Here is a 57,671-nt window from a genome sequence, read left to right as displayed (position 1 = left end):
TCGGCCTCATCGACGACCAGGCGTTCGCCAACGCCTGGGTGGAGTCACGACACCGCGGCCGCGGCCTCGCCCGCCGCGCCCTCGCCCGCGAGCTTCGCCACCGTGGTGTGGACGCGGAGCTGGTGACCGAGGCCGTCGAACTGCTCGACTCCGAGCAGGAGGAGGAGACCGCCCGCGAGCTGGTCCGGCGCCGGTTGCCGGCCACCCGTGGCCTGGACCGCGACCGGCGGATCAGACGTCTCGCGGGCATGCTCGCCCGCAAGGGATACCCGGAGGGCATGTCCCTGCGAGTGGTCCGCGACGCACTGGCGGCCGAAGGCGCCGGCGGTGAGGAAACGGAAGAGGAGCGGTGGGCATGGCAAGGCGAATAAGCGCGGAGCGGTCATAGTCCGCTCGCCGCTCGCCGCTCGCCGCTCGCCGCTCGCCGCTCGCCGGGTCAGCCGGTGCGCCCGCTGACCTGGTGACCGGCCGCATCGCCCCCCGGACGCCCGTCCGGGCGGTCGGGTCCACCCTCATCGGGGGTGGCGTCGTCGGCCGGGTCGTCCCGGCTGCCCGCCGGTGCCGGCGGACCTCCCCGGGCCAGGTCCGCGTAGGAGTACAACTCGGCGGGCCGGCAGCCCACCATCGCCGCCACCAGATGCCCGTCCGGCCGGACCAGCAGCACCGTGTGCGCGGTCGCCCCCGGATAGGTCTCGGCGACCAGCAGCTCCGCCCCGGTGGGCAGCGCGGCCACCGCTGACGCCAGCCGCGGCATCAGACCGGCCGTCAGCCAGTGCCGCGACTCCCACACCCCGGTCCCGGGCGCGACGAGCACCACCACCAACCCGCGCCCGAGCCGGTCGCGCAGCCGGCTCACCGTGCCGTCCAGCGCGGTGACGTCCACGTCGGCCACCGCTTCGCCCGGCCGCGTGTCGCACTCGGCCGCCAGCGACGACACCCCGCCCGACCTGGCGGAACTCCGAGGCGCGGGTACCGTCAGCGGTGAGCGGCCGTACACCGTGGAGGCAGCCGTGCCGCCGCGCCCGAGATGGCTGTCGGTCAGCAACTCGACCTGGCCGCGGGCCGAGCCGGACAGCAGGCTGTGGCGGACCGTCTGCCAGGCACCGTTCGCCCGCAGCAGCGGAAGTGCCTGGTCGGTGGCGCGCAGCCGGGTACCGACCGCGCCTCGCCGCTCCGCCTCGTAGCTGTCGAGCAGGAGATCGGAAGCGCCGTCGTGAACGGCGAGTGCCAACTTCCAGGCGAGGTTCTCGGCGTCGCGCAGCCCTTCCTCGACGCTCTGCGCCCCCAGCGCCCCCATCAGGTGCGCCGCGTCCCCCGCGAGGAAGACCCGATCGGCCCGCCAGGCGCGGGCCAGCCGCTGATGGACGGGATAGTCGGCCGAGCCGACCAGCTCGTACGGCACCACCTTGCCGCACCATGCGGTCAGGGCGGCCCTGAGACGTTCCACCAGCGCGTCGGAGGTGAGTTGGCGGCCGTGCACCGGCAGCAGCCAGTCCATCCGCCACCGTCCGTCCGGCAGCGGGCGGGCGGTGATCTCCTGCCCGGCCGGGGCTCCCGGCGGATCGCGGTGCAGCAGCGCCACACCGGGTTCGGGCAGTTCGGTCCGCACCGTCACCACCGCGTGCCGGTCCACCGCCGTACGGCCGGGGAAACGTACGCCCAGCAGCTTGCGGACCGTGGAGCGCGGACCGTCGCACCCCACCAGGTAACTGCCGCGCCACCAGGTCTCCTCGGCGCCCTTGGTGTGCACGGTGACCCCGCGCGCGTCCTGCTCCACCGCGTCCACCCGGCAGCCGGACACGACACGCACCGAGCCGCGGGACGAAAGCGCCGTCCGCAACCCCTTCTCCAGCAGGTACTGCGCGACATGGACCGGGGCGCCCGCGGGATCGGCGCCGAAGTCCAGCCGTAACACTTCCGTACGACGGCGCAGCGTGCGCCAGCCCGTCCAGGTCGCGCCGTCGCCGCGCAGTCCGCCGTAGCCGAGGCGTTCCACGAGCGCTGCGGTCGCCGGACCGAGCACGCAGGTGCGCGCCTGCCGCAGCCCCTCGGCTCCGCCGAGCACCTCCGCCTCGTCCAGCAGGATCACGGGCACATCGCGGTGGGCCAGCGCGAGAGCGAGGGTCAGACCCACTGGGCCGGCCCCCGCGACGATCACGGGGTCCACGCAGCGGCCCCCGGAAGAGTTGCGGTCACAAAGCGTATGCAACTCACTGCGCCTGCCCACGTCAAGCGACAGTCGCACGTCGGCGCGGTGCGGGCGGTTCATCGGGCGCACATCGGCCGCGCACGCGACGCACCCGGGGCGCACACCGCGGCACCGGTCCGCCGCCACGGGAATCGCCGCTGCGTGCCTTCCCCGTCCCCGGAGCGTACCGGCTGGGTAACGGTCCGCTGCGGGAGCCGGTAGCCCCTTGACGTGCGGGTCCCGATCGGCGTGGATTCGATCGACAGGTCCATGACCCATTCCGCGGGCGGAGCGGCGAAGTCCGCGCCAACGCGGGTGTTCCGGCGGATGAGGAGGAGGTGACGCATGCGACTGCTGCTGGTGGAGGATGACGACCGGGTCGCCGCCGCCCTCTCCGCTGTGCTCGGAAAGCACGGCTTCGACGTGCGCCACGCCCGTAGCGGCGAGGAGGCGATCCAGGCGCTGCTTCCCGACGGCGGCCCGGAGTACGACTGCGTGCTGCTCGACCTGGGGCTGCCGGACCAGGACGGCTTCGAGGTGTGCAGCCGCATCAGGCGCCGCAGCGCCACTCCGGTGATCATGGTCACAGCACGCTCCGACGTCAGGTCCCGCATCCATGGTCTCAACCTGGGCGCGGACGACTACGTCGTGAAGCCGTACGACACCGGCGAACTGCTGGCGCGTATCCACGCGGTGGTACGCCGACCGCCGCTGCGACCCGGGGCCGCCCAGAACGCGGGGCCGGCCACACCGCCGAACGGCAGCCCGGTGGTGACCATGCCGGGCGCCGCCGACGGCACCCCGATGTCGCTCGGCCAGGTGGTGATCGAACCGTCCACCCGGCGGGTCACCGTGGACGGCGATTCGGTGGCGCTGACCCGCAAGGAGTTCGACCTGCTCGCCCTCCTCGCCCAGCGGCCCGGGGTGGTCTTCCGCCGGGAGCAGATCATCAGCGAGGTGTGGCGCACCGCCTGGGAGGGAACCGGCCGCACCCTGGAGGTGCATGTGGCCTCGCTGCGTTCCAAGTTGCGCACCCCGGCCATGATCGAGACGGTGCGCGGGGTCGGCTACCGGCTCGTCGTGCCGGCCGGCTGACCGCAGAAGCCGAGGACCGCCGTGCGCTCACGACTCCTGCCGCTGCTCATCGTGCTGATGGCCGGCGTCCTGCTCGCGCTCGGGTTCCCGCTGGCCGCCAGCCAGGCGGCCGCCCAGCAGCAGCGCGTCGTGGTGGACCGTATCGACGACACCACCCGCTTCGCGGCGCTGGCGCAGTTCGTCACGGCTCGCGACGAGAACACGGTCGTCGACCCGGAGGACGACGAGCGGCTGCACACGCTGGTGACCGAACTCGACCGGTACGAGCAGCTCTACGGCATCAGGGCCGGCGTCTTCTACCGGGACCGCACGTCGATGGCCGCGGCGCCGCACAGTTGGCGGGTCCCGTCCAGCGGGGAGTTGTACGACGCGTACGACTCGGCGCTGCTGGGGCGGCGCGTCCACAATCCGGAGCAGGTGTGGCCGTGGCAGCACCGCATGCTCGCCATCGCCTCGCCGATCGTGCGGGACGGCGACGTGGTCGCGGTGGTCGTCACCGACTCGCCCACCGGGGCGCTGCGTTCGCGCATCCTGCACGGCTGGCTGCTGCTCGCGGCCGGAGAGCTCGCGGCGATGGCCATCGCGGTCCTGCTCGCGGTGCGGCTGACCGCCTGGGTGCTGCTGCCGGTCGCGACGCTGGACCGGGTCACGCACGACATCGCCACCGGACGGATGAAGTCGCGGGTCGGGGCATCCGGGGGACCCCCGGAACTTCGGCGTCTGGTCCGGTCGTTCAACGAGATGGCGGACAACGTCGAAGCCGTGCTGGAGCAGCAGCGCGCCTTCGTCGCCGACGCCTCGCACCAGTTGCGCAATCCGCTGTCCGCCCTGCTGCTGCGGATCGAGCTGCTCGGCCTCGAGCTGCCCGACGGCCATACCGAGGCCGAATCCGTGAAGGAGGAGGGCCACCGACTCGCCCAGGTGCTCGACGACCTCCTCGGCCTCGCCGTCGCGGAGAGCTCGGGCAGCCACCTGGGCGTCACCGACATCGCGGAACTGGCCAGGACCCGCGCCGACGCCTGGCGGCCCAGCGGCGACCGGGAGGGTGTCGCCGTGCACTTCAGCGCGCCCGCGCACGGAGGGGCCACCGCGTGGGCCGACGCGATCGCGCTGTCCAGCGCTCTGGACGCCGTGATCGACAACGCGATCAAGTTCACCCCCGAGGGCAGCGCGGTCACGGTACGGGTGGCGGTCGACAGCGATCAGGTCGCCATCGAGGTGGCCGACAGCGGACCTGGCCTGAACGACGACGAACTCGACCGGATCGGTGACCGGTTCTGGCGCAGTGCCCGCCACCAGAACGTGCACGGCTCGGGGTTGGGCCTGTCGATCGCGCGGGCGCTGCTCAGCCAGGGCGGTGGCAGCATCAGCTTCGGGCGCCGCGAGCCGCACGGCCTGGAGGTGCGGCTGGCGGTGCCGCGCACCGCGCCGGTGACATCGGCACGGCCCGCCGAGTGAGGTGGAGCGGACACCCTCGGACCAGCCGGTGGCGCGGGGCTCGTACGGGCGCGCCGGCTACGGCTTCACGGATCGGTAGTAGCGCTCCGCGCCCACGTGCAGGGGCAGCGGGTCGGTGAAGACGGCGGTGCGCAGGTCGACCAGTTGGGCCGCGTGCACCACCTTGCCGATGGAGTCCCTGCTGTCGATCACCGCCTTGGTCAGCCGCTGCACCAGAGCGGCGTCGGCGTGGTCCGTGGTGACCAGCAGGTTCGCCACCGCGATGGTCGCGACGGACTGACCGCCCTGGGCGCGCGGGTACGCGTCCGGCGGCATCATCGCCTGCCGGTAGTACTGCATCTGCGATCCCATGGAGTGCAGCTTGGCCACCAGGTCGCCGAGTTGGACCAGCCGGATACGGTCGGTCGGGTACGCCATCGCGCTCACCGCCGCGGTCGGCAGCCCCCCGGACCAGAAGAACGCGTCGAGCTTGCCGGAGAGCAGCATCGAGGGCGCCTGGTCGATCCCGACCGGCACCGCGGTGACGTCCTTCGCGATGTCGAGGCCCGCGGCCGTCAGCAGCCGCCGGGTGATCAGGTTGACCCCCGATCCGGCCTGTCCGACGCCCACCCGCAGCCCGCGCAGGTCCCGTGCCGACCGCACGGTGGAGTCGCGCGGCACGACGAGCTGCATGTAGTCGTCGTAGAGCCGGGCGCACGCCCGTAGGTCCTTCTTGTTCGGACCGCGGTAGGACGCGACCGCGTCGGCCGCGGCGATCGTGAAGTCGGAGCGCCCGTCGGCCACCTGCTCGATGTTCTCCACGGAGCCCTCGGTGTGCTTGAGATCGACCTTCACACCGGGCAGGGCGGTCCGCAGGTCGCTCTTGAGCAGCACGCCGTACTTCTCGTAGACCCCGCTCTGCACCCCGGTCGCCAGCGAGATCGGCCCCTTCGGGTACGACGGACCGTCCGTCGGCAGCAGCCACCACAGCAGCAGTGCCAGGGCCGAGGCGGCGGCCAGCACGACCTGGAGGGCACGTCGGGTGCCGAGCCGGCTGCCGAGGGGGGTGAGGTCCATGCCCCGCGATCCTGCCAGCCGTGCCGCCGGGAAGGAAGGCGCGGCCGGGACCGGGCGGCCCCGGCCGCCACCCCGTGCGCTGTCGCTGTCCGCCCGGCGGCAAACCGGGTTCGGGTATGTCGTGGGCACCGCCTACCCTGGGGGCATGACCGCGCAGGACACCGCTCTCCAGCGAAGCTACGAGATCCGCACCTACGGGTGCCAGATGAACGTCCACGACTCCGAGCGTCTGGCCGGCCTCCTGGAGGACGCGGGGTATGTGCGGGCGCCGGAGGGCGCCGACGGCGCGGACGTCGTGGTCTTCAACACCTGTGCGGTGCGGGAGAACGCCGACAACCGGCTCTACGGCAATCTCGGCCAGCTCGTGCCGAAGAAGGCCGCGCGCCCTGGCATGCAGATCGCGGTCGGCGGCTGCCTGGCGCAGAAGGACCGCGACACCATCGTCAAGCGCGCCCCCTGGGTCGACGTCGTCTTCGGCACCCACAACATCGGGCAGCTCCCGGTGCTGCTGGAGCGGTCCAGGATCGCGGACGAGGCGCAGGTCGAGATCGTCGAGTCGCTGGAGACGTTCCCCTCCACGCTCCCCTCACGCCGCGAGTCGGCCTACGCGGCCTGGGTCGCGATCTCGGTCGGCTGCAACAACACCTGCACGTTCTGCATCGTGCCCGCGCTGCGCGGCAAGGAGAAGGACCGGCGGCCCGGCGACGTGCTCGCCGAGGTCGAGGCGCTGGTCGCCGAAGGGGTCGTCGAGGTCACCCTGCTCGGTCAGAACGTCAACGCGTACGGCTCCGACATCGGCGACCGCGAGGCGTTCGGCAAGCTGCTGCGGGCCACCGGCGCCGTCGACGGCTTGGAACGGGTCCGCTTCACCTCCCCGCACCCGCGCGACTTCACCGACGACGTGATCGCCGCCATGGCCGAGACGCCGAACGTGATGCACCAGCTCCACATGCCGCTCCAGTCGGGCTCCGACCGGCTGCTGAAGTCGATGCGCAGGTCGTACCGGCAGGACCGCTACCTCGGCATCATCGAGAAGGTGCGCGCCGCGATGCCGGACGCCGCCATCACCACCGACATCATCGTGGGCTTCCCCGGCGAGACCGAGGAGGACTTCGAGCAGACCCTGGAGGTCGTGCGCCAGGCGCGCTTCGCGCAGGCGTTCACCTTCCAGTACAGCAAGCGGCCCGGCACCCCGGCGGCCGAGATGGACGGCCAGGTCCCCAAGGCGGTCGTGCAGCAGCGCTACGAGCGGCTGGTGGCGCTCCAGGACGAGATCTCCTGGGAGGAGAACAAGAAGCAGGTCGGCCGCACCCTGGAGGTGCTGGTCGCCGAGGGCGAGGGCCGCAAGGACGACGCCACCCACCGGCTGTCCGGCCGTGCCCCCGACAACCGGCTGGTGCACTTCGCGCGGCCGGAGCAGGAGGTCAGGCCCGGCGACATGGCGACCGTCGAGATCACTTACGGAGCCCCGCACCACCTGCTCGCCGAGCGGCCCCCGCTGTCGGTCCGCCGCACTCGCGCCGGTGACGCCTGGGAGCGGCGCCAGGGCGCTGCGGCCGCCAAGCCCGCAGGCGTGATGCTCGGCCTGCCGACGATCGGTGCTCCGGCTCCCTCGCCCGAGGCGGTCCCGGCGGGCGGCTGCGCGCTCGACTGAGGGCCGCGGACGTCGCGGCCGGGGAGATGGGCGTGCGGGGCCGGCAGAGGCGCTGAAGGGCCGTCGGCGGCCTTCGAGAGTGCCCTGGGCGGCGACCGGGGGCTGCCGTCGGGCGGGGGACGCGGTCGGCGTGGGCTCGCGGCCGTGGCTCGTCAGCGGGGCCGTATCGGCGTCAGACCGGCATCGGATCGGCGCCAGACCCGCGTTGGACCGGCGTCAGACCGGCGTTGGATCGGCGTCAGACCGGCGTCGGATCGGCGTCAGACCGGCGGCGGGGACCCGGGCCGGTGGGAGGCCGGGCCGGTAGGGTTCCGATCATGCTGGTCGCCGCTGCTGTCTGCCCCTGCCCGCCGCTGCTCGTACCCGAGGTCGCGGCCGGTGCCGCGCCCGAGCTGGACACCCTGCGGGCGGCCTGCGCGGACGCCGTCGGCGTGCTGGCCGCGGCGCGACCGGAACGGCTGGTCGTCGTCGGTCCGGCCCCGCGACCTGGGCGCGAGGTCTTCCCTCCCGGTGCGGTCGGCTCCTTCCGCGGCTACGGCGTCGCGGTCGACGTGACGCTGGGACAGCCGCGCGCTGACGAGCCCGCCGAAGAGCGGACCGCGGAGCCGTCCTCCGACCGTGTGGACGCGGCGCCGCCCGCCTTGCCGGTTCCGCTGCCGTCCTCGCTCGCGGTGGCCGCGTGGCTGCTGCGCGGCTGGCAGGCGTCGCCCGTCGAGGGGCTCGGGGTGGGCGAGGAACTGGAGCAGGAGCGGTGCGCGGTGGTCGGGCGGGCCGTCGCCGATGCGGCGCCGCGGGTCGCGCTGCTGGTCATGGGCGACGGCAGTGCGTGCCGTACGGTCAAGGCACCCGGCTATCTGGACGAGCGGGCGGAACCGTTCGACGCCGCCGTGGCCGCGGCGCTCGGCGCGGCCGACACCGCGGCGCTGGAGGGGCTCGACACGGCCTTGGCCCAGGCGGTCCAGGCGGCGGGGCGGGCGCCGTGGCAGGTGCTGGCGGGAGCGGCACGCGGCGCCGGGCTGGCGGGTGAGCTGCTGTACGACGCGGCGCCGTACGGGGTCGGCTACTTCGTCGCGACCTGGACGTAGCGGGCCCGCCGAGGCGAGCCGTGGGGCCGCCGTGCGGTGCGGACGCGTACGCGCATCGGCCCGGAACGTGGACTGACCGCGGATGGTGGGGTCCGCGGCCGTCCGGCATCAGGGCGCGCGCTCATAGGTCCGCGCGCTGGTCACGGCCCGGGGAGGCACCCGGAACCAGGACCGGTTGGGTCGGTGCTCAGGTGGCGTCGCGGCCCTTGTCGCCGTAACCCTTCACGGCGTCCTTCGCCTTGCCCACACCCGAGTTGATCTGGTTGCTGTACTTGCCGCCGGTCTTGGAGTCGACGGTCTTGGCCGCCTTGTCGAGGCCCTGCTGGATCTTGTCGCCGTGCTGCTTGGCGAGGTCTGCGGCCTTGTCCTTCGACACGCCGAGCTTGCCCTTGAGCGAGTCCATGAAGCTCATCTGGCACCTTCCCTGGGATTCCCCTCGAAGTGACGGCCAGGGGGACGGCCGGGATGCGCCGACACCGGCGGTGACCAGGTCGCAAAGCACACCAAAGGGCACATGGCACCCTCCACTTCTCGACCATACCCGTGCTGCCGGCTTTTCGCGCCGCCGACCGCCACGCCCTGTGGACAACCGGTCGGCCGGCGCCTGCGATCATCACTCGATCGGTACGTCACGGCGGAGTTTGGGAGACTTGCAGGGTGAACAAGCGCGTGATCGCCGTCGTCGGGCCCACCGCGGCCGGCAAGTCCGATCTGGGCGTCGCCCTGGCACGGGAGTTGGGCGGTGAGGTGATCAACGCCGACTCCATGCAGCTCTACCGGGGCATGGACATCGGCACCGCCAAACTCACCGACGAGGAGCGGGGCGGCGTGCCGCACCACCTGCTCGACATCTGGGACGTCACGCAGGCCGCCAACGTCGCCGACTACCAGCGACTGGCCCGTGAGGAGATCGACCGGCTGCACGCCGAGGACAAGGTGCCGATCCTGGTCGGCGGCTCCGGGCTCTACGTCCGCGCGGCCCTCGACGACCTCCGCTTCCCGGGTACCGATCCCGCCGTCCGCGCCCGCCTGGAGGCCGAACTCGACATGCGGGGGCCGGGTGCCCTGCACGCCCGGCTGGCCGCCGTGGACGCCGAGGCCGCTCGGGCGATCCTGCCGAGCAACGGCCGCCGGATCGTGCGCGCGCTGGAGGTGGTCGAGATCACCGGGCAGCCCTTCACCGCGAACCTGCCCGGCCCCGAGTCCGTCTACGACACCGTGCAGATCGGGGTCGCCGTCCCGCGGCCCGAGCTCGACGAGCGGATCGCGCTGCGCGTGGACCGGATGTGGAAGGCCGGACTCGTCGCGGAGGTGCGCGCCTTGGAGGCGGCCGGGCTGCGCGAGGGCCGTACGGCGTCGCGCGCCCTGGGCTACCAGCAGGTGCTCGCCTGGTTCGCCGGCGACTGCACCGAGGAGCACGCGCACGCGGAGACCGTACGCGCCACCAAGCGCTTCGCCCGGCGTCAGGACTCGTGGTTCCGGCGCGACCCGCGTGTGCACTGGCTCACGACCCAGGGAACGGAACTCGCCGGGCAGGCGCTGGCGTTGGCGCGGGATACTCCAAGAAGCGGTCACAGCCTGATCACGTGATTGCATCGGGACGCCTCGGTGTCCCGGAGGCGCCTCCCGCCCGTGTCATCATCGTGCTTCGAGCTACTGTGTCGACGTACGGGAGGGCGCGTGGCGATGGCAGCCGGCCCACGCGACACCCCACCGGGGCGCGACACATCGACGGACTCCGACCGCTCGGCGAGGAGTCGGAACCGGAACCACCGGCAGGGGCAGATTCCGGACTCCCGTCCACCGCTGGACTCCCTGGAGTCGTTGAACTCCGTGGACGCTCCGTTCGATCCGGACGCGCTGATCGGTCCGGACGCGCCCGCCGACCCCGAGCCCGGCCCCGATTCCGTGGCCGACGTCGCCGTCGATCCGGACGACCCCGGCGATCCGCTCGCGTCGGTCGCGTCGCTCGACCGGTACGACAACCTGGAACGGCTCGACCGGCTGGAACCGCTCGGCGTGTTGGACGACCTCGACCCGCTCGAGGCCGGGGAGCCGATGCCGTCGATGGCGGACGGCGAGTCCTTCCGCGAGCTGCGGCCGCAGCGACGGCTGCGGATCTGGCAGATCGCGCCGATCGTCGCCCTGGCCGTCGGCGGCTCGCTGATGTTCGCCTTCCCGCTCGCCTTCGAGTCGGGGGACACCGGCCCGGTGGTCGCGATGCTCGGCCTGCTGCTGTGCTGCTGCGCGGCCGGGTGGGGCCTGGCGGCCGCCCGCCGGATCGGCCAGACCTGGCCGGGACTGCCCGCGCGGGGCTCGGGCGAGCGCGCCGACTGGCGCTACGTCGCCGGCTACGCCGCACTCATCGTGCTGCTGGCGTTGCTCGCCGTCTGGCGGGTCGCCCGGCTGCGCTGACGGCGCGCCGCCAGGTCAGCGCCGTGCGGGCGGCTTACCCGGCACCGACGACGGCCGACCACGTACGATCGGACCTGTGACTGACGCGCCCCCCGCCGACGCCCCCATCGCCTTCCTCAAGGGCCACGGCACCGAGAACGACTTCGTGATCGTCCCCGACCCGGACGGCCGGCTCGAACTGTCGGCGGGCGACGTGGCGCGGCTGTGCGACCGGCGGGCGGGCATCGGCGCCGACGGTCTGCTCAGGGTCGTACGCTCCGCCGCCCATCCGGAGGCGGCCGCACTCGCCGCCGAGGCCGAGTGGTTCATGGACTACCGCAACAGCGACGGCAGCATCGCCGAGATGTGCGGTAACGGCGTACGGGTCTTCGCCCGCTATCTCCAGCGGACCGGACGCGCCGGCGCCGGGGACCTGGACATCGCCACCCGCGCCGGAGTGCGGCATGTCCACATCGGCAAGGACGGCGCGGACGGCACACCGGGCGACGTCACCGTCACGATGGGGCCCGCCGAACTGCCCGGCGGCGCCGTCAACATCGGTGTCGACGGCCGCACCTGGCCCGCCGTGCACATCAGCATGGGGAACCCGCACGCGGTGGCCTTCGTCGACGACCTGGACGACGCCGGCGACCTGCTGCGCGCACCCGCCGTCAGTCCCGGCTCGGCCTATCCGAACGGCACCAACGTCGAGTTCGTGGTCGACCGCGGCCCCGCCCATGTCGCCATGCGGGTGCACGAGCGCGGCTCGGGAGAGACCCGCTCCTGCGGCACCGGCGCGTGCGCGGTGATGGTCGCCGCCGCCCGCAGGGACGGTCTGGACCCCACTGCCACTGGCCAGCCGGTCACCTACACCGTCGACGTGCCCGGCGGCCGTCTGGTGATCACCGAGCGCGCCGACGGCGAGATCGAGATGACCGGTCCCGCCGTCATCCTCGCCGAAGGCACCATCGACCCCGCCTGGCTCGCCGGCTCCGGGCGCTGACCCGGCGGCCCCCGGCGGTCCCTTCGTGGGCCGCCTTGGCACCGTCGGCGCCGGCTCGCCCCACCCGAACCGGACGTATCAGGTCACCACACCCGTACGCCTTCCCTCGAACGGGTGATGGGGATCACTCTCGGCGAGAGCGTGGCAGCCGCACGTGGTGGGCTCGATAGCATCAATCACCGGCGCGGCCCCACGGGGCGTGGTGAGTTCCCGCAGCCGGTCCACGCTGCCGGGAGGCCCCGATGAGCGCAGACAACGCGGTGAACGCGGTGAACGCGGAGAGCGCGGAGAACGCCGCCGATGTCGTCCGGCGCGGGCTGCGCCGGATTGATCTGCGCCGGATCGACCTCCGCCGTCTGGGCCGGGTGGCGCTCCTGGGGAGCAACGGCCACAGCAGGGGCCGCCTGCCCGGTGCCATCGAGCATCTGATCAAGGTCCACCGCACCCGCCATCCCGAGGCCGGCCGCGAAGAGGTCGAGACCCTGCGCCGCGCCTACGTGCTCGCCGAGTCCTCGCACCGGGGGCAGACCCGCAAGAGCGGCGAGCCGTACATCACCCACCCGCTCGCGGTCACCCTCATCCTCGCCGAACTCGGCGCCGAGACCACCACGTTGACCGCCTCGCTGCTCCACGACACCGTCGAGGACACCGAGGTGACGCTCGATCAGGTCCGGCGGGGTTTCGGCGAGGAGGTCAGCTATCTCGTCGACGGCGTCACCAAGCTGGAGAAGGTCGACTACGGTGCCGCCGCCGAACCCGAGACCTTCCGCAAGATGCTCGTCGCGACCGGCAACGACGTGCGGGTGATGTCGATCAAACTCGCCGACCGGCTGCACAACATGCGCACCCTCGGGGTGATGCGGCCCGAGAAGCAGGCCCGCATCGCCAAGGTCACCCGCGACGTGCTCATCCCGCTCGCCGAACGGCTCGGCGTGCAGGCGCTCAAGAGCGAACTGGAGGACCTGGTCTTCGCCATCCTCCACCCCGAGGAGCACGCCGGCACCCGCGCGATGATCGAAGCGGCCGGGGCGCGGCCCGACCCCCTTTCCGTCGTCGCCGACGACCTGCGCGGTGTGCTGCGTGACGCGGGCATCGCCGCCGAGGTCGGCATCCGACCCCGCCACACCGTGTCCGTGCACCGCCTGATGCTCAAGCGCGGCGTGACCGAACTGGGCGGCTGCGACTTCGGCCGCCTGCTCGTCCTCGTGGACGAGGACGCCGACTGCTACGCCGTGCTGGGCGAGCTGCATACCTGTTTCACCCCCGTCATCGCCGAGTTCAAGGACTTCATCGCCGCTCCCAAGTTCAACCTCTACCAATCGCTGCACACCGCCGTCGCCGACCGGCACGGCCGGATCGCCGAGGTGCTGGTGCGCACCAAGCGGATGCACCGTGTCGCCGAGGCCGGTGTGATCGCCCTCGGCGACCCCTACGCGGCCGAGGCCGCGCAGGGCCCGGAGGCGTCAGGCGCCGCCGGGGACGGCTGGGCGGACCCCGACCCCACCCAGCCGGGCTGGCTCGCCCGGCTGCTGGAGTGGCAGCGCGCCGCCCCGGACCCGGACACCTTCTGGACGGCGCTGCGCGACGACCTTGCCCAGGACCGCGAGATCACCGTCTTCACCAGCCAGGACGGCGACCGCTCCGGCACTCTCCGGCTGCCCGCGGGCGCGAGCTGCGTGGACGCCGCCTACGCCGTCCACGGCGAGGTCGGCCACGCCTGCGTCGGCGCGCGGGTCAACGGCAGGCTGGCGCCGCTCGGCACCCGCCTGCGCGACGGCGACGCTCTCCAGCTTCTGATGGACGACACCGCCGCGTCGGCGCGCGAGCCCGAGGGCCCCGACCCCGAATGGCTGGAGCACGCGACCACTCCGGCCGCCCGGATCGCCATCACCGGCTGGCTGGCGCTGCACCCGACCGCGCCCGGCGGGGCCCGGCCGGCCGCCGCGCCCGCCGCCCGTCCGCTGCCGGCGGTCGACAGCACGCCGGACACCGACCCGGTGGCCGTCACCGACCTGCCCGGTGCCGCGGTGCGGCTGGCGCGCTGCTGTACGCCGGTGCCGCCGGACCGCGTGACCGGGTTCGTGATCCGCGGCGGGACCGTCGCGGTGCACCGGGCCGGGTGTCCGGCCGGCTCCCGGATGGCGGCGGCCGGGCGGACCGCCGTGCCCGTCCGATGGCGCGACGGCACCTCCGCAGGGAACTTCCGCGCCACCGTCCTCGCCGAAGCGCTCAGCCGGCCGAGACTGCTCGCCGACCTCACCGAGGTGATCGCCGCCCAGGGGATCGGCATCGTCTCCGCGGCCGTGGAGCCGCCGCAGGAGCATCGCGTCCGGCACACCTACACCGTGGAGCTGCCCGCGCCCGAAGCCCTCGCCGGGCTGATGCGGGCCATGAAGTCGGTGCCGGGCGTGTACGACGTCTACCGCGCCCAGCCTGCTGTCGCTGCTGTCCGTAACTGATCACACTGAGTAAACGGGCGGTCGCTTCCCGCTGTTCCCGGATTTCGTCACTCCTGCGGGTGATCCTGTGCGGATTTCGTTCGGAATGCGAACTTCTCGCGGAACCGGCCGCCGGTCGGACCGAAAGTCGCGTGACCCTTCCGCCCCGGCGTGCGACCATCGAAGGTAACGGCGCCACCACGGCTGCCGGCCACTGACCGTACGACCGAAGGACCCGATGACCTCCAACGCTTCCTCCTCTTCTTCGAACAACCGCCAGCGCCTCCCGGAGAGCCTTCGGGCCGACGCCCTGATGGAAGAGGACGCGGCCTGGAGCCACGAGATCGACGAGGATCGGGACGGCGACCAGTTCGACCGCTCCGACCGCGCGTCTCTGCGCCGGGTCGTCGGACTCTCCACCGAGCTGGAGGACGTCACCGAGGTCGAGTACCGGCAGCTCCGTCTGGAGCGCGTGGTGCTCGTCGGGGTGTGGACCTCCGGCACCGTCGACGACGCCGACAACTCGCTGGCCGAACTCGCCGCCCTCGCCGAGACCGCGGGCGCCATCGTGCTGGACGGCGTGGTCCAGCGCCGCGACAAGCCGGACCCGGCTACGTACATCGGCTCCGGCAAGGCGCAGGAGCTGCGGGACATCGTCGTCGAGACCGGCGCCGACACCGTGGTCTGCGACGGTGAGCTGAGCCCCGGCCAGCTGATCCACCTCGAGGACGTCGTCAAGGTCAAGGTGGTCGACCGCACCGCGCTGATCCTGGACATCTTCGCCCAGCACGCCAAGTCCCGTGAGGGCAAGGCGCAGGTCTCGCTCGCGCAGATGCAGTACATGCTGCCGAGGCTGCGCGGCTGGGGCCAGTCGCTGTCCCGGCAGATGGGTGGCGGTGGCTCCGGCTCCTCGGGCGGCGGCATGGCCACCCGCGGACCCGGTGAGACCAAGATCGAGACCGACCGGCGGCGCATCCGCGAGAAGATGGCCAAGATGCGCCGGGAGATCGCGGAGATGAAGACCGGCCGCGACCTCAAGCGCCAGGAGCGGCGGCGCCACAAGGTGCCGTCTGTGGCCATCGCCGGCTACACCAACGCGGGCAAGTCCTCGTTGCTCAACCGGCTCACCGGCGCCGGAGTCCTGGTGGAGAACGCCCTGTTCGCCACCCTGGACCCGACGGTTCGGCGCGCCGAGACGCCCAGCGGGCGGCTCTACACGCTCGCCGACACGGTCGGGTTCGTCCGGCACCTGCCGCACCACCTGGTCGAGGCGTTCCGCTCCACCATGGAGGAGGTCGGCGACGCCGACCTGATCGTGCACGTGGTGGACGGCTCGCATCCGGTGCCCGAGGAGCAACTGGCCGCGGTCCGCGAGGTGTTCCGCGATGTCGGCGCACTCCAGGTGCCGGAGATCGTGGTGGTCAACAAGGCTGACGCGGCCGACCCGCTGGTCCTCCAGCGGCTGTTGCGGGCCGAGAAGCACGCCATCGCGGTGTCCGCGCGCAGCGGGCAGGGCATCGACGAGCTTCTGGAGATCATCGACGACGCGTTGCCGCGCCCGCAGGTGGAGGTCGAGGCACTGGTGCCTTACACCCACGGCGGGTTGGTCTCCCGGGCGCATGCCAACGGCGAGGTGCTCTCCGAGGAGCACACCGGCGAAGGCACGCTGCTGCGGGTGCGGGTGCACGAGGATCTGGCCGCAGAGCTGGCGCCGTTCACCCTCGCCGCCCAGCACTGACCGGAGTTCGACCGGCCACCGGGCCGAGGTCCGCCTCCTGGGCGCACGACAACGGGTAAGGGTCCGCCTCCTGGAGGCGGACCCTTACCCGTCACTGCGCTGTCACCGTCACCCGGCTCAGCTGAACTTCTTGCTCACTCCGTCGTAGAGCTTCTTCGCGTCCGCGCCCAGCCGGGGCCCCGCCAGCCACGTTGCCGTGACCGGGCCGATCGAGGTGTTGCTGACCAGCCCCTGCTTGCCGTCCGGCATCGTGGCGAACCACCCGCCACCGGAGGCACCGCCGGTCATCGTGCAGCCGAGCCGGTACTCCGTCGGTGCCGAGGCGAGCAGCGACAGCCGGCCCGGCTTGCCCTGGCAGGCGTACATCCGCTGGCCGTCGTAAGGCGCCTCCGCCGGGTAGCCCCATGCGCCGATGGTCTTGATCTGCGTCGTCGAGGGAGCGTCGAACCACACCGGCATCGCCGCCCCGACCGTCTCCTGCAGCGACTTGCCGCCGGAGCCCTTCGCGGGCGTCACGTGCAGCACCGCGAAGTCGTACGGCGACCCGCCGCCGCCCTCCTCGGAGCCGGAGTCGATCCACTCGTCCGAGGTGCCGGCCCAGTCCGCCCACCACACGCCGTACGGCGCGAGCTTGTCCACGCCCGCGTTCGCCAGCGCGGCCGCGCTCTGACCGGCGTCGTTGTAGTCGGGCACGAAGGCGATGTTGCGGTACCAACCGCCGCTCTTGCCCGCGTGGACGCAGTGCCCGGCCGTCCACACCAGGTTCGACTTGCCCGGGTGCGCCGGATCGTCGACCACCGTGGCCGAGCAGACCATGGGCCCCTTCGGGCTGTCGAAGAAGAGCTTGCCGACCGCCGGCGCGTTGTCGTGGTACGGCGAGCCGACCTTCCTGGCCGCCTCGGGCGCCGGCACCGGGTCGGTCTTCCCCTGGTCGGCGGGCACATCCGCGGGCACCTGCTTGTCGTCCTGATCGGCGCCCTTCATCCGGTCGTTGCTCCACAGACCGTCGATCACCGGGTTGACGAAGTCCTGGGCCTTGCGCAGCCACGACGACTTGTCCCAGTTCTTCCAGCCGCCGTCCTTGTACGCCTGTTCCCACTTCTTCAGGTCGCCGAGGCTCGTGGGCAGTGACGTAGGCAGCTTGGGCAGTGTCTTCCTGGCCGCCGCGGTGGCACTCGGCGACGTCGTCGCCTTGGCGTCGTCGCTCCCGGACGGCCCGCACGCGGTGGCCGCGCCCGCGAGAAGTGCCGCGGCCGCCACGGCGATCAGCGGCCTGCGTATCGATGGCATGGACGTATGTCCCCCTGATTCGTGCGTTCGTGGCTCGTGTGCTGCCTGATTCATGGACGGCACCGGACCTGTGGGCGGTTCCGCGCGGGAAAGTCGGGCGACGGCCCGTGATCGGTCGGTGACCGCGTCGTTAGTACGGATGGGGGACGGACGGAACGCCGAGCAGGAGGAGAGCACACGTGGCGGCCACTTCGAGCGTGCCGGGACAACTCACGGCACCCGCCGAAGACTTCGGTGCGGGGGAGGCGATCCTGCGCAGACAGGCACAGCGCGAGTCCGCGGCGCGCACGTACGCGCGGTCGCTGCCCGTGGTACCGGTCCGCGCCCGCGGGATGACCATCGAGGGCGCCGACGGCCGTCGCTACCTGGACTGCCTGTCAGGCGCGGGCACGCTGGCGCTCGGCCACAACCACCCGGTGGTCCTGGAAGCGGTCAGGCGGGTGCTGGACTCCGGCGCGCCCCTGCACGTCCTGGATCTCGCCACGCCCGTGAAGGACGACTTCACCACCGCCCTGTTCGAGACGCTGCCACCCGCGCTCGCCGACCACGGCCGCATCCAGTTCTGCGGCCCGGCCGGCACCGACGCGGTCGAGGCGGCCATCAAGCTCGCCCGGATCGCCACCGGCCGGACCGGCCTGCTCGCCTTCTCCGGCGCCTACCACGGCATGACCGCGGCGGCCCTCGCGGCCACCGGCGACACCGACGCGCGAGCCACCGCCGAGGCGGACGCGCGCGTCACCCGGCTGCCGTATCCGTACGACTACCGCTGCCCGTTCGGGACCGGGGGCGAGCGCGGTGCGGAGCTGTCCGCGCGGCTGACGGCCAGTCTGCTCGACGACCCCAAGGGCGGCGTGCAGCAGCCCGCGGCGATGCTGCTGGAGCCCGTCCAGGGCGAGGGCGGCGTCATCCCGGCCCCGGATACCTGGCTGCGCCGGATGCGGGAGATCACCGCGGCCCGCGGCATCCCGCTGATCGCCGACGAGGTGCAGACCGGAGTCGGCCGCACCGGTACGTTCTGGGCGGTCGAGCGCAGCGGCATCGTGCCCGACGTGATGGTGCTGTCCAAAGCCATCGGCGGCAGCCTGCCGCTCGCGGTGATCGTCTACCGCGAGGAACTGGACGCCTGGCACCCAGGTGCCCATGCCGGCACCTTCCGCGGCAACCAACTCGCCATGGCCGCGGGCACCGCCACGATCCGCTACGTGGCGCGGAACGCGCTGCACGAGCGGGCCGAGGAGGTCGGGTCCCGCATCCTGCGCCGGCTGCGCGGTCTGGCCGCCCACCACGCCTGCATCGGCGACGTGCGCGGCCGCGGCCTGATGATCGGCGTCGAACTCGTGGACACCGGCGCCGAGCCCGACGACCGCGGGGCGCTGCCTGCCGCGCCGCGTCTCGCCGCCCGCGTCCAGCAGGAGGCCCTGCGGCGCGGTCTGATCATCGAACTGGGTGGTCGGCACTCCAGCGTCGTACGGCTGCTGCCACCGCTGACGATCACCGACGAGCAGGCCGAAGCCGTACTGGACCGGCTCTCCGACGCCGTCGCTGCCGCCGACGTGCCCGACGCCGGCAGCCGTGGCGGCCCCATCGGCGGGCGGGCCAGGGGGATCGACACCCTGCGAGCGGGCGAGGCACAGCCGGCGGGCACCCCGTGAGGGCGACCACCGCACCGCGGGCACGCCGGCGCGCAGGATGCCGATCCCCGCTCCGCTCGGCCGGCCGGCTCCTGACCGCGTCACGACCCGACCGCGACGGTGGGGCGCGGCAGCCGTGCCCCACCGCGTGCCACGCCGAGCCGTTGCCCCGGCGCACGGCGCCGCCGCCCCGAAGCGCACCGACCCACCAAGGCACATCACCCCCGCCCCCGTACAGCACTGCCGCACCGCCGTACCGCCGTACCGACAAGTGAGGCCCCTGGCATGACCGCACCCGTGGACCCCGCCGGCACCGACCGCCATGACACCGCCACCTCCGTGCCGCCCCAGCGGGCACGCACCCCCCGGATCGTGACCGGTCCCGACCCGCTGGCTCGCGAGGAGCCGTATGCCGTGGCCGACGCCGCCGGCACCGAGGCACTGCTGCGCTGCTGGACCCGCGAGAAGGGCCTGGCACAGCCGGCCGACGAGCTGCTGCGGGTGCCGCTGCCGGCGGCGGGCACCGCGGCCGGTGCGGTCGTCCACCACTGGTCCGCCACCGGCCACCACCGCTTCGGGCCCGTCCGGCTCACCACGGCCGACCAGCGGCCGCTGACCGCGGTCGAACTCGCCGCGCTGCTGGCCCGGGAGAGCGGCGCCGACCCGGCGGAGGGCGCCGACCTGGTCGCAAGGGTGGCGGACTCGGTACGCCGGACCGCCGTCTTCGTCACCGACCGGCGCGAACGCCCCGGCCACGGTGATCCCGAACTGCCGTTCCTCGACTCCGAGCAGGCGCTGATCCTCGGCCACCCGCTGCACCCGACGCCCAAGAGCCGCGACGGCCTGGGCGACGCCGAGTCGGCGGCCTACTCGCCCGAGCTGCGCGGCGCCTTCCCGCTGCACTGGTTCGCGGTGGACACCTCGCTGCTCGCCACCGATTCGGCGTGGACCGATCGCGGCCGCCCGGTGTCCGCGCCCGACCTGCTCACGGCACTGGCCGGGCCAAGCCCTGTGCTGCCCGCCGGTACCGCGCCGCTGCCGTTGCACCCGTGGCAGGCACGCGAGGTCCGCCATCGGCCCGCCGTACAGGAGCTGTTCGACGCCGGGCTGCTGCACGACCTGGGCACCCTCGGGGACCCGTGGCACCCCACCTCGTCGGTGCGCACGGTCTACCGGTCGGGCGAACAGGTCATGTTGAAGCTGTCGCTGGCCCTGCGCATCACCAACTCCCGCCGGGAGAACCTCCGCAAGGAGCTGCTGCGCGGCACCGAGGTGCACCGGCTGCTGCGCAGCGGGCTGGCCGCCCGCTGGCACGAGACCTATCCCCGGTTCGACATCGTTCGTGACCCCGCCTGGCTGGGCGTGGACGACAGGGACGGCCGCCCGCTGCCAGGTCTTGACGTCGCCCTGCGGCACAACCCGTTCGGGCCCGGCGCGCAGGCGCACTGCGTGGCCGGACTGACCTCCCCGCGGCCCTGGCCGCGACTGCCCGCACCGGCGCTGGTCTCCCGGCTCGCGGTGCTCGTCGGCCGCCTCTCCGAGCGGAGCGGACGGCCGGGGACCGCGGTCGCCACCGAGTGGTTCCTGCGCTACCTCGACGAGGTGGTCCGGCCGGCGCTGTGGCTGGACGGCGAGGCGGGCATCGCGCTCGAGGCGCACCAGCAGAACACCATCGTGCTGCTCGACGCCGACGGCTGGCCGCGCGGCGGCCGCTACCGCGACAACCAGGGCTACTACTTCCGCGAGTCGCACCGCGACGCCCTGGAACGCCAACTGCCCGGCATCGGCGCCCACAGCGACACCTTCGTCGCCGACGAGGTGGCCGACGAGCGGTTCGCCTACTACCTCGGCATCAACAACGTCCTCGGCCTGATCGGCGCCTTCGGCGCGCAGCGGCTCGCCGACGAGGAGGTGCTGCTCGCCGCCTTCCGCCGGTTCCTCGCGGGCGTGGCGGGCGGCTCCAGCCGCCTCCCCGAGCGACTGCTGCACAGCCCGCAACTGCGCTGCAAGGCCAACCTGCTGACCCGGCTGCACGGAATGGACGAACTCGTCGGGCCGGTCGACACCCAGTCCGTGTACGTCACCCTGCCCAACCCGCTGGCCCGCTGAGCGGCGGCACGCACCACCGCCGACCGGCCTCTACGCCCCGCCCGCGCGGCCCTTCCGCGCCCGACCGGGACAGGAAGGAGTTCCGTTGCCATCCGCCGACTCCAGTACCGAGGACACCCTCGACCTGAAACTGCCACCGGAGGTCCTCGCGCTGTTCTCGGACAGCGCCGTGGGGGAGCCGACGGGCGGCGGGGGCGCGGCGGGAGCAGCCGGTGGCGTCGCGGGCGGGCTGCTCGACGGCATCGCGGCCTGGCCGGCCGCCGAAACACCGGCCGGGCCCTTCCGGCTGGTCCCGGTCGTCCCTGACCGGGACCTCGCGGTCCTCACCCGGTGGATGAACGATCCGGCAGTCGCCGAGTTCTGGGAACTGGCCGGCGAGCAGCGGGTCACCGAGGCCCATGTGCGGGCCCAACTCGACGGCGACGGCCGCAGCGTGCCCTGCCTCGGCGTGCTCGACGGCAGTGCGATGAGCTACTGGGAGGTGTATCGCGCCGACCTCGACCCGATCGCTCGCTACTACCCCGCCCGGCCGCACGACACCGGCGTCCATCTGCTCATCGGCGGTGTCGCCGACCGCGCCCGCGGCCTGGGCGGCACGTTGCTGCGCGCGGTCTCCGACCTGGTCCTGGACCACCGCTCCGCCTGTGGCCGGGTGATCGCCGAACCGGACCTGCGCAACACCCCCTCCGTGGCGGCCTTCCTCGCCGCCGGCTTCCGGCTCTCCGCGGAGGTCGACCTGCCGGGGAAGCGCGCCGCCCTGATGATCCGCGACCGAGCCCTGCGTCACCGCGTCTGACACGGTGCCCGACCGCGTCCGGCGGTGTCCGACCGCATCCGATCGCGACCGGACGCCGCCGAGCACGCCCGACCGCGCCGGTCGTGTCCGACCGGCGGCGGCCGCTTCGCAAAGCAGCCCTTCCGTCCCGTCCGCAGGAGCCCACCGTGACGATGCCATCCCCGACCGAGTCCGGCGCCGCGTGGGAGCGCGCGGCCAGGCGGCTGCTCGCCAAGATGCTCGCCGAGTTCGCCTACGAAGACGTGATCGCGCCGCAGCCCGACCCGGCGTCCGGCCCCGACGCGTACCGGGTCGACGTCGCACCCGACGTCACCTACCGCTTCCGCGCGCGCCGCGGCTCGTACGGGAGTTGGTACGTGGACGCGGGCAGCATCACCCCGACCGGCGACCCGCTGCACTTCCTCGCGCACGGCCACGACAGCGTGCTCGGGCTCAGCGGCGACACCACGGGCCACCTGATCAGGGAACTGCTCGCCACGCTGTGCGCCGATGTGCGACTGGACGCCACCGCGCTGCCGGCCGCCGAGCTCGCCGACCTCGGCTACGCCGAACTCGAAGGGCACCAGACCGGCCACCCATGGCTCGTGGCCAACAAGGGCCGTATCGGGTTCTCGGACGCCGACGCGGCGCACTGGGCGCCCGAAGCCCGCAGACGCCACCGACTGCCGTGGATCGCCGTCCACCGCGACCTCGCCGAATACCGGGGCACCGGCACCCTGAACACCTCCGACCCGCTCTACGCCGAGGAACTCGCCCCCGAGACCCTCGACTCCTTCCACCGCACGATCGCCGACCACGACCGCAATCCCGCCGACTACCTGCTGCTGCCCGTCCACCCCTGGCAGTGGGAACAGGTCGTCGCCCCGCTCTTCGCACCCGCGATCGCCGACAGGTCCATCATCCACCTCACCACTGACAACGACCTGCGGCTGCCGCAGCAGTCGATCCGCACGTTCCTCAACACCAGCCGGCCGCACCGCCGCACCGTCAAGCTCCCGCTGTCGGTGCTCAACACCCTGGTCTGGCGCGGCCTGCCCACCGAGCGCACGCTGGCCGCCCCCGCGGTCACCGGCTGGGTGCACACGCTGCGCGACCACGACCGGTTCCTGCGCGACGAGGCCCGGGTGATCCTGCTCGGCGAGGTGGCGTCCGTCACCGTCGCCCATCCGCAATACGACAAGATGCCCGCGGTGCCCTATCAGTACCGCGAACTGCTTGGCTGTATCTGGCGCGAGCCGCTGACCGCGTACCTCGCTCCCGGCGAGCGCGCACGGACGCTTGCCGCACTGCTGCACACCGACCCGGCGGGCCGCGCCTTCACGGCCGAACTCGTCGCCCGGTCAGGGCTTTCCCCGCGAGTGTGGCTGCGACACCTCTTCGCCGCGCTTCTCCCTCCTTTGCTGCACTTCCTCTACCGGTACGGCACGGTGTTCTCCCCGCACGGCGAGAACGCGATCGTCGTCTACGACGAGCACGACATCCCGGTGCGGCTGGCGGTGAAGGATTTCGTCGACGACGTGAACGTCTCCGCCCAGCCGCTGCCGGAACACGACACCATGCCGGCGGACGTCCGCGCCGTGCTGCTCACCGAGTCGCCGGAATTCCTCACCCAGTTCATCCACTCGGGCCTGTTCATCGGAGTGTTCCGCTATCTCGCGCCGTTGTGCGAGCAGCAACTCGGCGTTCCCGAAAACGAGTTCTGGGCGCTGGTACGGGAGGAGATCGTGCGCCACCAGGAGCGCTTCCCCGAACTCAAGGAGCGGTTCGCGCTGTTCGACCTCTTCGCCCCGCGGATCGCCCGGTTGTGCCTCAACCGCAACCGTCTGCACCTCGACGGGTACCGCGACCGGGCCAACCGCCCGCACGCCGCCGTGCACGGGACCGTGGCCAATCCGCTCTGCGGGCCCTGAGCGCGCCGCCTGGCGCCGAGACGCCCCGCCGGGCGCCGCTACGATCGGTCCGACGACGGCTGAGCCGACGAACGGCCCGACGGCGGGAGTGGGATGGGCGAGGAAACCGGCGGCGGGGCATGCCCGGAGTGCGGCAGCGGCGGCGCCCACCCCGGGCAACTGGTCTGCCAGGGCTGCTACGTGCCCTTCGCGCTGATGGCACCCGTCCCCGGCGCGGACCGCACGGACGCGGTGGGCCCCACGGACGCGGTGGGGCCCACCGACTCGGGGGAGACCGCGCAGCCGGCCGACGCGAGGCCCGAACCCGACGGGAGGCCCGAACCCGACGCACGCCCGGAACCCGAGCCGCACCCCGACCACACCCGGGTCATCGGCCGCCTCGCGAACACCGAGGCGGGCAGCGCCAGGACCCGCAGGGACGGCCCGTCGCGCGCCCTGCGGCTGAGCTTCCCTGGCGGTCAGGTCGTCGAGGTCGAACCCGGCCGGCAGGTCCGGCTGGGCCGCGAGCGGCGGCTGTGCCCCGCGGTCGGATTCCTCGCCGCCCACGACAACCTGTCCCGCCTGCACGCCACCGTCAGGGTCGAGCCGGACGGCTCCGCCTCCCTCACCGACGAGGGCTCCACGAACGGCACGTACCTGCACGGCTACCGGCTCCCGCCCCACGAACCCGCCGTGCTGAACCCGGGCGACGCCATACGGCTCGCCGCCGACGTCACCGTTCGGGTGCTGGCCTGACCGCCGCGTAGGAGGCCACACACCGGGCGAGCGGATGCTCGGCACCCAGGGCGGCGGCCGTGTCGCCCGCCAGCTCCGCGAGGCGCCTGGCCACCGAGGACGCGCCGTTGAGTCCCTCCAGCACGCGCGCCCGGCCGAAGAGCGCCGCGAAGGACGCCGGCGCCCTCTCCGCGTCATGCCGCGCCAGCTGCTGGAGCGCCTGCCAGTACCGCTGGTCGGCGTCGGCGAACCGGCCGGACATGAGCAGTCCCTCGCCTTCCTCCAGCAACGCCCACACCACATGCCGCGTCCCGCGGTCCAGCGCCGTCGGCGTGTGTGGCACGCGGCCCGGCTGCCGCAACTCCCTCAGCCGCAGCGCCACCTCGCCCGCGGTCGACGGGCGCTCCGCCGGGTCCTTGGCGAGCAGTTCGTGCACCAGGTGCGCGAGGCCGGCCGGCACCTCGGGCCGGCGCCGCTCGATCCGTTCCGGCGTCTCGTGCACATGCGCGTACGCGTATCCGACGACGTTGCCCGCGGAGAACGGCGGACCCTCGGCGAGGAGCGCGTACAGCACGCAACCGAGGGAGTACAGGTCCGACTGCGCGGTGACCTCCCGGCCGTGCGCCTGCTCGGGCGACAGGTACGGCGGGGAACCCATGACGGCCTGCGGGTCCGTGTACCGGGTGCGCTGCGGGTCGCGCTGCGCCACCAGACCGAAGTCGCAGATCTTGACGGCGCCGTCGGGCAGCAGCATCAGGTTCTCCGGCTTGATGTCCCGGTGCACCAGGCCGTGCTCGTGGGCGTGCTGCAGGCCCGCGGCGATCTGGGCGCCGTAGGCGAGGACGTCGGCGACCGGGAGGCCGCCGAGGTCCAGCAGCACCTCGCCGAAGTCCCGCCCTGACAGCAGTTCCATCACCAGGAAGGGACGGCCGTCGTGCTCGCCCGCGTCATGGATGGTCGCCACGTTGGGATGGCTGAGCGCGGCGGCGGCGACGGCCTCCCGGCGGAACCGGCCCTCGCGCGCGTTGCGCTCGCCCTCGGCCCATTCGGCGCGCAAGGTCAGCACCTTTACTGCCACCCGGCGTCCCAAACCCAGATCGACGGCCGCGTACACCTGCCCGAAGCCGCCGCCGCCCAACCGCTCCTCCAGCCGGTAGCGGCCGCTGAGCAGCGTCCCGGCCCCGATCCGGTCCGGCGGTACGCCCGTCCCGCCCACTCCGCCTCCGCTCACTCGCGTGCGCCCCTCACTCCTGTGCCGTTCAGTCGCGCCCAGGTGACCCGTGGGCCGGTGATCCGTGTCCCTGCGCCCCGTGCGCCGGTGACTCGTCCGCCATCCGCCACAGGTCGGACGGCAGGCCCACCATCGTCGGGTCCGCGGCCGCGGCGGCCTGCTGCGGTCCGACCGTACCGTCCGTTGCGTCGTCCTCGAACACGAACTGACGGCCGCTGGGCAGCAGTTCCAGGCGCTCGTGCAGCACGATCGCGTCCCCGCGGCGCAGCTGCCAGCGCGTGCCGTGGAACAGCGGCAGCAACTCGTCCCCGGTCGGCCGCCGGCGGCGGACGCGGGTGCCGTTGGCGCTGCGCTCGTCGACGACGGTCAGCCCGGTCCCGTCGTACTCCAGCAGCACATGCGTGCGGCTGACGGAGTCCACCGCCTTGTCGTCGATCCAGGCGCCGAGGGCGACCCCGCCGCCCGCGGGGGCCCGGCCGACCGCGAGCGGCTCGCCGGCCGTCACCATGAAGCGGCCGCGAACCGTGCCGTCCATGACCACCTTCATCTGCGCGCGGCGCGGCCGCGGCCCGGCGTCGGACAGCGGCAGTCCGTGGGTGGGGCACAGCACCCGCTTGCCCCGGCGGCGGGGCAGCGCGGTGCCCGGATGTTCGCCCGCCCCGAACAGCGGGCAGTCCGCTTGCGGGCAGCGCCAGTCCCGGCTGAGTACATCCCGGTGCGCCGACGGTGCCCAGCGCCTGAGCACCCCTGCCTCCAGCAGCAGGCCCTCCTCCTCCTTACGCGAGATCTGCCACTCCGGGGGCACCGGCATGATCCGCGGGCGCACCACCAGCGCCCCGTCAGGGCCGAGCAGCGGGCGCAGGAAGTGGTCCCGGTCACCCGGAATCCACGGGTAGGCGCGGTGGAAGTCGAGGAAGTTGTCCGCGCTGACCACTTGCAGTTCAAGCGTGTCCGCGAGCTCCAGGATGCGGTCGTCGGCCCTGGGCAGGACCTCCAGCAGCCGGTCGCGGTACCAGCCCGCCAGGCGCTCGCGCTCCTCAGCTGTCAGGCGGCCGTCGGTCAGCAGCGAGCGGTCCGTGATCGGGTAGACCTGCACCGCGGGGTCGTGGGCGAACTCCGCCAGCGCGTCGAGCAGCGCCTCGAAGCGGCTCAGGTCCGCCGCTCTGTCACCGCCGAGGGCTGGTTCGCGGACGACGTTCGCCACGTCGATCACGTATTCCGCGGCCGAGGCATCAAGCGTCAAGCGGCTCTCGCACTGCATATGACCAGAAGCTAGCACCGCCCGACCGAGGCGGTCCCGGGAATGTCCGGCCGGTGACCGGACCGGCCGGACCCGGACCGCGCTGTCGGTGCGGCGCCGTAGGCTGGCCCTCCTATGACTGCCACCACCCCACCCGCCCTCACCGACCTGCTGCACGCCGCCGTCACCGCCGTCGGCGGGGTGGAGCGGGAAGGCCAGGTCGCCATGGCCGAAGCCGTACAGGCCGCCGTGGAAGACCAGTCCCATCTGCTCGTCCAGGCCGGCACCGGCACCGGGAAGTCGCTCGGCTACCTGGTGCCCGCCCTGGCACACGGCGAGCCCGTGGTGGTGGCCACCGCCACTCTCGCCCTCCAGCGGCAGTTGGTGGAGCGGGACCTGCCGCGCACGGTGCAGGCGCTGAAGCCGCTGCTGCGCCGCGAACCGGCGTACGCGATGCTCAAGGGCCGTTCCAACTACCTGTGCCTGCACCGTCTGCACGAAGGCGTGCCGCAGGACGACGAGGACGGCCTCTTCGACCCCTTCGAGGCCGCCGCGCCGACCAGCAAGCTCGGCAAGGACCTGCTGCGGCTGCGTGACTGGGCCGACGAGACCGAGACCGGTGACCGGGACGGACTCAGCCCCGGGGTCTCGGACCGCGCCTGGAGCCAGGTCTCGGTCACCTCCCGGGAGTGCCTGGGCGCCACCAAGTGCGCCTACGGCGCCGAGTGCTTCGCCGAGGCGGCCCGCGAGCGGGCCAAGCTCGCCGAGGTCATCGTGACCAACCACGCACTGCTGGCCATCGACGCCATCGAGGGTGCCCCGGTGCTGCCGAGCCACGAGGTGCTGATCGTCGACGAGGCGCATGAACTGGTCTCACGCGTCACGGGGGTCGCCACCGGCGAGCTGAGCCCCATCGGGGTCAACCGCGCCGTCAAGCGCGCCGCCAAACTGGTCAACGAGAAGGCCGCGGACGCCCTCCTGAGCGCCGGCGAGGGTTTCGAACGGGTGATGGAGCTGGCCCTGCCCGGGCGGCTGGAGGAGATCCCCGAGGACCTCGCGTACGTACTTGCCGCGCTCCGCGACGCGTGCCGGCTGGTGATCACCGCGCTCGGCGAGACCCGGGACAAGTCCGTGCAGGACGAGGACGTGATCCGCAAGCAGGCCCTGGCCTCCGTCGAGCACGTGCACGAGGTCGCAGAACGCCTGGTGCAGGGCTCGGAGTACGACGTGGTGTGGTGCGAGCGGCACGACCGGTTCGGCGCGTCGCTGCGGGTGGCGCCGCTGAACGTGTCGGGTCTGCTGCGCGAGAAGCTCTTCAACGACCGCTGCGTGGTGCTCACCTCCGCCACCCTCAAGCTGGGCGGCGACTTCAACGGGGTGGCGGCCTCGCTCGGTCTGTCCCCGGAGGGCGTGAAGGCCCCGGAGGGCGAGGAGGAGGTGCCGCCCTGGAAGGGCATCGACGTCGGCTCGCCCTTCGACTACCGCAGGCAGGGAATCCTCTACGTGGCCCGGCACCTCGCCCAGCCGGGCCGGGACTCCGGCCGCGAGGACATGCTCGACGAACTGGCCGAGCTGATCGAGGCGGCCGGCGGACGCACCCTGGGGCTCTTCTCGTCGATGCGCGGCGCCCAGGCGGCCGCGGAGGCGATGCGCGGGCGGCTGGAACACCCGGTGCTGCTCCAGGGCGAGGAGACGCTGGGCGAGCTGATCCGCACCTTCGCCGAGGACGCCGGCACCTGCCTGTTCGGCACGCTGTCCTTGTGGCAGGGAGTGGATGTGCCGGGCGTGAACTGCCAGTTGGTGGTGATGGACCGGATTCCCTTCCCCCGGCCGGACGATCCGCTGATGAGCGCGCGGCAGAAGTCGGTGGAGGAGCACGGCGGAAACGGCTTCATGGCGGTCGCCGCCACCCACGCGGCGCTGCTGATGGCCCAGGGCGCGGGGCGGTTGATCCGCGCCTCCGGCGACCGCGGTGTGGTGGCCGTGCTCGACCCGCGGCTGGCCACCGCGCGCTACGGGGGCTTCCTGCGCTCCTCGATGCCCGAGTTCTGGTACACCAACGACCGCAACCAGGTGCGGAGGTCGCTGGCGGCGATCGATGCAGCGGCGGCGCGGCCGGCAACCGCCGAGACGGTTGAGGCCGAGGCCTGACAGGGCCGTCGCGGCGGTGTACGGGCCCCTGAGCGGCCCGTAGCGCTCGCGGTGGCCCTCCGGATACACAGATACGGCGAAGGGCCCGGCAGCCCGCCCACAGCGGCCTGTCGGGCCCTGTCCAGCCGGGTCGAGCCCGGCTCCGAACAATCGCCGAGCGCCGGGTCAGATCCGGCGCAGCACTGCCACGACCTTGCCGAGGATCGTGGCCTCGTCACCGGGGATCGGCTGGTACGCCGCGTTGTGCGGCAGCAGCCACACGTGGCCGTTGTCCCGCTTGAAGCGCTTCACGGTCGCCTCGCCGTCCAGCATCGCCGCGACGATGTCGCCGTTCTCGGCGACCGGTTGGCGCCGTACGGTCACCCAGTCGCCGTCGCAGATGGCCGCCTCGATCATCGAGTCGCCGACCACCTTGAGCACGAACAGCTCGCCGTCACCGACGAGCTGGCGCGGCAGGGGGAAGACGTCCTCGACGGACTCCTCGGCCAGGATGGGACCGCCCGCCGCGATCCGGCCGACCAGCGGCACGTACGAGGCCGAGGGCTTGCCGGTGGTGTCGGTGGGCTGCGGGTGGCCAGCGTCCGACGCGCGGACCTCGTACGCGCGCGGGCGGTGCGGGTCGCGGCGCAGGAATCCCTTCCGCTCCAGCGCCATGAGCTGGTGGGCGACCGACGAGGTGCTGGACAGGCCGACGGCCTGGCCGATCTCGCGCATGGACGGCGGATATCCGCGGCGCTGCACCGAGTCCCTGATGACCTCGATGACGCGGCGCTGGCGCTCGGTCAGCCCCGAGCTGTCGGCGCGAATTCCCGGGGGCCGTCCGGGGAGGGCGCGCGCCGGCTTCGGGGTGCTGTCTTCGTTCGTCACGTCCAACGGGCCGATTCCGTCCGGGGAGCGGTCATGCTCGGGCAATGTGCCGGTGGCGCTCTCTGCGGTGGTGGTCACGGCGGCCCCTTTCGAGTTGTTCTCCACCGCATGGACTGCGGTCGGCCCGCCTCCGCGTGCGGGCAGTTAGTACAACGGTAGTGGGTTTCGAAAGGTTGCGCCAAACACACGTTCGAGTGAATTAGCGAAAATCCGCTGACGTGATCAAGGTACCGGGTGTATTGATCGAATGGAAGTTCGATTCCCGCATTGCCTCCGGCGTGGCGGTCGAGGCGCCGCCCAGGGCGCCCGCGGAGAGCGCGGACCGGGTGCGCGCATTTCGGTCGGCTCAGTGTCGCACCGGCTCGCGGAGTGCGCCCCGCGGGCCCGCTCCCATACGCTCCGGCATGTCGCGAACGCCCTCCGTGGCCGTCGCGCGGCCACGACACGCGGATCGCACCCCCTGATGCGCGGGCACCAGATCTAGTGGTTGGATAGGGCCCGGCCACCACAAGTTGTGGTTTCCAAGCGGGCCCAGTGGCTTCAAAGCCGCAGCGATCGCCTATGCTTGAGGCTGCTTCCGGGGTTCTGGCAGGACCTCGCGGAAGCATGTTCGTCGTGCGCTCACCGTGGGTGAGGGAGGGAGTGGGAAGACCGTGCACTGCCCCTTCTGCAGACACCCCGACAGCCGCGTCGTCGACAGCCGGACCACCGACGACGGTGCCGCGATCCGTCGCAGGCGCCAGTGCCCCGACTGCGGGCGGCGCTTCACGACCGTCGAGTCGGCCTCGCTGATGGTGATCAAGCGCAGCGGCGTCACCGAGCCCTTCAGCCGCAACAAGGTGATCGCAGGCGTGCGCAAGGCGTGCCAGGGCCGGCCGGTCACCGAGGACGCCCTCGCGCTGCTCGGGCAGCGGGTCGAGGAGGCCGTCCGCGCCACCGGCAGCGCCGAGCTGTCCACCCATGACGTGGGACTGGCCATACTCGGTCCGCTCCAGGAACTCGACCTCGTCGCCTACCTGCGCTTCGCGAGCGTCTACCGGGCCTTCGACTCGCTCGACGACTTCGAGCGGGCCATCACGGAGCTGCGCGAGCAGCTCCCACCCATGACTCCCGGCGGGCTTGACGAGGACCTCGGGGTCCCCGCGTCCGCGGGCACCGACTGACCGGCGTCGGGACACGGATTTGCCGACGCGCGCCCTAGCGCGCCGAGGCGTCAGACAACACATCGTGCTGCGGGAAGAACCGCGCACATCAGGGCGTTTGCCCATATTGGGAGGCGGAATGACCGAGACGACGAGCGGCCCGGCACGCGGTTCACGCACCAAGGGGTCGAAGGTGAACAAGGGCCTGCGTATCGAGCGCATCCACACCACCCCCGGCGTGCACCCGTACGACGAGGTGGTCTGGGAGCACCGTGACGTCGTCATGACGAACTGGCGCGACGGGTCGATCAACTTCGAGCAGCGCGGTGTGGAGTTCCCCGACTTCTGGTCGGTGAACGCGACCAACATCGTCACGAGCAAGTACTTCCGTGGTGCGGTCGGCAGCCCCAAGCGCGAGAAGAGCCTCAAGCAGCTCATCGACCGGGTCGTGCTCACGTACCGCAAGGCGGGCGAGAAGCACGGCTACTTCGCGGGCCCCGCGGATGCCGAGATCTTCGAGCACGAACTGACGTACGCCCTGCTGCACCAGGTGTTCAGCTTCAACTCGCCGGTGTGGTTCAACGTCGGCACCGCCCAGCCGCAGCAGGTCTCCGCCTGCTTCATCCTGTCGGTCGACGACTCCATGGACTCGATCCTCGACTGGTACAAGGAAGAGGGGATGATCTTCAAGGGCGGCTCGGGCGCCGGCCTGAACCTCTCCCGCATCCGCTCCTCCAAGGAACTGCTCTCCTCCGGCGGCAACGCCTCGGGCCCGGTCTCCTTCATGCGCGGCGCCGACGCTTCCGCGGGCACCATCAAGTCGGGCGGCGCCACCCGCCGCGCCGCCAAGATGGTGGTCCTGGACGTCGACCACCCCGATGTCGAGGCGTTCATCGAGACCAAGGTCAAGGAAGAGCAGAAGATCCGCGCGCTGCGCGACGCGGGCTTCGACATGGACCTGGGCGGGGACGACATCACGTCCGTCCAGTACCAGAACGCGAACAACTCCGTCCGGGTCAACGACGAGTTCATGAAGGCCGTCGAGGGCGGCCGGCAGTTCGGGCTGCGTGCCCGGATGACCGGCGAGGTCATCGAGCAGGTCGACGCCAAGTCGCTGTTCCGCAAGATGGCCGAGGCGGCCTGGGCCTGTGCCGACCCCGGCATCCAGTACGACGACACCATCAACCACTGGCACACGTCGCCGGAGAGCGGCCGTATCACCGCGTCCAACCCGTGCAGCGAGTACATGCACCTGGACAACTCCAGCTGCAACCTCGCCTCGCTCAACCTGATGAAGTTCCTGCGCCACGACGACGAGGGGCACCAGACCTTCGACGCGGCGCGCTTCGCCAAGGTCGTCGAGCTGGTCATCACCGCGATGGACATCTCCATCTGCTTCGCGGACTTCCCGACCGAGAAGATCGGCGAGACCACCCGCGCCTTCCGCCAGCTGGGCATCGGCTACGCGAACCTGGGCGCGCTGCTGATGGCGACCGGCCACGCGTACGACTCGGACGGCGGCCGCTCGCTGGCCGGCGCCATCACCTCCCTGATGACCGGCACGTCCTACAAGCGGTCGGCCGAACTGGCCGCGGTGGTCGGCGCGTACGACGGCTACGCGCGCAACGCGGACGCGCACAACCGCGTCATGAAGCAGCACTCCGACGCCAATGCGACGGCCAAGCGGGTGGACGACCTCGACACCCCGGTGTGGGCGGCGGCCACCGAGTCGTGGCAGGACGTCATCCGACTCGGCGAGAAGAACGGTTTCCGCAACGCCCAGGCTTCGGTGCTCGCCCCCACCGGCACCATCGGCCTGATGATGGACTGCGACACCACGGGCGTGGAGCCCGACCTGGCGCTGGTCAAGTTCAAGAAGCTGGTCGGCGGCGGCTCCATGCAGATCGTGAACAACACGGTCCCCGTGGCGCTCAAGCGCCTCGGCTACCAGGAGGAGCAGGTCGAGGCGATCGTCGCCCACATCGCCGAGCACGGCAATGTGATCGACGCGCCCGGCCTGAAGACCGAGCACTACGAGGTCTTCGACTGCGCCATGGGCGACCGGGCGATCTCCGCCATGGGCCACGTCCGGATGATGGCCGCGGCCCAGCCGTTCCTGTCGGGCGCCATCTCCAAGACGGTCAACCTGCCGGAGTCCGCGACCGTCGAGGAGGTCGAGGAGGTCTACTACGAGGGCTGGAAGCTCGGCCTGAAGGCCCTCGCGATCTACCGCGACAACTGCAAGGTCGGCCAGCCGCTGTCGGCGAAGAAGAAGCAGGACACCAAGGTCGACACCGCCGCGGAGGCGCAGGCTCCCGTCCAGGTCGAGAAGGTCGTCGAGTACCGCCCGGTCCGCAAGCGTCTGCCCAAGGGCCGCCCGGGGATCACCACCTCCTTCACCGTCGGTGGCGCCGAGGGCTACATGACGGCCAACTCCTACCCGGACGACGGCCTCGGCGAGGTCTTCCTGAAGATGTCCAAGCAGGGCTCGACCCTCGCGGGCATGATGGACGCCTTCTCGATCGCCGTCTCCGTCGGCATGCAGTACGGAGTCCCGCTGGAGACCTACGTCTCGAAGTTCACCAACATGCGCTTCGAGCCGGCCGGCCTCACCGACGACCCGGACGTGCGGATGGCGCAGTCCATCGTGGACTACATCTTCCGCCGCCTGGCACTGGACTTCCTGCCGTTCGAGACCCGCTCCGCGCTGGGCATCCACTCCGCCGAGGAGCGCCAGCGGCACCTCGACACCGGTTCCTACGAGGCCGGTGAGGACGACGTCGACGTCGAGGGCCTGGCCCAGTCCGCGCCGCGCCACGTGGAGGTCGCCAAGCCGCTGTCCGCGGCCAAGCCGGCGGCCGCGGTCCCGGCGCCCAAGGAGGCCCACAACTCCACCGAACTGCTGGAGATCCAGCTCGGCCTGAATGCCGACGCCCCGCTGTGCTTCTCCTGCGGCACGAAGATGCGGCGCGCCGGGAGCTGCTACCTCTGCGAGGGCTGCGGTTCGACCAGCGGCTGCAGCTGAGCACGCTGATTCCCGGTTGAGACCGGGTGGCTGACCGGCCGGGCGGCACCGCGTGACGCGGTGCTGCCCGGCCGGTCGCGTTCTTCCCCCGGTCCTGGCAGGCGCGTGCCGGTTGCGACGTTCGGGTGAACATCGGGGAGGCGGTGTTTCGCGCGTCAAGGGGGCGAGGGGAATAGCTCCGGAGGAAGGGCGATTGATTCCGGACGAAGATCGATTCGTGCCCGCGGGAGCCGTGCACGTGCAAGGGGGAAGACCATGTCAGGTGTGGACATTCGTTACGTCGGCGGGCCCACGGCGGTCGTGGAGGTCGGAGGGCTGCGCCTGCTCACCGACCCCACGTTCGACGAGCCGGGGGAGTACCCGATCGGCGCGCGGGCGCTGGTGAAGACGGCGGGTCCGGGCGTGGCACCGGCCGAGATCGGGCCGCTCGACGCGGTGCTGCTGTCGCACGACCAGCATCCGGACAACCTCGACCGGGCAGGGCGGGCGCTGCTGGCCGAGGTCCCGCTGGTGCTGAGCACGCGATCCGCGCACGACCGGGTGGTCGGCCCGGTGCGCGCCCTGGGCAACTGGGAGCACATCGACCTGCCGCGCCCGGACGGAGGCGTGCTGCGGGTCACCGGCGTGCCGGCGCAGCACGGACCGGACGGCAGCGAGAAGCTGGTCGGTGAGGTCACCGGTTTCGTCCTGTCGGGCAGCGGCTTGCCGACGGTCTACATCAGCGGGGACAACGCTTCGCTCGACGTGGTGCGGGCCATCGCCGACCGCTTCGGTCCCTTCGACGTGGCCCTGCTCTTCGCCGGGGCGGCCCGCACCGCGCTGGTGCCGGACGGCACGCTCACCCTCACGAGCGCGCAGGCGGCGGAGGCGGCCGCGATCCTGGACGCCCGGCAGGTGGTGCCGCTGCACTTCGAGCAGTGGGCGCACTTCACGCAGGACGGCGCCAGTGTCGAGGCGGAGTTCGCCGCAGCGGGTCTCGCGGACCGCCTGCACCGCTTGGGACCGGGCGCCTCCGTCGCGCTGTGAGTGCTCCCTCGCGGTGCCGGAATGGATCGGGTGAGGTGCCCGACGCCACTACGATGGCGCGGTGTTGGTCAAGTGGATGCGCTGCGGGGTCGTCGATCGACCGGGGTTCGACCGGGGACAGCGCCGATGGGTGGCGCTGCGCCAGCAGCCGGGGTTCCTCGGCCAGGGCGGAGGGTGGAGCCGAGCCCAGCCGGGAGTCGCGCACCTGTTCGGCTTCTGGGACGACCGGCGCTCGTACGACGCCTTCATGGCCGGTCCGCACGACGGCGTCGCCGCCGCGCAGCAGGGCACGTACGAAATGCTCGCGGTGCGGCTGTTCGAGCACCGGCTGGATGTGAAGGTCGGTTTCGAGCCACTCTTCGCCGACACCGATCTGCTCAGAGTCGCGCTGTGCAAGGTGCGGCCGGAGCGCGTCGACCACTTCACGCAGATGCAGGAGCGGGTGTGGAACCCGGCCATGGCCGGGTCGCCCGGGATGCTGCGCGGGGCCTTCGGCCGGGGCGAGACGGACGACTTCCTGGTGTTGTCGATGTGGGACTCCGCCACGGAGCACGGCAAGTACCGGGAAGGGGCCGTGGAGCGGCTGTCCGAGCGTGCCGGGCTGGACGCCGATGTGCTCTCCGTGGCCGGCGACGTGGTGGACGTGGTGCAGGCATGGACGGTCTGAGCGGGGACGCCGATCCGGTCGGCACCGGCCACGGCGTCCGGGCATCCGGTCGGCGCGGCTCGGTGGCGGAAAGGCGTCGTGGTGGCGAGCGCAATAGGCTGGCCGGTATGGGACGCCCTCACCGCATCGTGCTCATCCGGCACGGCGAGTCCCAGGGCAATGAGGACGACAGCATCTACGAAAGGGTGCCCGACCATGCCCTGGAGTTGACCGCCGACGGCCGAAGGCAGGCCGCGACGGCGGGCGCCCGGCTGCGCGCGGTGTTCGGTGGGGAGCGGGTGCAGGCGTTCGTCTCCCCGTACCGGCGGACCTGGCACACCTACGAGGAGTTGGGCCTGGACCCGGCGCTGGCCACGGCGCGCGAGGAGCCCCGGCTGCGGGAGCAGGACTGGGGCAACTGGCAGGACCAGGAGGACATCCAGCGCCAGCGCAAGGCCCGAGACGCCTATGGCCACTTCTTCTACCGGTTTGCGATGGGGGAGAGCGGCGCCGACGTCCACGACCGGGTGGGCGCGTTCCTGGAGACCCTCTACCGCGCCTTCGACAAGCCGGACTTCCCTCCGAACGTGCTGCTGGTCACGCACGGGCTGACGATGCGGCTGTTCTGCATGCGCTGGTTCCACTGGACGGTCGAGGAGTTCGAGACGCTGTCCAACCCGTCCAACGCCGAGACCCGCATGCTGCTGCTGCAGCCCTCCGGCCGCTACATCCTGGACCGGCCGTTCGAGCGGTGGGGAACCCCCGGCCCGCCCGGCGGCGGGTTGCAGTGAGCGCGGGTTCGGTGCCGCATGGCCGAACCCGGCCGACCTCTCCCGCGCCCATGCCTGGTGCCGTGACCGCGCCCCGTCCCCGTTCGCCGCGACCTCACCCGGAGGCCAGCCGCGCCGCTCCGCCCAGGAAGCACGCGAACGCCGCGGCGGCCGCCCAGGTCCGTACGGTGTCCAGCCGCTCCCAGCGGCGGATCGCCGCCTGCCAGCCGTGCGGCGGTGCGCCGGCGCGCCATGCGAGGACAGCCGCGTTGATCGGCACGGTTCCGGCGAAGGTGGTCACCGTCCAGAGGAGGAGGGCGGCCATTCCCGCGCACTGGAAGCCGAAGCCGCGGCCTCCGGCGTTCCCCACGGTGGCGGCCATGGCGGTCGCGAGCGTCGGGACGTAGACGGCGGGAACCGCGATGCGCAGGCTCCGGATGAGCGCCTGCCGGAGCTCGATGTGCTGCTGGTCGGCCAGCACGGCGAGCGGCCGCCGCACCCCGCAGCGGACCGCGTACTCGGCTCCGGCCAGCAGGCCGGCGAAGAAAAGGCTGACGAACGCGACGACGTTCACGGGGCTCCTCTCGACTTCCCTTCCGCCCCGGCACCCGGAAAGCGGGTCGGGCTGCGGAGCATATTTACTGCGACTAGAAAAATACAGTAACAGAAAAATTCTGGACGCCGGACTATCCTGCCGTCATGAGTGCGCGAACGGTGGACTGGGCGGCGCTGCGCGCGTCGCGGCAGGTGGATGCCGCCGGTACCGAGGGTCTGCGCGAGCGCAAGAAGCGGTTGATGCGGCAGCGGCTCTCGGATGTGGCGACCGAGATGTTCGTCGAGCGGGGCTTCGACGCGGTGCGCGTCTCGGAGATCGCCGATGCGTGCGGAGTGTCCGAGAAGACGGTCTTCAACTACTTCCCGACCAAGGAGTCGCTGGTCCTGGACCTGCCGGATGCCACGATGGCCGCGCTGCGCTCCGGCCTCGCCGACCCGGGCGTCCCGGTGGTCGAAGCGATGCTGCGCATCCTGGCCGACGAACTCGGAGCCATGACGGCCTGGTTGGACACGCAGGACGACCCGGCGGGGGCCGTCGCCGCGATGGGGCGGTTCGGCGCCCTGATCCGGGCCACGCCGGCACTGCGTGCCCATCAGCGGGACATGACCGACCAGTTGATCGCCGCGGCCGCCCGGACGCTGGCAGCACGCGCCGGCGCCGGTCGGGACGACCCGGAGCCGTGGATCGCCGCGACCGCCCTCCTCGGCCTGTGGCAGGTCCAGCATCGCGCGCTGCGTACGCACATGGACGCCACCCTCACGCCAGAGTCGATCAGGGCGGCGGTCACCGCCGACGTTCGCCGCGCCGCCCGGCTCCTCGACGCCGGGCTGGCCGGATTCCCGCGGACTCCCGACGCGCGGACGACAGACCCGCGGACGGCAGACCCGCGCCCGATCGACCCGCGGCCGACCGACGAGCAGCCCCGTACGGAGCCTGCCGACGGCCCTGCTTAGGTCGCGTGCCGCGCCGCCACGAGCCGCGGCCCTGCCCGCCGCCAGCCCGCCGTACGTCCGCCCGTCGACGGGCGCCGCCCCGTACGATCCCCTGGCGCCTGGCCGGGCGGTCAGTACGATGCGTCAGATGAAAGCGAAGGTTCCGACGCCATGATTCCCGAGCCTGCCCCTGGTCCCGGCCGGGCCGATTCCGCCGCCGCCCCGACCCCTGACTCCGGCCGCCTGGCGCGTGCCACGGCCAGCCTGCGCGGGCTGGCGGTCGGCGACGCACTCGGGTCGCAGTTCTTCGTGCCGGCCAACTACCCCGCCCTCCAGAGCGGCGAGCTGCCGCCGGGGCCGTGGGCGTGGACGGACGACACGGAGATGGCGTGTTCGGTCCTGGCGGTGCTCACGTCGCACGGCCGGATCGACCAGGACGCGCTCGCGTGGTCCTTCGCGGAGCACCATGACTTCGACCGCGGCTACGGCCCCGCCGTGAACCGGATGCTGCGGCTGGTCCGCCAGGAGGGCGCCGACTGGCGCGAACTCGCCGCCGGGCTGTTCAACGGGCAGGGCTCGTGGGGCAACGGGGCGGCGATGCGGATCGCGCCGCTGGGCGCCTGGTACGCGGGCGACCCCGAGCAGGCCACCCACCAGGCCGAGATCTCCGCCTACACCACCCACCAGCACCGGGAGGCCGTGGCCGGCGCGATGGCGGTCGCCGCCGCTGCCGCGCTCGCCGCCGACCCCGCGGGGCCCGGCGACCCGGACGCGCTCCTGGGCACGGTGCTGGACCTGGTGCCGCGCAGCGCCGTGCACGCCGGCATCCGACGGGCCCGCGACATGCTGGACTACGCCGACGTGGCGACCGTCGCAGCGGTGCTCGGCTGCGGCCGACGCACCAGCGCCCACGACACGGTGCCCTTCACCCTGTGGGCCGCCGCACGCCACCTGGACGACTACGAGCGGGCGTTCTGGACCACCGCGCGGGCCGGCGGCGACGTGGACACCAACTGCGCGATCGTCGGCGGCATCATCGCCGCCCGCCCCGGCGGCGAACCGCCCGCCACCTGGACACGGCGGACCGAACCGCTGCCGGAGTGGGCCGCAGTGGCCTGATCGCAACGCGCGTGCTGCCTCCAACCGGCGGGCACGTGCCGTCCGTTCGTGCCGCCCGGTGCCGCCGATCACCCCTCTACAGGCGGGCCGTTGCCGAGAGGTAGGCTGAGTGCGTCATGCCGTACGTACCGCCCACCCACACCGTCGAGCGTTCGATGCGCGCCACCCTCGGCGTACGCACCGTCGCTGGTGTGGACGAGGTGGGGCGTGGCGCGTGGGCCGGGCCGGTCACGGTGTGCGCGGCGGTCACCGGACTGCGCCGCCCGCCGGAGGGCCTGACCGACTCCAAACTGATCACTCCCAAGCGGCGGACCAAAATGGCCGCTCTCCTCGCCGACTGGGTGACGTCCTACGCGCTCGGCCACGCCTCGCCCGAGGAGATCGACAGCCTCGGCATGACGGCGGCCCTGCGGCTGGCGGCGGGACGCGCCCTGGAGGCGCTGCCCGAGCGGCCGGACGCGGTCATCCTGGACGGCAAGCACAACTACCTGGGCGGGCCCTGGCAGGTGCGGACGGTCATCAAGGGCGACCAGTCATGTGTCGCGGTGGCCGCCGCGTCCGTGATCGCCAAGGTGCGGCGCGATGCCGCGATGGCCGAACTCGGCGCGGAATACGCCCCGTTCGCCTTCGGGGACAACGCCGGGTATCCGTCACCCGTGCACCGTGCGGCACTCGAGGAACTCGGTCCGACCGCGCAGCACCGGCTGTCCTGGTCGTATCTGGACGCGATGCCGCGGTGGCAGCACCTCAAGAAGGTGCGGGACGACGCAGACACAGGGGAACAACTCGGTTTCGATTTCTGATTGGGGAGCCACCCCCCGCTGCGCATTCACAGCTCGTTTGATAGACATCAACTCATGCCTCTCACCCCCGAGGAGCCTCAGATTCACGAGAGCGTCCCGGGTCCCCGCACTGCTCCGGCCGCCGGCCGGAATGCGTCGACCCCCCGTCCAGTCCCCGGCCCGCCGCGACCTGCGGCACCGCGCCCCGCGCCGTCGAGGGAAGCAGCCGCCGCGGGCGTCGGTCCCGGCCGTCCCGGTCCCAACCGGCCCGCGGGCAAGGCCGGACCAGCGGCTCCGGCCGCGCCGCCCGCCGCCGTGCCCGCGCAGCGTTCCACCGACGGCACGTCCGCCCAGATCCAGCTCATCCCCGCTCCGGAGGCAGGCGCGATCGACGCGGCCGACGAAACGGTTGACCTGCTGCTGGACACCGGCCGTGCCCCCGGCGAGATCCTGGTGCTGACCGCCGGCGAGCAGCATCCCTGGGCCGCCCACGAGCTGTCCTTCGGCGAGGCGTCCTACTGGGCCCAGCACGACGCGGCCGACGACGTGTTCTACGCCGACATCCGCGCCACCCGTGCCACCGGCCGCCCGGTCGTGGTCGTCGCGCTCAACGGCGGTGACGACGAGGGGATGTCGCGCGCGCTGGCGGAGGCGCTGGCCCGCGCCGGTGTGCTGCTGATCGTGTGCGGCGACCCGGCCCGGACCAACGGGTTGCTCGGCGCCACCGCCTGACCGAGGGCCTGGGCGGTTCGCGGCACGGCGGCCGGACATCCGGCCGCCGGGCCTGGCCGCCGCGCTGCCGCGACGCGGCCGCCGGTGAACGCGCGGGTTCGCCGCGAAGGCGGTCACCCGGGCTTGTGCCGCGAAGGCGTTCGCCCGGCGGGCGGTCAGCGCACGGCGGCCTGGCGCCCGGCCAGCGGCGACCCGTTCGGAAGCGGGGCGTGCGCCGGCGGGTTCGTCCGCAGCACAGTCGCCGAGCGGGCGTTGGGCGTACGGCCGGCGCGGCTTTCGCCGATGACGTTCCACCCGTCGTCGGTGAGGGTGACGTAGGACCCGCAGCGCAGCCCGTGCAGCGTGCAGGCGTCGCGCAGGCCCCACATCCAGGCACCGTCCTCCGCGGTCCACTCCGGACCGCCGTCCCGGCAGACCATGAGGACCGCGACCCGCACCGGGTGGCGCAGCCGCAGGTCATGGGGGATGACCCGGCGCAGATGGGAGAGCAGGGCGTTGCGGCGTTCCCAGCCGTCCAGGACTCCGCCGCGACCGGTGAACGAGGCACTGGCCCTGATCCGTCCGTCCGGGTCGTAGACCGCGACCACGGCGGTCGCCGGCGTGGGCAGATGCCTGGCGTGCAGGTCCTTGATGACGTCGCGCGGGCTGGCCAGCATCGGCACTCCGCTGCCGGCCCACTCGGCCGGCTCGACGCTGCGCGACACCCGGGGGGAACCGGCGGACGAGGTCTCAGGAACGAACCCGATGGTCACGGTCCTCCCTTCACGGATGCACCCGTAGACCGGGCGCGGGCGCACGCCGGTCAAGGGGCTCGGAGAGCCGATCGGGAATCCACCGCCAATTCTTCCTCTCGTACTGCCATGCGGCAACGGGCAATTGGTGGCAACGACCGGTATGGCAGTGTCCGCCGGATAGATCCCATCCGGCCGAGCGACCCGGTCCGGCACCCGCCGGGACCAGCGCGAACGCGGCGGCGGCCCCGGTGCGCGGCGGCGCTCTCCCGCTGTCGGGGGGCCGCGGGCCGGTCGGGGCCGGAGCGCGTCGCCGGGGCGTGGGATTGGGACGTTGTCGGTGTTGTGGGGTTGCATGGGGACATGAGCAACCAGGAGCTGCGTGCGGAAGCCGATGCGATCCTTGCCGAGCTGGTGGGCGGCCCGGAGGGTTCGGCGCGGCTGCGGGAGGACCAGTGGCAGGCGGTGGCGGCGCTGGTGGAGGAGCGCCGGCGTGCGCTGGTGGTGCAGCGCACCGGCTGGGGCAAGTCGGCGGTGTACTTCGTCGCCACGGCGCTGCTGCGCCGGCGCGGGTCCGGCCCCACGGTGATCATCTCGCCGCTGCTGGCGCTGATGCGCAACCAGGTCGAGGCGGCCGCGCGCGCCGGCATCCAGGCGCGGACCATCAACTCGGCCAACCCGGAGGAGTGGGAGACGATCTACGCAGAGGTCGAGCGCGGGGAGACGGACGTCCTCCTGGTGAGTCCCGAGCGGCTCAATTCGGTCGACTTCCGTGATCAGGTGCTGCCCAAGCTCGCGGCCACGACCGGTCTGCTGGTGGTCGACGAGGCGCACTGCATCTCCGACTGGGGCCACGACTTCCGCCCCGACTACCGCCGGTTGCGGGCCATGCTCGCCGAGCTGCCGGCGGGCGTGCCGGTACTGGCGACCACCGCGACCGCCAACGCGCGCGTGACCGCGGACGTGGCCGAGCAGTTGGGTACCGGAGGCGGTGAGGCGCTGGTGCTCCGGGGCACGCTCGAACGCGAGAGCCTGCGGCTGGGCGTCGTCCGGCTGCCGGACGCCGCGCACCGGCTGGCCTGGCTCGCCGAGCACCTGGACGAACTGCCGGGCTCGGGAATCATCTACACGCTCACCGTGGCCGCGGCCGAGGAGGCCACCGCGTTCCTGCGGCAGCGGGGCTTCGAGGTGGCCTCGTACACCGGGAAGACGGAGAACGCCGAACGCTTGCAGGCCGAGGTCGACCTGCAGGAGAACCGGGTCAAGGCCCTGGTCGCGACATCGGCGCTGGGCATGGGCTACGACAAACCCGACCTGGGTTTCGTGGTCCACCTCGGCTCGCCCTCCTCGCCGATCGCCTACTACCAGCAGGTGGGCCGTGCGGGGCGCGGGGTGGCGCACGCCGACGTGCTGCTGCTGCCCGGCAGGGAGGACGAAGCCATCTGGCGCTACTTCGCCGACACCGCCTTCCCGCCGGAGGCGCAGGTCCGGCAGACCCTCGCGGCCCTCGCCGAGGCGGGGCGTCCGCTGTCCGTGCCGGCCCTGGAAGCCGCGGTGGACCTCCGGCGCGGCCGGCTGGAGACGATGCTGAAGGTGCTGGACGTCGACGGCGCGGTCAAGCGGGTGAAGGGCGGCTGGGCGGCGACGGGCGCGGAGTGGGCGTACGACGAGGAGCGCTACGCGTGGGTGGCCCGGCAGCGTTCGGCCGAGCAGCAGGCCATGCGCGACTACGTGAGCACGCCCCGGTGCCGGATGGAGTTCCTGCGCCGGCAGCTGGACGACGAAGGGGCGGTCCCTTGCGGCCGTTGCGACAACTGCGCGGGGGCGTGGGTCGATTCCTCGGTCTCGGCCGGGGCGTTGACGGGGGCGGCGAAGGAACTGGACCGTCCCGGGGTGGAGATCGAACCCCGCCGGATGTGGCCGACGGGGATGGCCGCGCTCGGCATCGACCTCAAGGGGCGCATTCCGGCCAAGGAGCAGTGCTCGGCCGGGCGCGCGCTGGGCAGGCTGTCGGACATCGGCTGGGGCAACCGGCTGCGGCCGTTGCTGGCCGAGGACGCGCCCGACGGACCCGTGCCCGACGAGGTCCTGCGGGCCGCCGTGGCCGTCCTCGCCGACTGGGCCCGCTCTCCCGGCGGCTGGGCGACGGACGCCCCGGACGCTTCCGCCCGGCCGGTCGGGGTCGTCGCCGTCCCGTCGCTGGCCCGCCCGCAACTGGTCGGCTCCCTTGCCGAGGGGATCGCGAACGTCGGCCGCCTCCCCTTCCTGGGCAGCCTGACGTACACCGGGGCGAGCGGGGCGCACGCGGCACGTCGCAGCAACTCCGCCCAGCGGTTGCGGGCGCTGTCCGGCGCGTTCACCGTCTCCGAGGAGCTGGCCGCTGCCCTGGCGAGCGCTCCGGGGGCCGTTCTGCTGGTGGACGACTCCACCGACTCCGGGTGGACCCTCGCGGTCGCTGCGCGCTTGCTGCGCCAGGCGGGCAGCGGTGAGGTGCTTCCGTTGGTCCTCGCTGCGGCAGGCTGACCTGGGGCTGGGGCTGGGGCTGGGGCTGGGGCTGGGGCTGGGGCTGGGGCTGGGCCGGGTGCCGGGTGCCGGGTGTTCGGGATGAGTGCTGGGGGTTGAGCCCTGAGGGCCGGGCGTTGGGCCTGGTACGTGTCCGGTCGTGGGTGCGTCGGGTCCTGCCTGCGTTGTCCACAGCCGAACGGGTGATCTCCCGCGGGAGAGCCGTTCCATGCGTCATCGTCGAGTCATGACACAGAGCGACGAAATTCAGCACGGACAGTCATCGGATGGGCCGATGGAGGTCAAGGTCACGCTGCGCGGCCCGGGCGAGCTCGCGGACGCGCTGCCCTATCTGCTCGGCTTCCAACCGACGGACAGCCTGGTCCTCGTGGCACTGCACGGGGAGCACGGCCGCTTCGGCGGGAGGCTGCGGGTGAGCCTGCCGGAGAATCCGGCGGACTGGTCGGTCACCGCCGGCCATCTCGCCGAGTGCCTGGTGCGGAACAGCACCCGCCGCGGCGGACATCCCGACGCGGTCGTGGTCTTCCTCTGCCAGGACCCGTCCGAGGGCGAGCGGCCGTCGGACGTGATGGAGCGGCTGCGGCCTCTCGCCCAGCGACTGCGGGTCGCCTGCGGGGAGTTGGACGTGCCGGTGGTGGAGGCGCTGTGCGTGTCGGCCGGGCGCTGGTGGTCCTACTGCCTGCCGGACCGCGCACCGTCACCGGCCGAGGGCACCGCTCTTCCGCCGCCAGGCAGCACCGCCATGGCCGCCACTGCCGCATACGCGGGGCTTCCGACTCCCGGCTCGCTGCGGGACATCGAGGCCCGGCTCAGGCCGGCGGCGGTCCGCGACCACCAGCGGGAGATCGCGCTGGACATCGCCTGCGCCGAGGTGCTGCCGCGGATGCTGGCCGACAACCGCGTCGAGGAGACGCGTCGCCGCACACTCGGGCTGGCCCGCGCGGCGCTGGAGCGGCTCCGGGCCGTGCCGCGGCTCGATGACGCGGTCAGGTCCGACGAGCAGGACGACGCGCTGCTGGCCGACGACGAGGCGGCCACCGTGATCCTCGGCCTCCAGGACAAGGCCGCCCGCGACCGCGCAGCGGAGTGGGCGGAGCCCGGGCAGGCGGACGCGGCCGTCCGGTTGTGGCGGGCGCTGGCTCGCCGTTGCGTCGGGCCGTATCAGGAGCACGCGGTCGCGCCGCTCACCCTCACCGGTTGGGTCGCATGGTCGACGGGGGACGAGGCCGAGGCCCGCGTCGCCCTGCGGATGGCGCTCGACCTCGATCCGAACTACACGTTCGCCCGGCTGTTGCACACCTCCGTCAACGAGGGCTTGGACCCTGAGCTGCTGCGGCGCACCCTGCGCCAGGAACGGCGCAAGCGTGTGCTCGGCAGGGCCGCCACCCGCCGCGGGCCGACCGGCGCTGCGGGCCGAGGTCCCGACCCTCGCGCGCCGAGGGACCGCCGTGCCCGGACCCGCCGGTGACCGCCCTCATGACCCGCGTACCGCTCCGGCGCACGGGACAGGTGGACGCCGAGGGGCGCGCATGAGGGCTCCCGCGGGGCGGTGCGTGTGGCGGTCGGGGAAAGTGGGATGCCAGGGGCGGTGGCTGGGAATTGACACCACCTGATCGTCAAGAGAGTCGATCGGGCTGTTTATCGTCAGGGAGACGACTAAGATCGCGTCATGTCGCCCTACGACCCGTCGGCCTTCCCGCCCTTCGCCGTCACCGTCGACCTGGTGGTGCTCACGGTGCGACATCACGCGCTGTGCGCGCTCTCGGTGCGCAGGGGCGAGCCTCCGTTCCAGGGCCGGTGGGCGCTGCCTGGTGGTTTCGTCCGCGACGACGAGGACCTCTCGCAGGCGGCGGCCCGCGAGTTGGCCGAGGAGACGGGGCTGCGCGCCCAGAACGGCGCCCATCTGGAACAGCTCGCCACCTATGGCGATCCGCAGCGCGACCCGAGGATGAGGGTGGTCAGCGTGGCGCACCTCGTGCTCGCGCCGGACCTGCCGGCGCCTCGCGCCGGCGGCGATGCGCGCAGTGCCCGGTGGGCACCGGTCGGCACGCTGCTGGCGGAGAACGGCCAGGACCACCCGGGCGACGCGGCCCCGCTCGCCTTCGACCACGGGCGCATCCTCGCCGACGGGGTCGAGCGGGCCCGGTCGAAGATCGAGTACTCCTCGCTGGCCACGGCCTTCTGCCCTCCCGAGTTCACCGTCGGGGAGCTGCGGCGGGTGTACGAAGCGGTGTGGGGGGTGGCGCTCGACCCGCGCAACTTCCATCGCAAGGTGACCGGGACGGTCGGCTTCCTCGTGCCGACCGGAGGCACGACGACCCGTCAGGGCGGGCGCCCGGCACAGTTGTTCAGGGCCGGGGGTGCGGCGCTGCTCAATCCGCCGATGCTCCGACCAGAGGTGTAATTTCGGGGCTTTTGTCCGTTTTATTGGGTATTTCAGCGCTATGGTGTTGGAGTGATCCAGGCCATCGGACTGACCAGCTTGTCCCGTCGCAACACCCCGCCTGCCGTCGCCGACCTGACCTTCGAGGTGCGGGAGGGCGAGGTGACCGGCCTGCTCGGACCGGCCGGCTCGGGCAAGTCCACCGCGCTGCGCCTGCTGCTGGGGGTGCAGCCGGGCCGCGGCGCCACCCTCGTCGACGGTCGCCCGCTGCACGAACTGGCCCGCCCCGCCCACGAGATCGGTGCCGTGCTCGGCGACGTCCCCGGGCACCCCCGCCGCAGTGCCCGTGGCCACCTGCGCATGCTCTGCTCCGCCTACGGACTGCCGCTCGCGCGCGCCGACGAGGTCCTCGAGGCGGTCGGCCTGGACGCGGTGGCGCACGAGCGGCTCGACACGCACTCGCTCGGCATGGACCGCCGGCTGGGCTTCGCCGTCGCGTTGCTCACCCGTCCGCGCGCCCTGATCCTGGACGACCCCGCCCACGGTCTGCTGCCGCGCGAGGCCGCCTGGGTCCATGAACTGGTGCGCCGGCACGCGGCGGAAGGCGGCGCCGTCCTGCTCGCCGGCCGGGACGCCGGCGCGCTGGCCCGTACGTCCGACCGCGTGCTCGCGCTGGACGGCGGCCGGCTGGTGGCCGACGAGGCCGCGGCGCAGTTCGCGCGCAGCCGGCTGCGTCCTTACGTGGCGGTGCGGTCGCCCTACGCCCAACGGCTGGCCGAACTGCTCAGCGACGACGGCGCCGAGGTGGTCGCCGCGAGCGGCAGTCGTATCGCGGTGTACGGCACGACGTCCGCGGTGGTGGGGGAGACCGCCTACCGGCACGGCATCCTGCTGCACGAGCTGGCCGACACCAGTGCCGACCGGCTCGACCGGGACCGGGCCGAGGCCGATCCGGAGGAGGCGGCCGTGCCGCGGCAGCGGACCGAGGCCCGGCGGTCGCGACGCATCGGGCGCCGTCCTGGCCCGGTCCGCCCGATCGGGTACGAGGCTCGTCGCGCCTTCGGCGTGCGCACGCCCTGGCCCGCGGTGTTCGGCGCGCTGCTGTGCTCGGCGCTCGGCGCGGTGCTGATCGCCCGGACCGGAGTGGCGCACAGCTCGGCCCTGCACATGCTGTCGGGCTGGGCGCCTGAACTACCGCTGCCCGCGGCGGCGATCGGGGCCGGACTGCTCGGCGCGCTCAGCTACGGCCAGGAGTTCCGCTACCCGGCACTCGGGCCAGGCCATGGCCCCGAGCCCCGCAGCCCCCGCCTGCTCGGCGCCAAACTCGTGGTCGGTGCGGTGACGGCGTTGCTGCTCGCCGCGGCGGCCACCGCCGTCGACGTCGCCACCCTCAGGCTGCTCGTCCCCCGCGGTCATGCACCGGACCCGCTCGCCCACCCCGCCGCGCTGGCCGGCTGCGCCGCGCTCGCGGTCGGGTGCTGCTGGGCCGGGGTGCTGGCGGCGGCGGTCTTCCGCACCACCGCGCTCGGAGTGTCCGCGGTGCTCGCGGTGCCGCTGCTCGCCGTACCAGCCGTGCGTGCGCTGCTCGGTGGGCCGCAGGCAAGGGAACTCGGTGACGCCGGCGAGGCGTTGTGGTCGGTGGTGAGCGGCGTGTCCCAGGGTGGCGGGGGCGTGAGCGGCGCGCTGCGCTTCGTCGGCCAACCCCTTTTCCTGGGGCTGGCGTTGTCACTCACCGTGCTGGTCGGCGCTTTCACGGCAAGCGCGTTGCGCGGGCGGCGGCAGGAGCGGCGGTCAACTGCCGTGTCCACCGGAGCAAGTGCGCCGCTCCCTGGCGAGGATGGGTGAATCCTCCAGAAAAAACGTCAATTATCAGGTGATGAGTGCTCACCCTTTCGTGTGCTTTTCAGCAAAGCCCTCAAGGCCGGGTTCGGCATCGCCGACAAAGGATGCGTGAGTACCCTTGCGCATTCCATGATGACCGCGGCCCGTTCCGCCGACTCCGGTATCGCCGGTTCGGGCGAGCTCGATCGCTATCCGTACACCGATGCCCCCGGCACCGAACGCCCCGGGCTCCACGCCTGGGAAGGCGTGGAACCTGACATGAGCCGGGTCGGCCGCCGCGCCGGAGGCAGCCGCGGCCGTGGTCTGCACGGCCAACTCGTCCAGCAGCTCGGTCAGATGATCGTCTCGGGCGACCTGGGCGCCGATCGCCCGCTGGTCCCCGAGGAGATCGGCCAGCGCTTCGAGGTCTCCCGCACCGTGGTGCGCGAGTCCCTGCGCGTGCTCGAGGCCAAGGGCCTCGTCAGCGCCCGGCCGAACGTCGGCACCCGGGTCCGCCCGGTCAGTGACTGGAACCTGCTCGACCCCGACATCATCGAGTGGCGCGCCTTCGGTCCGCAGCGCGACGACCAGCGCCGCGAACTGCTCGAACTGCGCGCGACCATCGAGCCGGTCGCCGCCCGGCTGGCGGCCGGCCACGGCCGCGAGGACGTCCAGCAGCGGCTGGCGGACATGGCCGAGATCATGGCCCACGCCAGCGCCCAGGGCGACTCGCTCACCTTCAGCCGGGCGGACGCCGAGTTCCACACCCTGGTGCTCCAGGTCGCGGGCAACCGGATGCTGGAGCACCTGTCCGGCATCGTGTCGGCCGCCCTGCACGTCTCCGGCGGCCTGGCCACCGGCTGCGAGCGTCCGGGGGACACCTCGGTCGGCCTGCACCACCGGATCGTGGAGGCGCTGGCCGAAGGTGACGGCGGCACCGCCGAGGCGGCCATGCGCCAGCTGCTGGCCGCGCCGTCCGAGCCGGCAGCGGCGCCCGCCGCCGACCACGTGGTCCCGGCGCCCCGCGAGAAGAACTGATCGCCCCGGGAGCCGCCGCGGACCCCGATCCGGGGGTCGGCGGCGGCCCCATGTGTGCGAGATGCCCGGTTCTGGTATGTATCAGTACGTTATGGGGTGTGACTCGGGCCACGTAAGCTTGGCGTAACGCTTGGCGAGGCAGTGCGATGACTTAAGAGGTGGCCGCCGCACACGCAATGTTCAACCGAATATTCGGCGTCAGGACTGATGCCGAGTCGCTGTGCGGTACCACTCAGTCGTTCCCATCGTTCCGAGAGGTTGTTCGTGTCGGCCAGCACATCCCGTACGCTCCCGTCCGAGATCGCCGAATCCGAGTCTCTGATGGCGCTCATCGAGCAGGGTAAGGCCCAGGGCCAGATCGCCGGCGACGATGTGCGTCGGGCGTTCGAAGCGGACCAGATTCCGGCAACCCAGTGGAAGAACGTTCTGCGCAGCCTCAACCAGGTCCTCGACGAGGAGGGTGTGACGCTGATGGTGACCGCCGCAGAGGCGCCCAAGCGCACCCGTAAGAGCGTCGCAGCCAAGAGCCCGGCGAAACGTACTGCCACCAAGACGGTCGCCACCAAGACGGCGGCCCCAGCCAAGAAGACCGTAGCGCCCAAGGCCCCCGCCCCGGAGGCGGTGACCGAGGCCGAGACCACGGTGGAGCCATCGGTGGAGGCGGAGAACCCAGCCAAGAAGGCGCCCGCGAAGAAGACCGCGGCCAAGAAGACGGCTGCCAAGAAGGCCCCGGCGAAGAAGGCGACGACGAAGAAGTCCTCGGGCGACGACGCCGAGACGGACGAGTCGATCGAGGACGCCGCGCCCGGCAAGGGCGGCGAAGAGGATGCCGAGAAGCCGGAGTCCGAGAGCTTCGTGCTCTCCGACGACGACGAGGACGACGCGCCTGCCCAGCAGGTCGCCGTCGCCGGCGCCACCGCCGACCCGGTCAAGGACTACCTGAAGCAGATCGGCAAGGTCCCGCTGCTCAACGCCGAGCAGGAGGTCGAGCTCGCCAAGCGGATCGAGGCCGGTCTGTTCGCCGAGGACAAGCTCGCGGCGGCCGACAAGCTCGCGCCCAAGCTCAAGCGCGAGCTGGAGATCATCGCCGAGGACGGTCGCTGGGCGAAGAACCACCTGCTGGAGGCCAACCTCCGCCTCGTGGTCTCGCTGGCCAAGCGCTACACCGGCCGCGGCATGCTCTTCCTCGACCTGATCCAGGAGGGCAACCTCGGCCTGATCCGTGCGGTCGAGAAGTTCGACTACACCAAGGGCTTCAAGTTCTCCACCTACGCGACCTGGTGGATTCGTCAGGCGATCACCCGTGCCATGGCCGACCAGGCCCGCACCATCCGTATCCCGGTGCACATGGTCGAGGTCATCAACAAGCTGGCCCGCGTCCAGCGCCAGATGCTCCAGGACCTGGGCCGCGAGCCCACCCCGGAGGAGCTGGCCAAGGAACTCGACATGACCCCCGAGAAGGTCATCGAGGTCCAGAAGTACGGCCGTGAGCCCATCTCGCTGCACACCCCGCTCGGCGAGGACGGCGACAGCGAGTTCGGTGACCTGATCGAGGACTCCGAGGCCGTCGTGCCCGCCGACGCGGTGAGCTTCACCCTCCTCCAGGAGCAGCTCCACTCGGTCCTGGACACCCTGTCGGAGCGCGAGGCGGGCGTGGTCTCCATGCGCTTCGGCCTCACCGACGGGCAGCCCAAGACGCTGGACGAGATCGGCAAGGTCTACGGAGTGACGCGCGAGCGCATCCGCCAGATCGAGTCGAAGACGATGTCCAAGCTGCGCCACCCGTCGCGGTCCCAGGTCCTGCGGGACTACCTGGACTGACGCCCCCCGACCCGGCCTGCCCCCGGCGCTGAACCGGCGCCTGGGGCGGTCCAGGGACGGTTGCCTCTGCGGATGCGGCCTCCTGACCTGTCGATGACTCTGGGTATGCAGAGTGATTCACAGGGTCAGGAGGCCGTATGCGTTTCAGTGTCCGTACCGTCATCGCGGCGATAGTCGCGCTGCTGCCGGCTCTGGTGGTGCCGCTGGCGCTGCCCGCCACCCCGGCAGCGGCCCATGAGGTCGTCGTGGGCGGTACCCCGACCACGACCCAGCAGGAGCCCTGGGTGGTGGCCCTGTCCAGCCGCTCCCGCTTCGGCGACGACCGTTCCGGCCAGTTTTGCGGCGGCGTGGCCGTCGGGGCCCGCACGGTGGTCACCGCCGCGCACTGCTTCGGCAAGGAGGCGCTGGGCGTGTCCGACTGGCAGCAGTTGCCGGATCTCAGGGTCATCGCGGACCGCACCGACCTGACCAGTGACAGCGGCGAGGAGCTCCGGCTCTCCAAGGTGTGGGTGAACCCGGACTTCGACCAGACCACCAACGCTAACGACGTCGCGGTGATCACGCTGGCGGAGCCGCTGCCCGACGGCGCGGCAATCCCGATGGCCGAACCCTCGGACACGGATTCCTACCGCCCGGGCACCCAGGCCCAGGTCTACGGCTGGGGGGACACCACCGGCAGTGGTGACTACGCGTCCGCGCTGCGTACCGCGAACGTCACGGTCTTCGCCGACTCGGTGTGTGAGCAGGCGTACCCGGGCGGTAGCGTCGGCAGCTATGTGCCCGCGTCGATGATGTGCGCGGGCGCGCAGCAGGGCGGGCACGACGCATGCCAGGGCGACAGCGGCGGTCCGCTGGTCGTCGCCGGCCGGCTGGTCGGCCTGGTGTCATGGGGGAACGGCTGCGCGATGGCGGACTACCCGGGTGTGTACACGCGGGTGTCCGCGATGGAGGCGCTGATCGCACAGCACATGTGACGCAGCGCGGCGCAGGGAATCGATGGCCCGTCGCGGCGCGCCACACGGACCGTCGGCGAACCGACGGCCCTGGTGGACGCCCGATGGGTCCGGGGGTGTACCGGTCGGCCTGAGATGTACCGGCTGGGTCTGGGACCTGACGGCGGCCCGGGAAAACCCGCGGGCGGACACCCCCTCAAGGGGTCCGTCCGCCCGCGGCTCCGAACTCGTCGCTGGTCTGAAGGCTCAGCGCTCGTCGTCTCCCGTCGACGCCGGGGTCTCGTTCAGCCGACCGGTCTCGTCCTGTATCTCGGCTGCGATCTTCTTCAGTTCGGGCTCGAACTTGCGGCCATGGTGCGCGCAGAAGAGCAGCTCTCCGCCGCTGATGAGCACGACACGCAGGTAGGCCTGAGCGCCGCAACGGTCGCAGCGGTCGCCCGCTGTCAGCGGACTCGCGGGGGTCAGAACAGTAGTCACGTCGCCTCTTCTCTAGCTCGACGAGCTGTCGTACCAGGGTCAACATCCAACCAGGCCGAAAACGTTCCCGCTGACGGCTTTTTCTCGGAACCGTCCTCGGTGTGACCGGGTGTTACCGATTGGCGGCGAATAGGAGTCAATTGCGGCGGATGTCGGGTGTGGAGCTGTTGTCCGGATCGCCCCCCGGCTGGCAACCGGGTTGTTGGAGAGGACGTGCCCGGAGCCTAAATGGTTCATGCCTCTTTGGGAACGTGACATGTGTATCACTCGCGCGGGTTATCGAACGCCTGCTCGACGAGGACTAGGATGAACCATCCAGATGCCGGGTCGCGGCAGTGTCCACCTGCCCCGCATCGGTACCCTCTCACCGACACGGCTGAATATCTTGACCGAGGAGCTGCCCGCGTGACCGCCGAAACATCCGTGCCGCCCGCCGCGCTGCTGACGGGCGCAGATCGTGACGGTTCCAATTACACCGCGCGGCACCTCCTCGTCCTCGAAGGTCTCGAGGCTGTCCGCAAGCGACCCGGTATGTACATCGGCTCGACCGACAGTCGCGGACTGATGCACTGCGTCTGGGAGATCATCGACAACTCCGTCGATGAGGCGCTGGGCGGCCACGGCGACAGGATCGAGGTCGTGCTGCACTCCGACGGGTCCATCGAGGTGCGGGACAACGGCCGCGGCATCCCGGTCGACGTCGAGCCCAAGACGGGCCTGTCCGGTGTCGAGGTCGTCATGACCAAGCTGCACGCCGGCGGCAAGTTCGGCGGCGGCTCCTACGCCGCCTCCGGCGGTCTGCACGGCGTCGGCGCCTCGGTGGTCAACGCGCTGTCCGCGCGCCTGGACGTCGAAGTGGACCGCGGCGGCCACACCCACAGCATCAGCTTCCGCCGCGGTGTCCCCGGGATCTTCACCGAGTCCGGCCCCGACGCGCCCTTCGAGCCGGCCAGCGGCGTGACCCGCACCAAGAAGATCCCGCGCACCCGCACCGGCACCAGGGTGCGGTACTGGGCCGACCGGCAGATCTTCCTCAAGGACGCCAAGCTCTCCCTGGACAACCTCCACCAGCGCGCCCGGCAGACCGCGTTCCTCGTCCCCGGCCTGACCATCGTGGTGCGCGACGAGCGCGGCATCGAGGAGGACAAGCCGGTCGAGGACGTCTTCCACTACGACGGCGGCATCAGCGAGTTCTGCGAGTACCTCGCCCCCGACAAGCCGATCTGCGACGTGCAGCGGCTGACCGGCAGCGGCACCTTCAAGGAGACCGTCCCCGTACTCGACGACCGCGGGCACATGACCCCCACCGAGGTCACCCGCGAACTCGGTGTCGACATCGCCCTGCGCTGGGGCACCGGTTACGACACCTCGCTCAAGTCGTTCGTGAACATCATCGCGACGCCCAAGGGCGGCACCCATGTGACCGGATTCGAGCGCTCGGTCGCCAAGACGGTCAACGAGGTGCTGCGCGCCACCAAACTGCTGCGCGTCGCCGAGGACGACATCGTCAAGGACGACGCGATGGAGGGGCTGACGGCGGTGGTCACCGTCCGGCTGGCCGAGCCGCAGTTCGAGGGGCAGACCAAGGAGGTGCTGGGCACCTCGGCGGCGAACCGGATCGTGGCCGCCGTGGTGACCAAGGAGCTCAAGGACTTCCTGACCTCCACCCGGCGCGACACCAAGGGCCAGGCCCGGGCCGTCCTGGAGAAGGCCGTCGCCGCGGCCAGGACCCGGATCGCCGCCCGCCAGCACAAGGAGGCGCAGCGCAGGAAGACCGCGCTGGAGACCTCCTCGCTGCCCGCCAAGCTCGCCGACTGCCGCAGCGACAACGTCGAGCGCAGCGAACTGTTCATCGTCGAGGGCGACTCGGCGCTCGGCACCGCCAAGCTGGCGCGCAACTCCGAGTTCCAGGCGCTCCTGCCGATCCGCGGCAAGATCCTCAACGTGCAGAAGTCCTCCGTCTCGGACATGCTCAAGAACGCCGAGTGCGGGGCGATCATCCAGGTGATAGGAGCCGGCTCCGGGCGCACCTTCGACATCGACCAGGCGCGCTACGGCAAGGTGATCTTCCTGGCCGACGCCGATGTCGACGGCGCCCACATCCGCTGCCTGCTGCTGACCCTCTTCCAGCGCTACATGCGCGCCATGGTCGAGGAGGGCCGGGTCTTCTCCGCCGTCCCCCCGCTGCACCGGATCGAGCTCGTCCAGCCCAAGAAGGGGCAGGACAAGTACCTGTACACCTACTCCGACGCCGAACTGCGCCAGACCCTCCAGGACCTCAACCGGCGCAACGTCCGCTACAAGGACAGCATCCAGCGCTACAAGGGCCTCGGCGAGATGGACGCCAATCAGCTGGCCGAGACCACGATGGACCCGCGCCACCGCACCCTGCGCCGGATCAACATCAGCGATCTCGAAGCCGCGGAGCAGGCGTTCGACCTCCTGATGGGCAACGAGGTCGCGCCGCGCAAGGAGTTCATCTCCAGTTCCGCCTCGACCCTGGACCGCGCGCGGATCGACGTCTGACCCGCGGCCGTACGAGCCTCCCGCCATCCGGCACACGCGCCCGCCCGCTCCCCGTCAACGCGGGAGCGGGCGGGCGCGCGTGGTCGCGTAGGACAGGTCCTTGCCCCAGCAGCCGGGGCCCTCGGCGGCTGCGTTGCCGAGTTTCGCGCCCAGTGCGGTCAGGACGGCGGCGAACTCCGCGTCCGTCCGCTCCTGGGAGGCGCCCAGTCTCAGGAGCATGGCTGTGATCCTGTCCCGCCGGCGCACCCGCGCGGTGAGGCGCGTGCGAGGCCGCGTCGGACCCGCTCGAACGGCTCGGCCGCCGGCTGGGCTCAACCCGGGCCGGCCCCTTCTCCACCCCCGGGTGGAGAACGTTTTTCAACCCACGGCTTGATCCGCTGACCAGTGGATTTCCGTAGATTCGAGGACATAGCCCATCGTCGAATCGCCCTTCGGAGGCAACTGCCATGTCCGGTCTGGTCAACGCGCTGGTGATCCTCGCGGTCATCGGGGTGGTGCTCGCCCGCCAGCTCAGGCCCCGTGCCGTCGCGGGCGGCCGGTGGTGGCTCATGCCCGCTGTTCTGCTCGTGTTGGCGATACGGGACGGAGGCGGCCTGATCGACGGGCAACATGAGCATGCCGCCGTGACCCTGCTCGCCGCGGAGTTGGTGGTCGGTGCCGTGATGGGGATCGTCTGGGCCACGACCACCCAGCTGTGGACCGAGTCCGACGGCCGGGTGATGGCGAAGGGCACCAAGGCGACCCTGGCGGTATGGGTGCTGGGCATAGCCGTGCGCGTGGGGCTCTACGCGGTCGCGTCCGCGGTGGGCGTGCACCAGAGCTCGTCCTCGGTGCTGCTCGCGGTCGCCGCGACACTGCTCATACGCAGCGGGGTGCTCTTCTGGCGAGCCCAGAGCCTGGGGCCGTCGTACCGTACGGTCTCATGAGCACCTGGACGTCCTGGCCCTCTCAGGAGGCGCTGTCCCGTGAGATTCGGCCACGGGCCCGGCGCAGGATCGGGCGGGGCATCCGGCTGGTGCTGACGGCCGCCTCGATGTGGGGGATCATCGCCAGAGGCGAACTGAGCCCTTGGGCGACCCTGGGCGCGTGCCTTGGGGTGCTGGTCCTGTACGGGGTGGTGTGGTGCTACTTCCGGACCACGCTGCGGCACCGGCTGTGGCCGGCGCTGGGCATGCTCGCGCTGCTGGTGGCAGGGGGCGCCATCGCGGCGGGCCTGGACGCGACTCTTCCCGCGGTGATGCTGTGGTGTGGCTGCGCGGTGCTGGCGCTGGAGCGGCTGCCGCTGGCCGTGGGGCTTGCGGTGGCGGCGGTCGCGTTGACGGTCTTCGCGCTGTTCGACAGCGGTGACAACTGGCTGGTGACGACGCTGACCGCGCTCGGACTGTCGCTCGCGGGCTACACCGTGCGGTTGGACGCGGAGGCGCGCGGTAACACCCATCGGCTGCTCGTCCAGGAGCGGGCCGCGCGGAAGGCCGAGGCGGAGACGGCGGCGCTCGCCGAGCGGGCCAGGATCGCCCGGGAGATCCATGACGTGCTCGCGCACAGCCTGTCCGCGCAGGCCGTCCACTTGGAGGCCACCCGGCTGCTGGTCGAGCGGGGGGTGGACCGGGAGGTGGTGCTGGAGCGGGTGGTGGCGGCCCGGCGGATGGCGCGGGAAGGGCTGGCCGAGACGAGGCAGGCGCTGTCCGCGCTGCGCGGGGACATGGCGCCGGTGGAGGAGTTCCTGCGGGAACTGGTGGCGTCGGAGGGAGCACGGTTGGAGGTGGACGGGGAGCCGCGGCAACTGCCGGCGGAGGCCGGGCTCGCGGTGCGGAGAGTCGCGCAGGAGGCGATGACGAACGTGCGCAAGCACGCGCCGGGAGCGGAAGTCGTGCTCCGCCTGGAGTACCGGCCGAAGGAGGTGGAGTTGGAGTTCCGCGACTTCGGCGGCCGATCGCCTGTGGATAACTCTTTGGGGGTCTCCGGATCGGGCTACGGTCTTCGAGGGATGCGGGAGCGCGCCGAACTGCTGGGCGGCGCGTTGGACGCCGGACCGGCAGAGGAGGGCTTCGTGGTGCGCTTGCGGGTGCCCGCGTGACGCGGGTGGTGGTCGCGGACGACCAGACGGTGGTGCGCGAAGGAATCGTGATGTTGCTGGGGCTGCTCCCCGGGATCGACGTGGTGGGAGCGGCAGGAGATGGAGAGGAGGCGGTGCGGCTGGTGGCGGAGCAGCGGCCGGACGTGGTGCTGATGGATCTGCGGATGCCCCGCTGCGACGGGGTGGAGGCGACCCGGCGGATTCGGGCGCAGCACCCGGGCACGCAGGTGGTGGTGCTGACGACGTACGCGGACGACGACTCGTTGTTCCCGGCGCTGCGGGCCGGGGCGCGGGGGTATCTGACGAAGGACGCGGGCGGGGAGGAGATCGCCCGGGCCATCGCCGATGTGACGGCGGGCCGGGCGGGGTTGTCGTCGGCGGTGCAGCGCCGGGTGCTGGATGTGCTGGCGCAGGGTGAGCGCGCGGCGGCGGGCCCGGTGCGGCAGGAGGGAGAGGAGTTGCCCGACGGGCTGACGATACGGGAGGCGGAGGTGTTGGCACTGGTGGCGGAGGGGTTGTCCAACGCGGAGATCACCGAGCGGC

46 protein-coding genes and 1 pseudogene (2 of these 47 cut by a window edge) are annotated in these 57,671 nt (G+C 72.2%); 36 read left to right on the top strand and 11 right to left on the bottom strand.

What is annotated here, in order from left to right; translation table 11 throughout:
* Positions 1-371, top strand: a pseudogene (gene recX, locus AB0399_RS02475) (recombination regulator RecX); its annotated part reaches 343 nt to the left of the window's first position; the annotation flags it as partial.
* A 65-nt stretch (positions 372-436) separates the two neighbouring features.
* Here the strand turns inward: recX and AB0399_RS02470 are convergent.
* A complete protein-coding gene (locus AB0399_RS02470) occupies positions 437-2,167 on the bottom strand; it encodes an FAD-dependent monooxygenase (protein WP_366409992.1) in 1,731 nt (576 codons plus the stop codon).
* Between the two features lie 366 nt (positions 2,168-2,533).
* On the opposite strand from AB0399_RS02470, the gene AB0399_RS02465 reads away from it, so the two are divergent.
* Both AB0399_RS02465 and AB0399_RS02460 read left to right on the top strand, forming a co-directional pair.
* A complete protein-coding gene (locus AB0399_RS02465; protein ID WP_366409991.1) occupies positions 2,534-3,283 on the top strand; it encodes a response regulator transcription factor in 750 nt (249 codons plus the stop codon).
* 21 nt (positions 3,284-3,304) lie between these two features.
* Complete coding sequence (locus AB0399_RS02460) at positions 3,305-4,741, top strand: HAMP domain-containing sensor histidine kinase (protein ID WP_366409990.1); 1,437 nt, start codon at positions 3,305-3,307, stop codon at positions 4,739-4,741.
* A gap of 57 nt (positions 4,742-4,798) precedes the next feature.
* Here AB0399_RS02460 and AB0399_RS02455 read toward each other — a convergent pair whose 3' ends face one another.
* Positions 4,799-5,797, bottom strand: a complete 999-nt coding sequence (locus AB0399_RS02455; RefSeq protein ID WP_366409989.1) for a TAXI family TRAP transporter solute-binding subunit — start codon at positions 5,795-5,797, stop codon at positions 4,799-4,801.
* Between the two features lie 145 nt (positions 5,798-5,942).
* Between AB0399_RS02455 and miaB the strand changes: the two genes are divergently transcribed.
* Entirely contained in the window at positions 5,943-7,451 is a 1,509-nt protein-coding gene (gene miaB, locus AB0399_RS02450; RefSeq protein ID WP_329364050.1) for a tRNA (N6-isopentenyl adenosine(37)-C2)-methylthiotransferase MiaB, read from the top strand.
* A 317-nt stretch (positions 7,452-7,768) separates the two neighbouring features.
* A complete protein-coding gene (locus tag AB0399_RS02445; protein WP_366409988.1) occupies positions 7,769-8,536 on the top strand; it encodes a class III extradiol dioxygenase subunit B-like domain-containing protein in 768 nt (255 codons plus the stop codon).
* A gap of 187 nt (positions 8,537-8,723) precedes the next feature.
* On the opposite strand, the gene AB0399_RS02440 is transcribed toward AB0399_RS02445, so the two are convergent.
* Entirely contained in the window at positions 8,724-8,948 is a 225-nt protein-coding gene (locus AB0399_RS02440) for an antitoxin (RefSeq protein WP_329364046.1), read from the bottom strand.
* A gap of 245 nt (positions 8,949-9,193) precedes the next feature.
* Here AB0399_RS02440 and miaA point away from each other — a divergent pair, with 245 nt between their 5' ends.
* From miaA to hflX, 5 genes are all read left to right on the top strand, one after another.
* Positions 9,194-10,126: a tRNA (adenosine(37)-N6)-dimethylallyltransferase MiaA gene (miaA, locus tag AB0399_RS02435; RefSeq protein ID WP_366409987.1), complete on the top strand. Its 933-nt coding sequence runs from the start codon at positions 9,194-9,196 to the stop codon at positions 10,124-10,126.
* A gap of 414 nt (positions 10,127-10,540) precedes the next feature.
* Positions 10,541-10,951 (top strand): hypothetical protein, encoded by a 411-nt coding sequence (locus AB0399_RS02430; protein WP_328474608.1) that lies wholly within the window; start codon positions 10,541-10,543, stop codon positions 10,949-10,951.
* Between the two features lie 76 nt (positions 10,952-11,027).
* A complete protein-coding gene (dapF, locus tag AB0399_RS02425; RefSeq protein ID WP_366409986.1) occupies positions 11,028-11,933 on the top strand; it encodes a diaminopimelate epimerase in 906 nt (301 codons plus the stop codon).
* Between the two features lie 242 nt (positions 11,934-12,175).
* On the top strand, positions 12,176-14,392 hold the full coding sequence (locus tag AB0399_RS02420) for an HD domain-containing protein (RefSeq protein WP_366409985.1): 2,217 nt from the start codon (positions 12,176-12,178) through the stop codon (positions 14,390-14,392).
* Positions 14,393-14,609: 217 nt separating this feature from the next.
* On the top strand, positions 14,610-16,109 hold the full coding sequence (hflX, locus tag AB0399_RS02415; protein ID WP_329364040.1) for a GTPase HflX: 1,500 nt from the start codon (positions 14,610-14,612) through the stop codon (positions 16,107-16,109).
* 117 nt (positions 16,110-16,226) lie between these two features.
* Here the strand turns inward: hflX and AB0399_RS02410 are convergent, their stop codons facing one another.
* Positions 16,227-17,399 carry a hypothetical protein gene (locus tag AB0399_RS02410; protein ID WP_366409984.1) on the bottom strand — a complete coding sequence of 391 codons (1,173 nt, stop codon included), beginning with the start codon at positions 17,397-17,399 and terminating at the stop codon, positions 16,227-16,229.
* 197 nt (positions 17,400-17,596) lie between these two features.
* Here AB0399_RS02410 and AB0399_RS02405 point away from each other — a divergent pair, with 197 nt between their 5' ends.
* The 5 genes from AB0399_RS02405 (at position 17,597) to AB0399_RS02385 (ending at position 24,580) form a co-directional block, all read left to right on the top strand.
* On the top strand, positions 17,597-19,051 hold the full coding sequence (locus AB0399_RS02405; RefSeq protein WP_366410003.1) for a diaminobutyrate--2-oxoglutarate transaminase family protein: 1,455 nt from the start codon (positions 17,597-17,599) through the stop codon (positions 19,049-19,051).
* A 264-nt stretch (positions 19,052-19,315) separates the two neighbouring features.
* A complete protein-coding gene (locus tag AB0399_RS02400) occupies positions 19,316-21,139 on the top strand; it encodes an IucA/IucC family protein (RefSeq protein ID WP_366409983.1) in 1,824 nt (607 codons plus the stop codon).
* Positions 21,140-21,224: 85 nt separating this feature from the next.
* Complete coding sequence (locus tag AB0399_RS02395) at positions 21,225-21,935, top strand: GNAT family N-acetyltransferase (protein ID WP_329364033.1); 711 nt, start codon at positions 21,225-21,227, stop codon at positions 21,933-21,935.
* Positions 21,936-22,087: 152 nt separating this feature from the next.
* The gene (locus AB0399_RS02390; RefSeq protein ID WP_366410002.1) at positions 22,088-23,845 is read left to right on the top strand and encodes an IucA/IucC family siderophore biosynthesis protein; all 1,758 of its coding nucleotides are present in this window, start codon (positions 22,088-22,090) and stop codon (positions 23,843-23,845) included.
* 93 nt (positions 23,846-23,938) lie between these two features.
* Complete coding sequence (locus AB0399_RS02385) at positions 23,939-24,580, top strand: FHA domain-containing protein (RefSeq protein WP_366409982.1); 642 nt, start codon at positions 23,939-23,941, stop codon at positions 24,578-24,580.
* Here the strand turns inward: AB0399_RS02385 and AB0399_RS02380 are convergent.
* Both AB0399_RS02380 and AB0399_RS02375 read right to left on the bottom strand, forming a co-directional pair.
* Positions 24,558-25,775, bottom strand: a complete 1,218-nt coding sequence (locus tag AB0399_RS02380) for a serine/threonine-protein kinase (protein WP_329364029.1) — start codon at positions 25,773-25,775, stop codon at positions 24,558-24,560. The two genes, AB0399_RS02385 and AB0399_RS02380, sit on opposite strands and share 23 nt — an antisense overlap.
* A 43-nt stretch (positions 25,776-25,818) precedes the next feature.
* Complete coding sequence (locus tag AB0399_RS02375; RefSeq protein ID WP_329364027.1) at positions 25,819-27,033, bottom strand: FHA domain-containing protein; 1,215 nt, start codon at positions 27,031-27,033, stop codon at positions 25,819-25,821.
* 132 nt (positions 27,034-27,165) lie between these two features.
* Here AB0399_RS02375 and AB0399_RS02370 point away from each other — a divergent pair, with 132 nt between their 5' ends.
* Entirely contained in the window at positions 27,166-29,181 is a 2,016-nt protein-coding gene (locus tag AB0399_RS02370) for an ATP-dependent DNA helicase (protein WP_366409981.1), read from the top strand.
* Between the two features lie 165 nt (positions 29,182-29,346).
* Here the strand turns inward: AB0399_RS02370 and lexA are convergent, their stop codons facing one another.
* Positions 29,347-30,126, bottom strand: a complete 780-nt coding sequence (gene lexA, locus AB0399_RS02365) for a transcriptional repressor LexA (RefSeq protein ID WP_328470230.1) — start codon at positions 30,124-30,126, stop codon at positions 29,347-29,349.
* A gap of 575 nt (positions 30,127-30,701) precedes the next feature.
* Between lexA and nrdR the strand changes: the two genes are divergently transcribed.
* From nrdR to AB0399_RS02340, 5 genes are all read left to right on the top strand, one after another.
* Positions 30,702-31,211, top strand: a complete 510-nt coding sequence (gene nrdR / locus AB0399_RS02360) for a transcriptional regulator NrdR (protein ID WP_328470232.1) — start codon at positions 30,702-30,704, stop codon at positions 31,209-31,211.
* 118 nt (positions 31,212-31,329) lie between these two features.
* Entirely contained in the window at positions 31,330-34,215 is a 2,886-nt protein-coding gene (locus AB0399_RS02355) for a vitamin B12-dependent ribonucleotide reductase (protein WP_329364024.1), read from the top strand.
* Between the two features lie 255 nt (positions 34,216-34,470).
* Positions 34,471-35,241: an MBL fold metallo-hydrolase gene (locus AB0399_RS02350; RefSeq protein WP_366409980.1), complete on the top strand. Its 771-nt coding sequence runs from the start codon at positions 34,471-34,473 to the stop codon at positions 35,239-35,241.
* Positions 35,242-35,302: 61 nt separating this feature from the next.
* Positions 35,303-35,908, top strand: coding sequence for a YdbC family protein (locus AB0399_RS02345; RefSeq protein ID WP_328470238.1), 606 nt, complete (start codon positions 35,303-35,305; stop codon positions 35,906-35,908).
* Between the two features lie 107 nt (positions 35,909-36,015).
* Positions 36,016-36,678, top strand: a complete 663-nt coding sequence (locus tag AB0399_RS02340; RefSeq protein WP_329364022.1) for a histidine phosphatase family protein — start codon at positions 36,016-36,018, stop codon at positions 36,676-36,678.
* 94 nt (positions 36,679-36,772) lie between these two features.
* Here the strand turns inward: AB0399_RS02340 and AB0399_RS02335 are convergent, their stop codons facing one another.
* Positions 36,773-37,231, bottom strand: coding sequence for an anthrone oxygenase family protein (locus tag AB0399_RS02335; protein ID WP_366409979.1), 459 nt, complete (start codon positions 37,229-37,231; stop codon positions 36,773-36,775).
* A gap of 125 nt (positions 37,232-37,356) precedes the next feature.
* On the opposite strand from AB0399_RS02335, the gene AB0399_RS02330 reads away from it, so the two are divergent.
* From AB0399_RS02330 to AB0399_RS02315, 4 genes are all read left to right on the top strand, one after another.
* On the top strand, positions 37,357-38,166 hold the full coding sequence (locus AB0399_RS02330) for a TetR family transcriptional regulator (RefSeq protein WP_366409978.1): 810 nt from the start codon (positions 37,357-37,359) through the stop codon (positions 38,164-38,166).
* 150 nt (positions 38,167-38,316) lie between these two features.
* Complete coding sequence (locus AB0399_RS02325; protein WP_366409977.1) at positions 38,317-39,264, top strand: ADP-ribosylglycohydrolase family protein; 948 nt, start codon at positions 38,317-38,319, stop codon at positions 39,262-39,264.
* 116 nt (positions 39,265-39,380) lie between these two features.
* Positions 39,381-40,067, top strand: coding sequence for a ribonuclease HII (locus AB0399_RS02320; RefSeq protein ID WP_329364015.1), 687 nt, complete (start codon positions 39,381-39,383; stop codon positions 40,065-40,067).
* Between the two features lie 54 nt (positions 40,068-40,121).
* Positions 40,122-40,778, top strand: coding sequence for a hypothetical protein (locus tag AB0399_RS02315; RefSeq protein WP_329364013.1), 657 nt, complete (start codon positions 40,122-40,124; stop codon positions 40,776-40,778).
* A gap of 155 nt (positions 40,779-40,933) precedes the next feature.
* Here AB0399_RS02315 and AB0399_RS02310 read toward each other — a convergent pair whose 3' ends face one another.
* Positions 40,934-41,530, bottom strand: coding sequence for a hypothetical protein (locus AB0399_RS02310; RefSeq protein ID WP_366409976.1), 597 nt, complete (start codon positions 41,528-41,530; stop codon positions 40,934-40,936).
* Positions 41,531-41,872: 342 nt separating this feature from the next.
* On the opposite strand from AB0399_RS02310, the gene AB0399_RS02305 reads away from it, so the two are divergent.
* The 7 genes from AB0399_RS02305 (at position 41,873) to AB0399_RS02275 (ending at position 52,069) form a co-directional block, all read left to right on the top strand.
* On the top strand, positions 41,873-44,032 hold the full coding sequence (locus AB0399_RS02305) for a RecQ family ATP-dependent DNA helicase (RefSeq protein ID WP_366409975.1): 2,160 nt from the start codon (positions 41,873-41,875) through the stop codon (positions 44,030-44,032).
* Between the two features lie 274 nt (positions 44,033-44,306).
* A complete protein-coding gene (locus tag AB0399_RS02300; RefSeq protein ID WP_366409974.1) occupies positions 44,307-45,500 on the top strand; it encodes a DUF4192 domain-containing protein in 1,194 nt (397 codons plus the stop codon).
* A gap of 201 nt (positions 45,501-45,701) precedes the next feature.
* On the top strand, positions 45,702-46,436 hold the full coding sequence (locus tag AB0399_RS02295; RefSeq protein WP_328470254.1) for an NUDIX hydrolase: 735 nt from the start codon (positions 45,702-45,704) through the stop codon (positions 46,434-46,436).
* A 51-nt stretch (positions 46,437-46,487) separates the two neighbouring features.
* Entirely contained in the window at positions 46,488-48,260 is a 1,773-nt protein-coding gene (locus tag AB0399_RS02290; RefSeq protein WP_366409973.1) for an ATP-binding cassette domain-containing protein, read from the top strand.
* A gap of 51 nt (positions 48,261-48,311) precedes the next feature.
* The gene (locus tag AB0399_RS02285; protein ID WP_366409972.1) at positions 48,312-49,274 is read left to right on the top strand and encodes a FadR/GntR family transcriptional regulator; all 963 of its coding nucleotides are present in this window, start codon (positions 48,312-48,314) and stop codon (positions 49,272-49,274) included.
* A 264-nt stretch (positions 49,275-49,538) separates the two neighbouring features.
* Positions 49,539-51,095 carry an RNA polymerase sigma factor gene (locus AB0399_RS02280; RefSeq protein WP_329364001.1) on the top strand — a complete coding sequence of 519 codons (1,557 nt, stop codon included), beginning with the start codon at positions 49,539-49,541 and terminating at the stop codon, positions 51,093-51,095.
* Between the two features lie 137 nt (positions 51,096-51,232).
* Positions 51,233-52,069 carry a serine protease gene (locus AB0399_RS02275; protein ID WP_366409971.1) on the top strand — a complete coding sequence of 279 codons (837 nt, stop codon included), beginning with the start codon at positions 51,233-51,235 and terminating at the stop codon, positions 52,067-52,069.
* Between the two features lie 225 nt (positions 52,070-52,294).
* On the opposite strand, the gene AB0399_RS02270 is transcribed toward AB0399_RS02275, so the two are convergent.
* Positions 52,295-52,525 carry a hypothetical protein gene (locus AB0399_RS02270; protein ID WP_103884849.1) on the bottom strand — a complete coding sequence of 77 codons (231 nt, stop codon included), beginning with the start codon at positions 52,523-52,525 and terminating at the stop codon, positions 52,295-52,297.
* Between the two features lie 405 nt (positions 52,526-52,930).
* On the opposite strand from AB0399_RS02270, the gene AB0399_RS02265 reads away from it, so the two are divergent.
* Positions 52,931-55,051 (top strand): DNA topoisomerase IV subunit B, encoded by a 2,121-nt coding sequence (locus AB0399_RS02265; RefSeq protein WP_329363997.1) that lies wholly within the window; start codon positions 52,931-52,933, stop codon positions 55,049-55,051.
* Between the two features lie 54 nt (positions 55,052-55,105).
* Here AB0399_RS02265 and AB0399_RS02260 read toward each other — a convergent pair whose 3' ends face one another.
* Positions 55,106-55,270: a hypothetical protein gene (locus AB0399_RS02260; RefSeq protein WP_366409970.1), complete on the bottom strand. Its 165-nt coding sequence runs from the start codon at positions 55,268-55,270 to the stop codon at positions 55,106-55,108.
* Between the two features lie 227 nt (positions 55,271-55,497).
* On the opposite strand from AB0399_RS02260, the gene AB0399_RS02255 reads away from it, so the two are divergent.
* The 3 genes in view from AB0399_RS02255 to AB0399_RS02245 are tightly spaced (each overlapping or abutting the next) and all read left to right on the top strand, a layout consistent with a single transcriptional unit that may run on beyond the window.
* Positions 55,498-55,977 carry a DUF1453 domain-containing protein gene (locus tag AB0399_RS02255; RefSeq protein WP_329363993.1) on the top strand — a complete coding sequence of 160 codons (480 nt, stop codon included), beginning with the start codon at positions 55,498-55,500 and terminating at the stop codon, positions 55,975-55,977.
* Positions 55,974-57,128, top strand: a complete 1,155-nt coding sequence (locus tag AB0399_RS02250; RefSeq protein ID WP_329363991.1) for a histidine kinase — start codon at positions 55,974-55,976, stop codon at positions 57,126-57,128. The genes AB0399_RS02255 and AB0399_RS02250 overlap by 4 nt, the downstream gene beginning before the upstream one ends.
* A protein-coding gene (locus tag AB0399_RS02245) for a response regulator transcription factor (RefSeq protein ID WP_329363989.1) crosses the window boundary here: on the top strand, positions 57,125-57,671 show its 5' portion. It continues 113 nt past the right edge of the window; only the first 547 of its 660 coding nucleotides appear in the window; the start codon lies at positions 57,125-57,127; the stop codon falls past the right edge of the window. The genes AB0399_RS02250 and AB0399_RS02245 overlap by 4 nt, the downstream gene beginning before the upstream one ends.

The sequence above is a fragment of the Streptomyces sp. NPDC088194 genome (assembly GCF_040702025.1).
Classification (GTDB): domain Bacteria; phylum Actinomycetota; class Actinomycetes; order Streptomycetales; family Streptomycetaceae; genus Actinacidiphila.
Note: the sequence above shows the minus strand (reverse complement) of the source record. Positions and strands in the feature narration are given on the sequence as shown.

Bases quoted from the DNA above. Each gene is read 5' to 3' on its own strand.
- AB0399_RS02465 (WP_366409991.1), top strand. From the start codon at position 2,534: ATGCGACTGCTGCTGGTGGAGGATGACGACCGGGTCGCCGCCGCCCTC.
- AB0399_RS02455 (WP_366409989.1), bottom strand. From the start codon at position 5,797: ATGGACCTCACCCCCCTCGGCAGCCGGCTCGGCACCCGACGTGCCCTC.
- miaB (WP_329364050.1), top strand. From the start codon at position 5,943: ATGACCGCGCAGGACACCGCTCTCCAGCGAAGCTACGAGATCCGCACC.
- AB0399_RS02445 (WP_366409988.1), top strand. From the start codon at position 7,769: ATGCTGGTCGCCGCTGCTGTCTGCCCCTGCCCGCCGCTGCTCGTACCC.
- AB0399_RS02440 (WP_329364046.1), bottom strand. From the start codon at position 8,948: ATGAGCTTCATGGACTCGCTCAAGGGCAAGCTCGGCGTGTCGAAGGAC.
- AB0399_RS02420 (WP_366409985.1), top strand. From the start codon at position 12,176: ATGAGCGCAGACAACGCGGTGAACGCGGTGAACGCGGAGAGCGCGGAG.
- hflX (WP_329364040.1), top strand. From the start codon at position 14,610: ATGACCTCCAACGCTTCCTCCTCTTCTTCGAACAACCGCCAGCGCCTC.
- AB0399_RS02410 (WP_366409984.1), bottom strand. From the start codon at position 17,399: ATGCCATCGATACGCAGGCCGCTGATCGCCGTGGCGGCCGCGGCACTT.
- AB0399_RS02400 (WP_366409983.1), top strand. From the start codon at position 19,316: ATGACCGCACCCGTGGACCCCGCCGGCACCGACCGCCATGACACCGCC.
- AB0399_RS02390 (WP_366410002.1), top strand. From the start codon at position 22,088: ATGCCATCCCCGACCGAGTCCGGCGCCGCGTGGGAGCGCGCGGCCAGG.
- AB0399_RS02385 (WP_366409982.1), top strand. From the start codon at position 23,939: ATGGGCGAGGAAACCGGCGGCGGGGCATGCCCGGAGTGCGGCAGCGGC.
- AB0399_RS02370 (WP_366409981.1), top strand. From the start codon at position 27,166: ATGACTGCCACCACCCCACCCGCCCTCACCGACCTGCTGCACGCCGCC.
- AB0399_RS02355 (WP_329364024.1), top strand. From the start codon at position 31,330: ATGACCGAGACGACGAGCGGCCCGGCACGCGGTTCACGCACCAAGGGG.
- AB0399_RS02350 (WP_366409980.1), top strand. From the start codon at position 34,471: ATGTCAGGTGTGGACATTCGTTACGTCGGCGGGCCCACGGCGGTCGTG.
- AB0399_RS02340 (WP_329364022.1), top strand. From the start codon at position 36,016: ATGGGACGCCCTCACCGCATCGTGCTCATCCGGCACGGCGAGTCCCAG.
- AB0399_RS02330 (WP_366409978.1), top strand. From the start codon at position 37,357: ATGAGTGCGCGAACGGTGGACTGGGCGGCGCTGCGCGCGTCGCGGCAG.
- AB0399_RS02325 (WP_366409977.1), top strand. From the start codon at position 38,317: ATGATTCCCGAGCCTGCCCCTGGTCCCGGCCGGGCCGATTCCGCCGCC.
- AB0399_RS02320 (WP_329364015.1), top strand. From the start codon at position 39,381: ATGCCGTACGTACCGCCCACCCACACCGTCGAGCGTTCGATGCGCGCC.
- AB0399_RS02315 (WP_329364013.1), top strand. From the start codon at position 40,122: ATGCCTCTCACCCCCGAGGAGCCTCAGATTCACGAGAGCGTCCCGGGT.
- AB0399_RS02305 (WP_366409975.1), top strand. From the start codon at position 41,873: ATGAGCAACCAGGAGCTGCGTGCGGAAGCCGATGCGATCCTTGCCGAG.
- AB0399_RS02300 (WP_366409974.1), top strand. From the start codon at position 44,307: ATGGAGGTCAAGGTCACGCTGCGCGGCCCGGGCGAGCTCGCGGACGCG.
- AB0399_RS02295 (WP_328470254.1), top strand. From the start codon at position 45,702: ATGTCGCCCTACGACCCGTCGGCCTTCCCGCCCTTCGCCGTCACCGTC.
- AB0399_RS02275 (WP_366409971.1), top strand. From the start codon at position 51,233: ATGCGTTTCAGTGTCCGTACCGTCATCGCGGCGATAGTCGCGCTGCTG.
- AB0399_RS02260 (WP_366409970.1), bottom strand. From the start codon at position 55,270: ATGCTCCTGAGACTGGGCGCCTCCCAGGAGCGGACGGACGCGGAGTTC.
- AB0399_RS02255 (WP_329363993.1), top strand. From the start codon at position 55,498: ATGTCCGGTCTGGTCAACGCGCTGGTGATCCTCGCGGTCATCGGGGTG.
- AB0399_RS02250 (WP_329363991.1), top strand. From the start codon at position 55,974: ATGAGCACCTGGACGTCCTGGCCCTCTCAGGAGGCGCTGTCCCGTGAG.